Below are 56,780 nucleotides of genomic sequence, written 5' to 3'. Positions count from 1 at the left end.
GTTCGAGAAGTTGTCGTGCGGCACTAGTCCCTGTCGGCGCGCCAAACAACAGGTGGCGTTCGCCACCGAAGCGTGCGGGGTCGAACGGTTCGAGTGTCGCCGGGTCGGCAAGCATCGCGGCGGTGTGAATTCCCGATTCGTGTTCGGCAATCTTCGAACCGAGGATTGCCTTTCTGTCGCTGTATGGCTCACCGAGGGTTTCGAGTACGCGCCGACACGTCGGAATCAGTGCGTCTGACTGCATGCCAAGGTCGTCGTCGAAGTCGACGGCACACGCGGCGAGGACTTCTTCGAGAACGCTGTTTCCCGCTCTTTCACCGAGTCCGTTGATACTCACGTCTGCTTTGGCGACACCCATCTCGTACGCAGTCAGTGTGTTTGCTGTCGCACACCCGAGGTCGTCGTGGAAGTGGACGCCGACTCGGTCGAGGTTGACATCTCGGCCCAACCGAGTGAGGAACGTTCGAGTACTGCTGGGAGTCCGAACACCGACTGAGTCAGCGAGTGTGATGACTGGTGCATTGGGGAGCAACTCGAAGAGTTCGACGATATCCTCTACGTCCGTTCGGAAGGCGTCTGCGAGCGTCACGTGCGGCGTGCCGCCGTGGTCAGTGACGTACTCGACTGCGTCCACGAGCATCGTTTGCATCTCGTCGCGGGACTTGCCGAGGAGGTATTCGAGATGCCTGCCTGAGACGGACAGAAATACCTCGACTACGTCGGCACCCGCGTCGAGAGCGAGGTCGATGTCGCTCGATATCGCCCGTGCAAGGGCGATGAGTTCCGCGTCGGTCGTCCCCGCTAACTCGGAGATGACCGTCTGGTCTTTCTCCCCTGTCGCCGGAAACGCCGGTTGGATGTACGGAACGCCGAGGCTGTCCAACTCTCGGACGGCCCGTATCTTCTGCTCGGCCGTGAACTCACGCCCGGGCATCTGGTCGCCCTCTCGGAGGGTCACGTCGCTCAATCGCATTCAGATAACCCCGTCTGCTTCGAGCGTTGCTATCTTCTCGTCGGAGAAGCCGAGTTCTCCTCCGTAGACCTCGACGTTGTGTTCGCCGTGTTTTGGACCGAGGAACTCGACTTCACCCGGCGTCCGCGAGAATTTCGGAACGGGAGCGAACGTCTTCGTCGGACCGATGTCGTCGTCGTCGATTTCGACGATTGCGTCTCGTGCCCGAAACTGCTCGTCCGCGAAGACATCAGCCATATCGTAGACTGGGCCGACGATTGCGTCGTTCGCCTCTAATATCTCGATTGCCTCTTCGGTGGTTCGCTCTCGAGTCCACGCAGCAATCTCTTCGTCCAGTGCATCGGCGTGTTCGACGCGTGTGGCGTTCGTCTCGAAGCGGTCGTCGTCGATGAGTTCGGGTTTGTCGATGGCGTTTGCGACGCGTTCGAATATCTTCTGATTCGATGCCGACATCGTCATGTACCCGTCTGCGGTCTCATAGATGTTCCGCGGTGCGGTGTTCGGGTGGCGGTTTCCGGTTCGTTCACGGATGTGGCCCTGTCGGTCGTACGCTTCGACTTCGCCGAAGAACAGTCTCCACAGTGGTTCTGTGAGCGAAACGTCGATGACTTGCCCTTCACCACTGCCACCGCGTCCGATATCGCGTTCGAATATCGCCATCAGCGACGATTGCAGTGCGAACTGGGCCGCGGTCAAGTCGGCCAAGCTAACCGGTGGCAAGAGCGGCTCTCTGTCGGGGAACCCGTTCGCGTGCGCCCACCCGGAAATTCCTTCGGCGATGGTGCCGAACCCTGGCTTGTGGGACTTTGGCCCGGTCTGCCCGTATCCCGACAGACGGACGACGATTGCCCGTTCGTTCACGTCGTGGATGGTGTCCGGGCCGAGGCCCCAGCGTTCCATCGTTCCCGGGCGGAAGTTCTCGAAGACGAGGTCAGCGTCCGAAATCAGTTCGAGTGCGATTTCTTGGCCGCGCTCGGAGCTGAGATTGAGCGTGATACAGCGCTTGTTTCGACCCAGAGATTTCCACGATAACGACGTTCCGTCGTCCGCTTTCTGCGGCCATTCGCGGATAGGGTCACCGACTTTCGGGTGTTCGATCATGACGACGTCGGCACCGAAGTCACCGAGCATCGTCGTCGCAAATGCACCGCTAATCATCCCCGACATATCGATTACTCTGAGTCCATCGAGCGGGCCTTGGCGGGTGCGTGCGGTCATCCGGTGAACCACTCCGTGGTCACCGTGGTGGTCTGTGTGACGGTTCTACTGTGGCAGGTGAGGTGTTTCGATTGCATTTCTCAGGGAGTTTCAGTGGAGGAAGGTGTGCCGAACTGGTCGTGCAGGTGGGAGAGGACGGCGTCAGTGCTGACGACGTCGCCGTACTTCGCGTCGATATCGAACAGATTGGCTTCGTGTGGGCCTTTGGCTCGGTCACCGACGGCATCGGCCGGGACGATGGTTCGATAGCCGTGTTGCAGACTATCGACTGCGGTCGCACGGACGCAACCACTCGTGGTCACCCCAGCGAGGACGAGCGTATCGACACGGTTCGTCGTCAACTCGGTCTGGAAGTCCGTTCCGAAGAACGCACTCGCGTACTTCTTGAGGATGACCCGTTCCTCGGTTCGCGGTGCGAGTTGGCTGTCTACACTGACGCGGTCGGTACCAAGTCGGAGTTCTTCGAGTGCAGGGACTTTCTCGATGAACAACCCAGCGTCGCCGTACGACTCCTCGAAGGCAACCGTCGTGAAGTATCTCGGGAGGTCGTACTGACGGAATGCGTCCAGCAGTCGCTCGGTCGCATCCAAGATGTGGGTCGCGTCCATCCCGAGGTTCGATTCGGGGTCGGTGAATGCGGCAATCATGTCGATGACGACCAGCGCGGGCCGGGTTCCGAACCCGACATCGTCTCCAAAGTCGCGTTCGGCGTACGTGGCCGCTGTTTCGTCGAGCCAATCGGTCATGATGATTCGTCGGGGGTGGTGGTCGTGGTGGTGGAGTGTTCTGTGCTGGACACTGGTCAGTCGCGATTGTCGAATTCGCGGCGCTCTGCGGCTATCTGTTCGGCCAACGTCTCGTAGTCGGGAAGCGGGCCGTAGTCGAATTCGGGGAGTTCGTCTCGCTGGTCGCGCAGTTCGCTCCGTTTAGTTTCGGTCTCCGCGGTGGCGACGTCGCCACTGTCGTCGAGGACAACACCGTACTCGTCTCGGGCCGCTGTCTCCGAGATGAGTCCACGCCGAACCTCCATCGCGACGACGTCGGTGTCCCGGTCGAGTGGGTCACCGAGTCCGCCTCCGGCAGCGGTTCGGAAGACGAATTTGTCACCTGCACTCACGGGGACGTTCTCTGCTTTCGATGGGATGTGTTCCTCAGAGCCGTCCGTCCGGATGAGGATTTTCTCGCTCGTCTTACCGTGTTTCCCGCCATCGACACCCCACGGGTAGGTGTGTGCCCGGTCGTCTTGGAACGTAATCGAACCGTCCTCTTCGAACGTGTACACTTTCGTAATCCCGTGTCCACCACGGAATTCGCCCGGTCCACCCGTATCGATTCGGGTGCTGTACTCGCTAATGGTGAGCGGATAGTACGCCTCTTGGTACTCTGCGGGGACGGTTCGGAACAGCGGCCACCACGAGTGACCGTCGAGTCCATCGCCACCCGGGCGTGCTGGGATGCCGCCGTAGAGAATTTCGAGCATCTGGAACGGGTTGCCGTCCGAATCGACGCCCGCATAGACGAGGTTGGGCGACGTACCGTAACTTCCGGCGACGCTGAACCCGTCGATGAGTTTCGAGAACGTCGCCTGCAGCACGTCGAACTGGCGTGCCATGAGCGGGAGTCGATTCCCGAGTGCGGCGGGATACTCGGGTTGGATGACGCTTCCTTCAGGCAGGTTCACCTCGAAGAGGTCGTAGTACCCGTCGTTGAACGTCAACAGCGGGTCGAACGCCATGATGAGAAAGACGCCGACGAACATCTTGAACATCTTCTCGTTGAGAAGGAAGTTGACCGTCCCCGGAACCTGGTCGTCGGTCCCTTCCCAATCGAGGTAGACGGTGTCGCCCTCGCGGTAGATTTCGAGATGGAGCTTGATGGGTCCATTTCCGAGGCCGTCGTCGTCGGCGTAGTCTTCGAACGTGTAGCGTTCGCCCTCGGGGATGAACTCGCGGATGAGGTTTATCATCCCGTCGCGCGTCCGGTCCAAGATTGCCTCGGTCGCTTCGACGTAGGTCTCCCGACCGAATCGGTCACAGAGTTCTTGGACGCGCGTCTCGGCGGCTTTGGTCCCTGCGGCGAGAGCTTTGATGTCGGCTTCGGCGTGTTCAGGTAATCTCGTGTTGTGCGCGAACGTTTCGAGGAGTTCCGAGTCGAGTTCCCCCTGTTTGTAGAGTTTGACGGGTGGGAGTCTCACACCTTCTTCGAAGATGGTTCGCGCCGTCACCGGCATACTTCCCGGCGTCTTCCCACCGACGTCCATCAGGTTGCCCCATTGGCTCGAAAAGCCGACGAGGTGGTCGTCGTAGAAGATTGGCCGGAGCAAGAGCATGTCCGGTGTGTGGGAGAGTGCGCCTGCGCACATGTAGGGGTCATTCGTCGCGATGACGTCGCCCGGGTTCAGGTCGTCCCAGTCGAACGGTGAGTTCTCGATAATCGTGTCGATTGCACTCCCGAACTGTCCCATGACCATCCGTCCTTTCGCGTCTGCGATGAGTGGGAACTGGTCGGACTGCTCGCGGATGACGGGGCTGATTGCGGTCGTTTCGAGGACACGGTCCATCTCGTATCGGGCGTTCGACAACGTACTCTCGATGATATCGAGCGTCGTCGCGTCGACGTCGTGTTCGCCGACGAAGTCCGGTGTCTCGGTTGTATTGCTCATTGGGTCTCACTCCGGGTGATTTCGATGTTTTCGTACTCGTCGATGCGTGCTTCGTGATTCGGTTGGATTACGACCGTCGAGTCGTCTTCGACGACGATTGCAGGTCCCTCGAACCGATTTCCGGGCCGCAACTCGCTTCGGTCGTAGATTGGCGTGTCGTGGTAGGCATCGTCGAAGAAGACCTGTTGAGAGCCAGTCTTTGCATTACTCGCGTCTTCACCGCCGAGGTCTTGGGCGACCAGTTGGACGCCCTCGATTTCACCCCGTCCGACGACGCGGAGATTTGCGATTTCGAGCGGCGCTTCGAGAGAGAACCCGAAGCGATTCTCGTGACGTTCCTCGAAGTCGTCTTTAATCTCTGCCAACCCGGTCTCTCGCTGAAGGTTGTCGATATCGACCGGAATCGACATCTGGATGTCTTGGCGGTAGTAGCGGCAGTCTGCGAAGTAGTCGAACGTCTGGTTTGCGCCGTCGACGCCTTCGGAGTCGAGCCACTCTGCGGCTTCGGACCGAATCTCTCCGAGTGTGTCGGCGACGTCGCTCCCCTCTACGTCTTGGTCGGTTTGCAGATACGTCTCTGAGAACTCGTTTTGAACGTCGCTCGTCAGGAACCCGAACGCGCTCATCACGCCCGGTCCCGGTGGGATGATGAGTGGGTACGTGTCCATCACGTCGGCGAGCGCGTTCGCGTGCATCGGGCCAGCCCCGCCGAATGCGACGAGTCCGAACTCACGTGGGTCGTAGCCGCGTTCGACCGAGACGACGCGCAGTGCGCCGTGCATGTTCTCGTTGACGATGTCGATAATCGCCTGCGCGGCCTCCTCCACGGACGACCCTCGCTCTTCGGCGATGGTCGATACCGCTTCGTGGGCGGCATCGTGGTCGAGTTCCATCCGTCCACCGAGCTGGACTGACGGAGGAATCCGACCCAACACGACGTTCGCATCGGTAACTGTTGGCTCGGTCCCGCCGCGACCATAACAGGCAGGACCCGGGTCAGCCCCGGAGCTTTCAGGGCCGACTTGGAGTGCCCCAGAGAGTTGGACACGGGCAATCGAACCGCCACCTGCGCCGACCGTGTTCACGTCGACGCCGCGCGCTTTGAACTCGCGGTAACCGACTTTTGTCTCGCGTGTCGATTCTGGCGTTCCGTCTTCGACGAGCGACACGTCGGTCGAAGTCCCACCCATATCCAGTGTGAGTACGTCGGGGACGCCCTTCTTGTTCGCAATCGTTGCCGCGCCGACGACGCCACCAGAAGGTCCAGAAAGTGCGAGGTCGACAGGCCGCTGTTTGGCCGCTGCCGAACTCATCAGCCCACCGTCCGACCTGACGACGTTCATCGTCGCTGTCGAACCAGCGTCCTGGAGTGAGGCGTCGAGGTCGTCGAGATACGAGATGACTTTCGGGCGGGCGTAGTCGTTGATGACCGTCGTCAGGGTCCGCTCGTACTCGCCGTACTCGGGGACGATTTCCGAGGAGATAGAGACCGGAAGGTCCGGATACTCTTGGGCGACGATATCCCGAACTGCCTCTTCGTGCGTCGGGTTCAGATAGGAGTTGAGCAACGCAATCGTGAGCGATTCGACACCGGAGTCGTACAACTCTGCGACCTTTCGTCGAATTTGTTCTTCGTCCAGTGTGTCGATTTCGGAACCGTCGGGTGACGAGATTCGACCTGCGATACCTCGTGTATCGACGAGGTCGGCGAGTGGGTCTGGTTTCTCCATGCCCATCCATCCATAGAGTGGACCGGGTGTCCACGCTCGTGCGAGGTGTAAAATATCTTCGTGACCGGCGGTCGTGATGAGACCGACACGGGACCCCGTTTCTTCGAGCAGCATGTTGGTCACGACGGTCGTTCCGTGGAACAAAAGTGAGAGGTCGGCGACCGATGTCCCAGCCTTGTTCGTCGCTTCTTTGATTCCTGTGAGCACTCCTTCCGATGGATTTGCTGGTGTCGATAGCACCTTGTCTATCGTTAGTTCGTGTGAGTCGTCGTCGAAGACGATGACGTCGGTAAACGTCCCACCGACGTCGACACCGAGGTTATGAGTCATACGTTAACAACAGTCATGACTCGTGCAGTATTGCTAAGGATTCTCCCCACATATGTGGGGCGTATATATTGAAAATTCAATACCTCTAGAGAGTTCTGAACTTCGTCTTCGAGCGGGTAGAACCGCCGATTCAAACGATTCCTCGACTCGTGTGACTGCCCTCGGATATCACTCTTCTTTCGGTCCTCGGACGGTCAGTACCGGAACCGGTGACGAGCGGAGCAGTTTCTCGGCGACACTCCCGAGCATGTACCGGTCCAATCCGGTGTGGCCGTGCGTGCCGAGAACGACCACGTCGATATCGTTGTCGTCGATGTACGATTGAATTCCCGTGAAAACCGAGATATCGTGGACGGTCGTCTCGGTGACTTCTTCGACCCCAACCTCCGACGCAATGGTACTCGCTTTGCTGACTGCCGTCTCGGCTTGCTCTTCGAACTGCTCGACGAGCATCGGACCGCGAATATCGGCCCCAAAGGCGGCGAGGTTCACGACCGAGAGGATTTGGAGATTTGCTCCCGTCGATTTGGCTAGTTCACCTCCGAAGTGAACCGCCACGTTGGCACACGAACTTCCATCGGTCGGCGTGAGAATTTGTTCGTACGGGTATACGAGCGATTCCACTTCATCTGGACGAACCGTAAGAACAGGAACGTCTGAACGTCGCACGACACGCTCTGTCGTACTTCCGAGGAGGAGTCGCCGCAAGCCCTTCCGACCGTGTGTCGGCATCACGATGAGGTCTGCTTCGTGGGCTAATGCGTAGTCGACAATCGCCTCATACGGCTCTCCACGTTGCACTTCGGCCACTGTTTCGATACCAGACCCTTTTGCTCTCGATTCGGCATCGGCCACGAAGCGTTCTCCCTCTGTCAGTCGAGAATCTTCCTCGGTCTCATCTCCCGTTCGACCGGTCCCGTCTGGGACGACGTGCAGTAGTTCAAGCGCTGCATCGTGGACGTCGGCCATCTCGATTGCATGTTCGAGTACCGTCGTCGCGCCGTCGCTCCCGTCCGTTGGGAAGAGGATACGGTCTATCATAGACCATACTTGTCGCTAAATACACAAAATAGGGACACCCGCTTCTCAGATTTTGAGTTCGGGCGACTTCTCGTTCGATTCCCGTGTTCGATGGTTGATGGGCCGTTTTCGAGCGACGACGGACGCACCTGTCTCCAATAGAGCTATTTGTTCACCGTCCGGAATCTCGCTCGATGCCCTCCACAAACACTCTCGAACGTCCACGAGAGGCACACGCCGTTGCACAACGGTATCTCAGTCGTGAACGACTACTGAATGGCCTTGTCGTCGTGATAGCCGTGTCTGTATTTCTTGGAACGTATCTTGTGACCTCTCTGTTACCCTCCATCGTCGTCGCTGCACTCTTGGTCGTCGTCGCACGCGCTCCCTTGATTCAGTCGTACGGAACGGTTCGGCTTCAAACAGACCTCGACTCGACTGCTGTCATCGATTCGTTCACCGGACCAACACCGCCGGTTCTTGCATTTCAATGGGGAATCGCGGACGAAATCGAGCAGGAAGCTGGTGCAGTTACGTATCGTGTCTCGTATCTATTCGGCCTCCGCTCGGTAGACGTAACCGTCCGCACAGAAACGGAGACTACACTGACTGGTGAACAGCGAATCGAGTTGGATATCACGGTTAACGACCACCCGTGGGCGACGTACACGGCGACGATTCGTGAGACCGACGACCAGACTCGAATCGATGTCGAATATGCCTCAGAACGACGCTTCGGGTTGCGACGCATACCGCAACAGGTCGTCGCAGAGCGTTACCGTGACGATGCGCTCATCGCGCAGGGGTACACCGTCATCGAACGCGACGCACACTTCGGTCGCTGAACGCGCGTCGGATTCGGGTGTGCGACGAATAATCTTCCACTTGAGCTTTCGTGTAGTGAAGTTGAAATCCTGCTCGTTGGGCGGGTTTCATATCGGTTGTCAACAAACGACACTTTATCAATGGCATCGACTGATGACCTGCTGTCGCTCGAAGCAGACGAGAGGGTACAAATTTTGGATTCGGATGGGAACGTCGTCGCCCCTGACCTCCTGCCAGACTTGAGCGACGAGACGCTCGTCTCGATGTTTCGTGACATGCGTTTTTGCCGTCGATTCGACGAGCGGATGATTAGCCTCCAGCGACAGGGTCGAATCGGGACCTACGCTTCTCTCGCAGGACAGGAAGGCTCCCAAATCGGGTCGATGTACGCACTCTCCGAGAAGGATATCGTCTCGTATCAGTACCGCGAACACGGTGCCGTCGTCGCCCGTGGATTCCCGTGGGAGTACCTCCTCTACTGGGCGGGCCACGAAGACGGTCATATCGCACTCGCTGACCGAAACGTCTTCCCGCTCAACATCAGTATCGCCGACCACCTCCCGCACGTCGTGGGGGTGGCCATGGCGATGGACTACAGAGACGAGTCGCGTATCGCAGTGGCCCACTTCGGTGACGGTGCGACGAGTGAAGGCGACTTCCACGAGGCGATGAACTTTGCAGGCGTCTTCGACGTTCCGGTGGTGTTCGTCTGTAACAACAACCAGTGGGCAATCTCGACGCCGCGAGAGCGGCAAACAGCGAGTCGGACGTTCGCGCAGAAGGCAGACGCGTACGGATTCGATGGAGTTCGCGTTGACGGGATGGACCCGCTCGCGACGTACGTTGTAACCAACGCGGCACGGGAGAAGGCACTCAAACCATCGAATGACGCCCCCAGACCGACACTTATCGAAGCGGTCCAGTACCGATACGGAGCACACACGACGGCAGACGACCCTTCTGTCTACCGGGACGACGCAGAGGTAGACGAGTGGCGCGAGAAAGACCCTCTCGAGCGATTCGAGTCGTTCCTGTACGAGACTGGCCGCCTCGATGATGAACGGTGTAGCACAATCGACGAAGAAGTAGACGCAGTACTCGCGGAGGCGGTCGAGCAAATGGAGTCGTACGGGGCGGACCCCAATTCGATGTTCGAGTACGTGTACGCAAACCAGACACGGAACGTTCGCAAACAGCACGATGCGTTCCAGCAGGCCCGCGATGTCCATGGTGACGAGTCGTTTCACAGAGAGTGAGACCGCTGAAAACGTGGTTCGAGTGGAACCACACCGCTCAGATGCGAATATTCGACTCCCGGCGTTCGAGACCGACGAAACGACCACCGAGGATGGATTGGAGAATGTGGTTCGGTTAGCGTTACCCGACGAGGCGCTCCCAGAGTGACCGTCTGTGAGGCCGCTCGGCGAGTAAGACGGACGCTTCGAGGTCGTCGAGAACGGACAGTTCGAGCGACCCTCCGGCGAGTCTCGACAGTAACCCCCGCTCTGTCGCCCCAACGATGACGAGTGACCGACTCGCGGCGGCCTGTTCGATAGCGGTCTCGATATCGCCCGTTTCGACCAACAGTTCAGCCTCGTCTAACCCGTGTTCTGCGGCCCAATTCTCGATAAAGGCCCGTCCCTCATCGGCGTCGTCGGCGACGTGCAACACCGAGATACGTGCGCTAACAGCGTCCTGTAGAGTACGTGCGACCGTCGCGGAGAGGTCCGACGAGTACCCACCGGCAGTCGGCAGGAGAATCTCGCTCGAATCTAATCGTTGGCCATCGAAGACGAGGACGTCGCACGGAAGGTCGTGAGTGAGTTCGTCGAGCGCACCTTCGACACGTCCACCAGCGAGTTGCGCCCCACCGTATCCCATGATGAGCGTCTCGACGCCGTGTTCACGTGCTATGTCGAACACCTCCGTGAGCCCTCTGTGAGAGAGGACTGTTCTCGTCTCCACGGACACACCGAGTCGTTCGGCGTCTTCGCGTGCTTCGGCGAGAAGTTGTCTCGACGTCGTGGAGATGCGGTCGCGTTGTTCTGCGGCGGCTTGGAGCGACGTCTGGTCCGGCACTTGGATGACGTGAGCCGCGAGGAGTTTGCGGTCGTCTCTCGCTGCGAGCGTGGCGGCAAGAGACACTAACGCCTGTTCAGTGAGCGGATTCGAGACTGCGACCATCGTCGTTGGGGCGTCCTCATCGTGACCTGCACCGTCGGGGGCGATGCTCGCAGCGGCACTGACGACCGACGGTGGTAGCCTCTCACCGTTGGTGAGGATGTGCCGACTCAGGACACCCTGTCGCGGCGCACTCTTGCGTGCGTATGCGAAGTACCAGACGACCGCAACGACGACGAAGACTCCCGAGAGGAGGAGTTCCTGTGTACCGACGAATGCCAACAAGCCGAGCGAGAGGACGATGCCGACGATTGGCGTAATCGGATAGAGCGGGACCGTGAATGCAGGGTCGTACTCTGGGTCCGTCTCTCTGAACACGATGAGCGCGGCGTTCATCAACGCGTAGACGACGAGGTGTAGGACGCTCGCTGCCTTCGCGAGGACTTCGATGTCTTGGCCGAGCGCCGCGATGAAGACGATGATGATGGCTCCCGTGACCAGAATCGACCGGTAGGGCGTCGCGTACTTCGGGTGAATCTCGTTGAGCCAGTTCGTGACGATTCGGTCTCGGCCCATCGCGAAGTTGATTCGGGCGGACGCGAGAATCGACGCGTTCGCGCTCGACGCCGTCGCCAGCAACGCTCCGAGTGTCACGATTGTGACGGCGAAGACGGCGAGTCCACCGGGGAACGCGAGTGCTGTCGCCTGTGTCAACGGCGCGCTCTGACTCAGTTCTGGCCACGGGACGACCCCGAGCATGATGCTCACGAGAATCGAGTAGAGGACGGTTACGATGACGACGCTCCCGATGATTGCCAACGGAAGGTTCCGTCCGGGATTCTTGAGTTCCTCGGCGACGGTTGCGATTTTCGCGTAGCCGAGGAACGAGACGAAGACGAGTGCGGTTCCGGGGAGAATCGCCCCGTATCCGAACGGTGCGAAGCCACCGTCGCTCAGGAGGGTTCCGAGGTCGAACGACAACCAGCCCTGTATCGCGAAGAGCGTGAGAATCCCCAAGAGAATCGTCACGATGACTGTTTGGACGTTTCCAGTCTCCTTTGCACCGATGTAGTTGACGCCGACGAACACGGCACCGGCGATGAGTGCCCCGACTTGGACGTCGGAGAGCAACAGTACGTCCGGCATCGAGACGAGCGTCGCGAGGTACTGCCCGAAGCCGATGCTGTAGAACGCTGAAGCGAACGCCAGCCCAACCCAATCTCCGAGACCAGCAATCGAGCCGAACAGTGGACCGAGTGCGCGGTTGACGTAGTAGTAGCCACCACCGGCTTTTGGCATCGCCGTCCCGAGTTCGGAGACCGAGAGTGCGTTCACCAGTGCGACGAGTCCACCGACGACGAACGAGATGACGACGACTGGCCCGGCAGTTTGGGCAGCGACACCCGGTAAGACGAAGATGCCCGCGCCGACCATGGTTCCGATACCGATAGTCAGCGCCGAGAGCAAGCCGAGGTCTTTTGCGAGTTCTTCGTCGGTCATCCACGTACCTCTCCGTCTGTCGATTCCGGTGGTTGTTTTCGCAGTCCCTCGCGCTGGGGCCGTCTCGAAAGAGAAACGACTGGGACCACTCCATTGCCGACGAGACGGGCCGCAGTGCTACCGGTTAACAGCCGAACGAGCCTGCTTCCTCCACGCGGGTGGAAGGCGATAGCGGTGGCCTCCGCATCGACTGCTGTCTCGATAATCTGGTCAGCGACATCGTTGCCGAAACTCGTCTGGACGTCGATATCGACATCTTTGTCGAGATGTGTATCGAACACCGAGAGGAAATGAGCGGCATCTCTTTGCCGTTTTTCGACTGGGGCTTTGTCAGGGATGCCGCTGCGCTTTTCGATGACGTGAACCGCGGTCACCCGGCTGATACTGTGGAGGTGTGGATTCAACGCCTCTGCAGTCGCAACAGCGTCTTTTCGGTCAGCGATGGGAACGACGACGTGGTCGAGGAGATGCATTACCTCAGCCACCCCCGCTGAATTGGGAGAGGTGTCGATACCAGAGTGGGCGGTGAGCGACTTCTCTCGTGTGCTGGCGTGTGTGTTGTGGGCGATGGCTCTCGAATCCTACCTCACAGTCTTCGTGAACCGAGGTGTCAGTCTCTCTATCCATACCTGCTCAGTACCTTCGGGGAAATATAAATTCTCGCTTTCAATTTTCGAAAGCGAAAAATAGTGGGGTATGAATTTTTGAATCAAAATAATTGTATTGAGGTTGTCTGTTTGATGATTCTCCGACTGCCACACAACGAGTGAAAATGCATAGAACAGTCCTCCAGTGTACACCAGAGAGGCATCCCACACCGAGCAGTTACGATTCGCAAACTGAATGTCGTCTGAACAAGTGTTATGCTACTGTGTTGGGTAGCCTATTTTAGAACGCGAAATTGGGGACTCAACTTCGACGATGACACAGCGAAATACCGACCATCGGCTCGACGAAATAGACCGGCGAATCCTCCACGCACTCATGGACGACGCCCGTAACACCAGTAGTAGCACGCTCGCAGAACGAGCAGGTGTCTCGGGTGCGACGATTCGAAACCGAATCCACAGACTCGAAGACGCTGGAATCATCCGCGGCTACACGACGCAGGTCGATTTCGAGCGAGCGGGGAGGAAGCTCTCTAACCTCTACCTCTGTGACGTACCCATTACCGAACGTGAGGCCCTCGCCCATGGCGCGCGAGCGATTCCCGGCGTCATCAACGTCCGGACGCTGATGACGGGACGCCGTAATCTCCACGTTCTCGCAGTCGGTGAGACGACGAGTGACCTCCGACGAATCGCACGCCAACTCACCGACATCGGAATCCACATCGAAGACGAGGACCTCCTCGAAGAGGAACTGTTCGCCCCGTACGGCCCCTTCGACCCGGACGACGGAAGCCCGACACCCGAACCAAACGACTTCATCAGTCTCACTGGAGACGCGAGCGTCGTCGAAGTCACCGTCGAATCTGGTTCACCCATTACCGGACACAGTGTCGAAGCCGCTGTCCGAGAGAACATCCTCGACAAAGATACCCTCCTCATCGCCATCGAGCGTGGTGGCCGCGTCTTCACACCGCACGGCGATACCATCGTGAAACCAGACGATATCGTGACCATCCTCTCGAGAGAAGGTGCAGACGTGGACGCCCTTACAGCGTTCCGTCATCCGCCCGATGCGTCCAGTGAGCAGTGACCGTGAGTTGTTGACGTGGGGAGTAGTAACAAGCTTCAAAGTATCCCACGCAAAATAGGCTCACACACTCATTCACATGGACTCGCCGACCAATCGAATAGATACAAACGTAGAGGTTCCCGAGCAAGCCTTCGAAGACCGGATTATCGACCTCGATTTTCACGTCAATCCGATGGAAGACGAACTCTTGTCGTACGTCGAAGACGACGTCATTCGAGACAAGTTGACGACCGAGTTCGGTCCAATGCCCGTCGTCGGGAAGTGGGATGCGGCCTACGCGATTAAAGAGGGCAACGAAGGGTTGTTCACGCAGGGCCGTGCCGAATACGCCGAGGACGTCCGTGAAGCCTGCGCGAAGTTCGCTATCGACGACCCTGTGGTCAACGCAGGCATAAACACGCTCCCACTCCAACACCATCCGCTTCTGAAGAACGGTGTCGTGCAGGCCGCGAACGACTACATGCTGGACAACTTCGCCGACGAGGGAGTCTACACTTCGATGCTCGTTCCGAAGTGGGACCCGGAGTACGCAGTCGAGGAGATACAGCGGGTTGCGACAGAAGACAATATCGTGGCGGCGTACTCGTGGTTCGACCCGAAGACGCCGTGGGGAAGCGAACAGTTCGACCCCATCTTCGAGGCGCTCGTCGAGAACGACTTACCGCTTCTTCTACACGGGTCGCTCGCGTACTGGCCGCAACACACCTACATCGGCGACGAGATGTTGACGTGGACCGAGATACTCGGGTTCGATTGGCCGCTCCACGCGATGACGAACGTCGTCAACATGATCATGCGCGGTGTGTTCGACCGCTACCCGGACCTGAACGTCGTATTCCAAGAGGGAGGACACTGGTGGGTGCCGTTCGCTCGGTACCGGATGGACGAATTCTACGAGATGCACCCTGACGACGTGAAAATCACCCCGCGAAAACACGCGACTGGTGACGAGTATCTCGACCGCCGCCCCAGCGAGTACCTTCGTGACAATATCTACTTGACGACGCAACCACTCGCGCTCCCACGCGGGGCTGGACAGGCGAGAGACCTGCTCGATTTGAGTATGGCGAGCGATATGTTCACCTATTCGAGTGACTGGCCGCATCAGACGCTCGACCCACCGACGTGGTTCTACACGTCACGAGCGTTCGACGACGAGTTGCGTCGGTCTATCCTCCACGAGAACGCCGAAGAGATACTCAATCTCTGATATCCAATGAGTGCAGAACCACACGTCAGCGACGACTACACGCAGGTTGCATCGGTCGAAGACATTCCTCGTGGGCGAGGTATCGCAGTTGACGTAAACGGTATCGAGGTTGCCGTGTTCAACGTGAAAGGCGAGTTCCACGCCCTGTCGAACCGCTGCCCACACCAAGGTGCGCCGCTGTACAAGGCGGGCGAGAGAAAGATAAACGCAGAACACACGTGGACCGAGTCACGCGGCGGCGTCAACGAAGACGACCTCACCGTGAGTTGCCCGTGGCACCTCTGGGAATTAGACATCGAGTCTGGTGAACACGAAGTATCGGGGAAGTGCATCGGGACGTTCGACGTAGAAGTGGCAGATGGTGACGTGTTCGTACGAATCTGAACGTGAGACGCTCGACGGTCCCCAATTACGTGCCGCAGTAAACTTCTCTCGACTACTTACTCGCGTCTGTCTTGGTATGGTGGGGTTGGTTCTTTTGACCGACCGACGAAGCGAAAGTCAGCGAGGGGTTCGAACGCTTCGCTCTCTTCGACTTCGCAGGACTCGACAGGGCGTCGAGTAAACGTCGCTGAGGACGGACTGACCTCTTAAAATACCTGAGTGGGTGAGGGCTCCGTCTGCCCGGAGAGTCCGCCCAATCGTGTAAACGAAATAAGTTGTTTCGCGGTGAAATGTCGAGGCAAGAGTATGAACCGGAGAGAGAACTGGCCGCTCAGCGGGAGGACGGATGGTCGGCGCTGATGTAATCGTCGGTATTTTGCTGACGTTGCTCGCGTGGCTCGGCCTGCTTGTAACCGTACTTCGAGGACGAGCGAACATCGAGCGTCACCAGCGGCCAGTGAGCGACCGCACAGAGCGTCGACCATGACTACAAGCCCGTCTGATGAACTGTTCGCAGTCGAGGAGTCAGAGGGCACTGACTTCGCTCGCGAGCTAACACTCGTCGACGTGACGCTCATCGGCGTTGGGGCGATGATTGGTGGCAGTATCTTCGTACTCAGCGGGCTCGCAGCTGGCGAATCCGGACCAGCACTCATCTTGGCGTTCGCACTCAACGGGTTCATCACCATCTTCACGGGGATGGTCTATGCCGAACTCGGCAGTGCGATTCCCGAACCCGGTGGTGGCTACCTCTGGGTTCGAACCGCACTTGGTCGCTCGCAAGCGTTCTTGTCGGGATGGATGAGTTGGTTCGCCCACGCAGTCGCTGGGTCGCTCTACATCCTCAGTTTCGGTTCGTTCGTGACGCTCATCCTCACCGAGTACTTCGGGTTGGCGTTCGGGGTCACGCCCGCGACGCTCCAACAGACATTTGCGGTGCTTGCGGCCGCCGTGTTCACCTATGTCAACTTCCGCGGAGCAAAGGAGACGAGTCGAGCGGAGAACCTCGTTACCACGCTCCAGTTGCTCATCATCGGTGTGTTCATCATCGCTGGGCTTGCTTCGATGGTCGGCCAGCCCCAGACCGTCTCGACCAACTTCGAGCCGTTCTTTCCGAATGGAGCGGGCGGCGTGTTTCTCGCCATGGGGTTGACCTTCATCGCATTCGAGGGGTACGAAATCATCGTTCAGTCAGGTCGAGAGGTGGTTAACCCGCGCGAGAACATCCCAAAGGCGGTTTTTTACTCGATGCTCGTCGTCGTCACCATCTACATCCTCGTCGGCGTCGTCCTCATCGGTGCCGTTGACCTGACACCAGCACTTCTCGAAACTGCTCGTACCACCGAAAGCATCGGTGGGAGTACGGTCGGAGAGCTCCCACCCGACCCCGCGGTCTGGCAGGTACTCGGGAACCTCGGCGAGTTCGGCCTCGCACAGGCCGCTGGTCAGTTCCTCCCGTTCGGGACGCTCATCATCCTCATCACTGGTATTCTCTCCTCGCTGGCGGCGCTCAACGCGACGACGTTCTCCAGTTCGCGAGTCGGCTACGCGATGGGCCACGACAAGGTATTTCCGGACGCGTTCGAGCGAATTCACGATGAACACCAGACGCCCTACGTTTCGATTTTGTTTAGCGGGGTACTCATCGCCGTGATGGCTGTTGCCTTGCCGCTGGCACAGGTCGCCGCGGCGACGGACCTGATGTTCCTCCTGTTGTTCTTGCAGGTCAACTACTCGATGATACGCATCCGCCGTGAGTACGGCGATGAACTCGACTATGGGTATCTCTCGCCGTACTTCCCGTACGTCCCCATCGTCGGTATTTTGACGAAACTGTTCCTTGCGGTCTACTTCTTCAATTACAGCCCGCTGGCATGGGTATTGGCGGTGGGGTGGATTTTGGCGGGTGTCGGCGTGTTCTTCGTCTACTCCAGAGAGCGCATCCTCCGGACGGAACTCGCCAGCGAGATTCGTGTCCTTTCGGAGGAGTGGAGTCCGACCGAACGCCCCTATCGCATTCTCGTTCCAATCGCGAACCCAGAGACTGCGCCACGCCTCGTTCACCTCGCGTCGACCCTCGCTCGGGAGTACGACGGCGAGCTTCGACTAATGAGCGTTGCGACGGTTCCGGTCCAGACGCCTCTCGAAGAGGGTGAACGATACGTCCAGAACGAACGAGGGTTACTCCGCGACGCGATGCAGTACGTCCCGAAGGACGTTCCTGCCCACCGGTCGGTCACAGTGGGCCGGACGCCCGGACGAAGTATCGTCAGTATGGCTTATCGCTACGACAGCGACCTCGTGTTACTGGGATGGCGCGGCCAGCGTCGCCGTCGTGAGTTCGTCCTCGGCTCGACTATCGACGTGGTTGTCGAGGAGGCACCGTGCGACGTCGTCGTTGCGAAGCTCTCTGGGACCGACCGTCCCCGCTCGGTCCTTCTTCCAACGGACGGGGGACTACACGCCGAGCGTGCAGAAGGGGTCGCGTCTGCCTTCGTCGAGCAGCGCGACGGTACGCTCACATTACTGACGATTGCGTCCGAAACGGAAGAAGCAGTGTCCTATCTTGCGTCACGCCGCAGTGGATTGAGCGAACGCGGAGTCTCCATCGAGACCGCAGTCATCGACGAGCCGAACGTCGCGTCAGCGATTCAGAAATATGCGGAGGCCAACGACATCGACACCATCGTCATGGGAGCAACCCGTGAGGGATGGCTCACCCGCCGGCTGTTTGGAGACACCCCCGAAATCGTTGGGGAGCGATTCGATGGGGAGGTCTTACTCGTTCGGCGATATGAGCCAGTGCGGTCCATCCTTCGGAAGTGGGTCACGAAGTGGTTTGGTGAACGGAGGATTTTGCGGTAGTCCTCTGCATGGCCGAACAACCCCGTGTCGATTCCTGTCGAACTGGGCGCGTTTTCGTGAGGAGTGCCTCCGTACGCAGTTAGAACGGATGCTGACACCGAGAACACATCCGAACCACCCGGACGACACTGATGGAAAAGTGATAAAAACCTGACAATCAGTGTCTCTCGGAACGATACTCAAATCCCTCGGTTACGTACTCACGTACCCAGCGCGAGTTCTCACGACCGCGTCTGGAGAGTATGGGCCACGACCGACCAACACGAGAAGAGTACACAGGAGGGTACGACGCAATAGTCACAGGACCAGTCGTCGACCCTGAAACGATTGGGCAGGAGGCCCGACAGTTAGACCGCCAACTCACGACCACCGAGCGGCTTCGTTTACCAAGCCAGTCGCTACGTCGACTGAGTCTTCTCGCTCTCGTCTACGTCATCGGGATGGGGCTGATGACGTGGTGGCTCCCCCCTATCGGTCAAGAGACCTCGTTCGTCGTACTCGGGATGCTGGTTCTCGTCGCGTTCGTCTTCGAGCTATTGGATTCGGCGGCGGGGATGGGCTTCGGGACGGCGCTCGCCCCATTCTTATTCATCCTCGGTTACGACCCACTCCAAGTCACGCCCGTGTTGCTCATCTCCGAAACGGTAACTGGAATCGTCTCGGGCGGCGTCCATCACGAGCTTCGGAATGTTCGATTTTCGGTTCGCCCACTCAACGATGAGACGCGACTCATGCTGTTACTTGGTGGCGTTGGCGCAGCGGCTACGCTCGTCTCAATAGTCTTGGCGTATTTCACATTCGCCCTGCCTGAGTCGTACATCGAGCTGTACGTCGCCGTGTTGGTACTGGTGATGGGTGTGATGGGACTCGTCCGTGCGCGATTGGTCACGACCATCGAGTACCGACCACGTCGCCTGGTCGTGTTCGCGGCGCTCGCCGGGATGAACAAAGGGATTGGCGGTGGGGGGTACGGACCGGTGGTTACGCTCGGCCAAATCCTCTCGGGAGTCTACGAGAAAAGTGCTATCGCTATCGCTGGGCTTGCTGAAAGTCTCGTCTCGCTCGTCGGTGTACTTACGTTCGTCGGCCTCGCGATGAGCGGTGTCCACATGGATTTGTTACTCCTCCCGTCCATCTTCACTGGGGGATTTATCGCCTCCATCGCGGCACCGTATCTCGTTCGAGTGCTTCCGAACGCGGTGTGGCGCTACGTGGTCCCACTTTATGCGTTCGTCATCGGACTGGCTGCGATTACTCTCGGCCTCGACCTCTGAGGACTGTCAAACGACATAGAGCCACTACCTTTCGGTTGGTGCCCCAATCCGGACCCATGCAATCACCGAGACTCCGACCAGTGCAACTAGCGGTATCACGAGCAGTTGCATGGCCAGTTCGATACCAGCATCTGAGATTACGAACCCCAACAGGGCCGGAACGCCCGCTATCCCGAGCGTTGACACCACTAAACTGAGGCTGTTGATGGGTGCGCTGTGTTCTGGTGCGGCCTCAATCGAGTACGCCAACAGCGTGGGAAACTGCCCCGAGAGCGAAAACCCAATCCCGAACAAGCCGACGAGCATGCCAACTCCAGATGCCACGAAGAACGTATAGACGGTCGATACCAGACAGAGGATTGCGAGTCCAGAGATGAGTTCCACGGGGCCTATTCGGTCGGATAATACCCCGGCCACGAAGCGTCCTGGGATGTACGCGACCAACAGGACGCTCAGCGAGGCCGTTACGAACGAAGTAGGGATACGCCCCTCAGCAAACGTCGTCAGCCACGTAAATAGCGCTCCCTCTACGCCTGTCGTCATGAGAATCCCTGCAATCATCACGAGGACTTCTGGCCGCTGACCCACGCGTTTGATTTCGTCGAATGTGAGTGTATCGTCACCCTTCCCGTCGATACTCGGCGTTGGAAGCCACCACACGAGGAGTACGACCGGAAGAAACGCGACGCCGAGCATGTAGTAGGCGAAACGCCAGTCGCCAAGCCAGAGTGCGGCGGTCACGACGAGCGGGCCAATCGTCGCACCCACAGCCCACATCGCGTCGTAGTAACTGAACCACTTTCCGCGGTCACCGGAATGGAGATGGCTCAGCAGCGGTCGGTCGATTCCTCGACCCACACCTCCGAACGACCCTCGTGCGAACAACGCAGCGAGAAAGAAGGCAAACGAGGGAGTAAATCCGACGATGAACACGCTCGCGCCAGTTCCGGCGATGCCAAGCAGAATGAGGCGGCGTGTGTTGACCCGGCTGGCGATGATTCCAGTGAGTGCCACAAAGACCAGAAATCCAACGGTCCCAGCGGGTGCGACGAGACCGAGCAGCCAATCAGGTGTACCGAACGACTCTCGGAGGACAGGCACGACAGACCCACGCATCTGGAGGCTGGCACCCTCGAGTGCGACGTAGGCGAAAATCACGAGCGTCCACCAGCGTCGTGTATCGGTTGTGGAGGTGTTGGTCGTGTCGTGGGCGTGTTCCATTACGTGTGTTCACTAACGCTTGGCTGAAAGAGGTTCTCGAATCGGCAGCGGTCCCGGTCGTCGTTGACTGCGTTCGGCTCCTCTAATATTTGAATAACACCGTAAGCCTCCCCCTATACCGCTGGTAGCATCCGGATACTCAATACGTTGCCAGCCAATGATGATATCAGTGGTTGAACCCACGTGAAAGGGTCGCTCAGCTTGGTAGAGCATCTATCCTTGTGATAGGTGGCCTGAAAAATGGCCCCGGTGGTTCGAATCCATCCCCTTTCGTTTCTTCTTTTCTCACGGTACCCGACCGGGCGCAGGGCAATGACCTGCTTCGACGCAACTGACTTTCTGTGGTGTGATTCGAGAGAGAGCTCCGCCCACAAACGCGGTGGTCGGTGGCACCGCGTGTGCTGTTGCTCGTACTCTCTGACGACATCCGGGATGCTCGGCTGGATATCCTGAGAAGTGCAACTAGGCTGGCTCACAGTACTAAGTGAATAACAAGTTGCATTTTTGTGTTTCAAGTGTCCACTGTATTCTAATGACTCTCGTCTCGTCTGGTTCACCCACCCAATTGTTGGGATTGTCATGACTGGGGCTTCTGGCGTCATAGAATCGTTACAGGCTGCGGCACGAAGACTCGATGAGACACGCACTGAAGTCGAAGACCTCGGTGAAGAAGAGCTTCACACGGTCGCTGAAGCACTGCAAAACGTCGAGCAGATTCTTAACCAGTATGAATCACGTGCGACGGACAGAGATGACCTCAAAGGATACATCGAGTTCAGAGAGGCGTTCTCAGATACGCTCGACGAAATTCCAGCAGACATCCGCCACAACGAGGCGTTCATCGAAGCCAACAAAATTCTCACCACTGGTCTCACATCCTCACTCTCGACGGGTGACTTCGAACAGGCCCGGAAGGCGCTCGAGCCAGTCCGTGAAGATGTTAGACTGCTGGAGTCGTGGCACGCCGCACAACGTGAGTACCAGTCAGCACGACACGCAGTCAAGCAACAAAAGGACGAAGTCGATGCTCGAATCGACGAACTCGAAGAAATCGTTGCACTAGGAGAAGCAGACCTCGATGCACCTACGGATAAACTATCTCAACCCATCGAGGCCTACAATGAGGCAATAACAACGGCGTATGGCCAGTATCTACAGGAAACTCCTGCTCGTGAAGTACTCAGCCTGTTGGCGACTGCAGAGTCGTATCCTCTCGTCGAGTTACCAACGCCACCGCAGCGCTTGGAGTCGTACCTCGAAACCGCCGACGTTGGGTCCGAGCCGGTCTCACGACTCGTTGAATTAGCCAGTTTCTCTCGGTCGAAACTCGAACATTACGTTGACGACCCACAGGCGTTCTCAGCAGCTGTGGGACCCAATCGAGCTTTTCTCTCACAGTTATCTGATGAGGCTTCATCGCTCAAAATCTCGTGGCCACCTGACCCCGCTCGGGAACTTAAGTGGCGAGCGAGAGAGTTGGTTTCTGTTACTGGCCGGTTCACAGATGAATCCGTAGTGGAACAGGCGCGTACAGTTTACAGACTTGCTTCGACAAACGAAGACGAGTTTAACCATCTCAGAGAGACTGCTGTCGCCCGAGAGAGACTCACTGACGAACAGCGAACGCGCCTCAAAAGCGGTGCAGTCGACAACAAACTCGAGACGCTGAGAGCTGAGTCTCGAAGATTGGATGAGTCGTTAGAGCAGTACGAACCTCGAAGCTAGCTGATTCACTCGGGGCTGTGTGGGGGCTTTAGGCTACGATATCTCAGCAGTACTTTCCAGAATAGCAGCGGTTATTCTAAGATATGATGGTGTTTTATGTCTCCTGTGATTCCCGGAATGTCGCCAACTCGATCGCTGTCGCTATAATTCAGATAACGACCTTTCCCATCCACAACTGTTCGTTAATGTCCGTGCGCTACCCTTACTGAATCCTTGTCTGTTGGCCAGTGTGAGTCATTATACAAGTGTGTGACCGAGAAGTTGAGAAGGACACGCCACACGGCCATATCGAGTCGGTCGAACGCTTTACACAGCGTTGAGAGGTACGGGAGCTCCTCAAGACCGATTACTCTTCGAATACGAGGCATTTCGATGAGTTCGTCAAGAAGCATCCGGTACGTCGTATTCTTCCGTACTTTGAGACAGAGCAAGACGATGTGCTGACAGAGCATGTACCGCCGTTTCGAGAACTTCGAAGAGTATCGTGCAACGGCTCGACGAGCCAACTGAATTGCTTGCTCAACGAACTGGAGTAACCGGGACTTTGGGAGGGCCTGCATTCCGCTACACTAACAGCCGAACCTGTAACTCTCTGAGGATTTCAACAGAGCCACTTCTCCCCGTTGTTGCCGTTGTAAGTGTGAGCTCTCGTAGGGGGCGGCTGCTGTTTCGCCGCCTTGCACACGCCGCAGTCGTGGTTTTGTCGCGTCACACTCCCCAGAAGAACACGATGCCGGCCGTCGTGACGACAGTCAGGATGAGCTGGAGCGGCGCACCGACGCGCGCGAAGTCGGTGAACTTGTAGCCGCCAGGTCCATAGACCATGAGGTCCGTCTGGTAGCCGACCGGACTGAGTAACGGCGTGCTGGCGGCGAACGTCACCGCGAGGGCGAACGCGAAGGCGTTGACGCCGAGTTGACCCGCGACGTCGACAGCGATTGGAAGCATCAACACGACGCTCGCGTTGTTGCTCACCACCTCCGTGATGATCGCGGTGCCGAGGTAGAACGTCGCGAGGAGCTGTCGGAATTCGCTGCCGCCCGCGAACGACTCTATCTTCTGTGTGAGAATCTGGATGACGCCGGTCTGTCGCACCCCCTCGCTGAGGATGAACATCGCCAGCACAGTGAGCGTCGCGGGGTTCGAGAAACCCGAGACGCCCTCCTCTGGGGAGACGCCCGTCCACGGACCGAGGAGGATGAGCGCACCATCAGCGCGATGGCAGTCGTATCGATCGAGACTGGCTGGAGGACGAACAGGACGAGCGTGACGGTGACGACGGCGAGCACGACGACTACGTCAATCGAGACTGGCAACGCTACCGGGGTCTACTGGAGGAGTGTTGGCGTCGCCAGTGCAAGGGTGTGCAGTCCGGTCACAGAATCAACTATGTATGGGTTCCGGTGGAGTCTACATAGTAGTACAACTCTCACCGCTCCGTCGCCGAACGCAGGTGGCGTCCGTCGGCCACCGGCAAGGTGCGTGCCGTGAGAACTGCTTTGTGACTGCTCGCCGTAGCGGCCGGTAGTGACATGAATGATTCATTGGTCTTTACAGCTGAAATACGACAACAAAGTCTTCTACCGGAGCGGTCGGTTTCGACAGGATGAATGGTCTGTCGCGGGTGTCTCGTTGTAACCTGAAAAGACCAACTTATGCAAATTCAGGTAGTTCAAAATCAGGAGATGGTCACTTAGACAGACTCGTACAGAATGAATGGGGAGTGGAACAAGCATAACCGTCCAGCGACCCTCTGACTAGAGAGTCACAATGGATATCTCTGAGATACTCTCACCAAAATTCACGGAGTTCGATATCGGCACACCGCTCTCGAAGGTCGCCGGAGCGTTCGAGAATCAGGAACTCGATTCGGTCATCGTAACAGACGGTGACGAGTATCGCGGAGTCGTCAGCCGCCGACAGCTAGCTTCTTCGTCCAACCAGCCCTCGGCAAAGGTCGGCTCACAGGTACAGCACGTCCCGACGGTCGACCGCACCGAAGATGTCCGCGAGGTTGCACGGCTCATGATCGGTAGCGACGCCAAGACGCTCCCCATACTAGATGGCGATCGTGTTATCGGTGTGGTGACCGGCGATGCCGTCCTCGAAGCTGTCCGGCCGTTCCTCGACGCGGTGACTGTCGACGATGCCTACACAACGGAGTTGATCAGTGCGACCCCTGACACCACGATCGGGAAAGCACTCAATATGCTTCGGGAAGCCGGAATCGCCCATCTCCCGGTCGTCGACGGGGACGACATCGTGGGTCTGCTGAGCCTGTACGACGTCATCGAGTTCACGACGCGAGGCGGCAGCAAGAGCCAGGGGGGTTCGCCGAGTGGGTTCAGTGGCCGCGGCGGTGGCGGACAAAATCGTGGTGGGTTCGGGGCGCGCGAAGGCGATGCCGACCGGATGCTCGACCTGCCAGTGCGGAATCTGATGTCCGATACAGTGGTCACGGTCCGGCGAAGCGTCCCACTTGACGAAGTCGTCGAGACGATGTTCGAGCGGGAGATTTCCTCGCTCGTCGTCACGGCCGACGACACCGACGAGCCGATCGGTATCATCACAAAAACGGACGTCATCGAGGCGCTCACCTGGGAGCGCGACGACCGGAACGCCGTCCAGGTGTTCGGACTCGACTTGCTAGAGGGAATGGACTACGACGACGTCTCCGCGTTGATCGAGAGTGTAGCCTCGAAGTACGGCGAGATGAGCGTCATCAAGGCCAGTATCGAACTACAGGAGCATAAGGAACAGAGTCGGGGCGTACCACTCGTGTTGGCACGGATTCGACTGGTGACCGACCGCGGCTACTTCACTGCCGATGGCGAAGGATACGGCGCGACGCACGCACTCCGTCTTGCCGCAAACGCGGTTGAACGCCAACTCCTCAAGGGGAAGACGTACGGCCAATCGAAGAAGCAATCCGACGCTGAGGCTCAAGAGCACCTCTACGGGTGGTGGCTCGGCGGGTAACGGACACAGCGAGCAGACGGTGAGTCGACCTGCTCTGTTGGATTCCTCTGATGTTGACAGATGTGGCGTGCTGAATACCGGGGAGGGGTTCAGCACAGCGGTCGTAAGTAAGTGACTCGTTGATTTCCGCTGTCTGATGTGATATCCTTCCTTGGACCGTCACGATATGGGTCCAAAAGGGCCGTTAGTCGCTGGACTTGGACAAATCTGTCTTCCTATGGTCTCGGAATATGAGTCGTTACGCGTCTCCCTCAGATTGATATGGTTCCCCGACCGCCTCCCGTGGAAGCACGTTGTGAAGTTCGGACTTGATATCATCAGCCGATTCGAACGAGTCACGGGAAGTCTCGGAAACCAACTTGCCTAGATTTGTCTCACCGTCGGCCAATATCAACCTAACATCGGAGAGTTCTTCCGATGCTGTCGTCCGACTGATGGGATACTCAATTTCATCAAGCAAGGTCGAAACGTCACTGAACTTGATTTTACGAGCCATATGGACATCTACGTCCGGCAAGGTAATAAGTGACGTAACCGGTTTGACGAACATTCCCGATGAGTGGGATTCTCGGCAGTGCTTTTCGTCAGCGAAATCTCCGGTGTCGACCGGTTCGATTGAGTTCCCGATTATTTTCAAGAAAGAACGTTATCCCACGGAAGTTCCGGAAGCTATGCACACATGAAATTTGGGAGGCCGACCACACGTATTGTCCCACAATCAGACGGGTGGAGTGGCAAGTGATCCCGACGGTGGAAGATGTCTCTCTTGATATTTGTGCCTGCCGTGGGAGACTCGTGGCCTGCATTCAGCACGGCCTCAACAAACTATCAGCAACAGAGGGTTTCAACAGAGCCTCTACAATTGAAGTTCTGTTCCGGATTGAGAACCCGAGAACGCTCTATTACCACGATGTATTTGAATGTGACCCTGAATACTACTGAAGGCGTTCAACAACGTCGGTCAGCTATTCTTCGCTGAGCAGACGGACAAAAAGGAGGTGTAAGCTAATAGCGTGGCCGCCGTACGTAACAGGCAATGCGGTCATACCACCATGGAACGAAGTCGTTCATCGATTTCATGAGCACTTATCTCCAGGACCATCCCAAGCGCTGTCCAGTGTGCGGGAACGAAGCCCGCTCCCAGTCGGAGTGGCGGATGGAAAAGCGCGATGAGGACGGTCTCCACTTCGTGCACACCTGTCCGGAGTGTGGAGCCGAGGAAGACGTATTTTTAAATCTCGCACCCGAACACGAGCGAACCAGACATTAGTTGCACACCGATACCGATTTGGTAAAAGTGGTGAGACGAATCGTCAGCTCTGCGTTTGACGGGTAAATTCGTGGAGCTTCTCTTCGATGAGTGTTGCGACGCGCTCGCTGTATTTCCAGAGCGCTGCATTGAGTCGCTCTTCGGTCTCGTCGTCGAGACCGTCTCCTCCACGAAGGACGGAGTCTTTGCTGATCTGTGGGTGATAGACACAGACCACACCGAGGGAGGTATCCGAACTCGAGGTCCCCGCTGTGTGGATCCCGTATTGGTCAGTTCCCCAGACACCATCGCCGCCCTCTCGCTCCAGTTCAGAGTCGAGCGCATCGAGCAGTTGTATCTCTTCGGAGGAGAGGATGGGATCGTCACCTTCGAACAGTTCAGTGTACGCCTCCATTCGGGCATTTTTCGTCCACCGGTCCAACTGGGAACGCGCCCGTAGTACAAGTTGTCGTTCGTCAGGAAACTCGGCCATAGTCGGTAGAGAACGGCCAAGCGAATTAACGTTCGTATGCCTGCGGTCGATGGGTAACGGTGGTTCCATCACTGAAGCACCCGATACATCTCCGTCGCATTGCTGTTCGCTGTGATCGGTGTGTTTTCGTTCAACGTCATCTTCCTCCTCGTCGCACTGTTCATCTACGGGGCGGCGACCTCCGAGTCCCGCACGACGGCACTCGAAGATTTGCTCGCTGGACTCACCGTCGCGGACGTCATGACGCGTGATCCACGCACCATCCCTGCCACTTCGACAGTCGCCGAGTTCGTCGATCAGATGCTCGCCGATCGGCGAACCGAGTATTGTGTCACCAACGAGACGGGCGCCACTGTCGGTGTCGTCTCACTGCAACACCTGAACAACGTCGACCAGCACAACCGTGCAACCACTCTGGTTGCCGACGTGATGGTCGGAGAACCACTAACTGTGCAGGCGACGGCAAGTGCCTTCGACACACTCGTGGAGAGCAGCACCACGAAGACATCGTACGCACTCGTCGAGGAAAACGGTTCAGTTGTGGGGGATGCTCTCACAGGCCGATTACGCGAGGGCGCTCGAACTGCGGCGAGGAATCGGTCCGGCTGGCGAACGTGGGCAGTCCCCGCCGACGGCTGAGACCGGTGACAGATCTGTCTCCGGGCGTTTGTGAGGATGCATTCGATCCTCTCGGATCACACCACGTCACGCGTGTCGCCGGGATCTACTCTGAACGTACCCTTGGTGCTCGATATGGCTGGCATCTCGGTGCGGTGCAGTCCACTCCGCAGACGGACAGGAGTCGACGGCTCCCCTGTGAGTTAACCTCTTGCACATCCAATTCACACGGGTATGGACGTAGTCGACCCGTCGACTGGCGAGCGAATCGAATCGTACGCTGAACATACCCAATCGGAGGTCGAAAAAGCGCTCAGTCGGGCGAATGCAGCGTTCGAAGACTGGCGCCTCCGGCCGGTTCGGGAACGCGAAGAACTGCTTGCGGCTGCCGGTGAGGTCCTGCGGGAGAACAAACGCAAGTACGCCGAAACGATGACTCGCGAGATGGGAAAACCGGTCTCGCAAGCTATCGCAGAGGTCGAAAAGTGCGCGTGGGGCTGTGATCACTACGCGGAACATGCGAGCGCGTACCTGGAACCCGAGGGACACCCCAGTCCACCGGGAGCGGCGGTCGAGACTGTCTACGAGCCACTGGGACCGGTCCTCGCAGTAATGCCGTGGAACTTCCCGTTCTGGCAGGTGTTCAGGTTCGCCGCCCCCTCGCTGACGGCGGGCAACGTCGGGTTGCTGAAACACGCCTCTAACGTCCCCGGCTGTTCGATGGCAATCGAGGAGGTGTTTCGTGAGGCTGGCTACCCCGAAGGGGTCTTCCAGTCACTGTTGGTCCCGTCGGATCTCGTTGAGGGGATCCTCGCGGACGACCGCGTCCGGGCCGCGACACTGACCGGAAGTGGACCGGCCGGGAAGGCCGTCGCGTCGACAGCGGGCGAACACCTCAAGAAGACAGTGCTGGAACTCGGTGGAAGCGACCCGTTCATCGTTCTCGACGACGCAGATATTTCGGCCGCCGCGGAGACCGGCGCGTGGGCGCGAAACCAGAACGGTGGGCAGTCCTGTATCGCAGCCAAACGATTCATCGTTCACACGGACGTGTATCAGGCGTTCCTCGACCGGTTCACCGAGGTGGTCTCGTCACTCACGGTTGGCGATCCGATGGACGAGGAGACCGACGTCGGTCCACAGGCCCGTCAAGATCTCCTGGAGGACCTCCACGGACAGGTAGAGGCGAGCGTCGAGGCGGGTGCACGGGTCGTCACAGGTGGTGAACCCCTCGACCGGCAGGGTGCGTACTACCCCCCGACAATCCTCGCCGATATCCCTGAGGGCTGCCCGGCCGACAGCGAGGAGACGTTCGGTCCCGTCGCCGCCGTCTACGAGGTCCCAGACGAGACCGCGGCGGTCGCGAAAGCCAACGACACGGAGTTCGGTCTGGGTGCGAGCATCTGGACCGAAGACCGTGAGCGCGGTGAGCGACTCGCTCGACAGATCGACGCTGGTAACGTGTATGTGAATCAGCTAGTGAAGTCCGACCCACGGGTCCCGTTCGGTGGGGTCAAGGAATCTGGCTACGGCCGAGAACTCTCGAATGCGGGCATCATGGAGTTCGTCAATCGCAAGACCGTCTGGGTGGAATGATGAAGGCATCCGACCTCCTCGTCAGGTGTCTCGAAACAGAGGGTGTCGAGTACGTGTTCGGGCTCCCCGGAGAGGAACTCGAGGCCCTGCTGTTCTCACTTCGAGATTCAGACATTCAGTTCATCCCGGTTCGACACGAACAGGGTGCGGCGTTCATGGCTGACGTCCACGGCCGGTTGACAGGCGAAGCTGGTGTCTGCCTCTCCACGTTGGGACCGGGTGCCACGAATCTTCTCACGGGTGTCGCGGACGCCCATTTGGACAAGTCCCCACTTGTCGCGATTACGGGACAAGGGGGGCTCGAACGTCTCCACCAGGAGAGCCACCAAGCCCTCGACATCGTCCACATGTTCGAGCCGGTCGTGAAGTGGAACACACAGATCACCGATGCCGAGATCATCCCGGAGTCAGTACGCAAGGCGTTCAAGCTCGCCGAGTACGAGAAACCCGGTGCGACCCACCTCGAGTTCCCCGAGGACGTAGCAGCACAAGAGCTCGATGCAGAGCCGCTCCCAATTCGGCCACGTGTGCGACGGGCTGCCCCCGACGAGCGGTCGCTCGACCGCGCCGTCGAACTCCTCGAGAACGCAGATACCCCGCTGGTGTTAGCCGGTAACGGTGCCGTCCGAACGTCAACATCGAACCGGTTGCGAGAGCTGGTCGACCACGCTGGGATGCCCGTCGTCGCGACGTACATGGGGAAGGGAGCGGTCTCGGATCGGCTCGACGATTCGCTGATGACGCTCGGTTCTGGACCGCAGTCCGAGGCATCCACGGCAATCTCCCGGGCCGATTGTGTACTCGCAGTCGGCTACGACATCGCTGAGCACGACCCTCGCTCGTGGAACGCCGACCTCGATAAGGCCATCATCCACGTCGATCACGAACCTGCTGAAGTATACCGACACTACAATCCTGACGTGGAAATTGTCGCTGACATCTCGGCCGTCCTCCGAGAGCTACGGATGCGTCTCGAATCAGCGCCTGGGCCAGAGTGGTGCCAGGACCTGCGTGAGCGAATCGTCGCAGACGTGCAACGAAAACCCGACTCAGACGACCCGCTCTCGGTGAAACGGACGCTTCCGTTCCTCCGGGAGGCGATGGCTGACGAAGACATTCTGCTCTCCGACGTTGGGAGTCACAAGATGGCAATCGCACAGAATTTCCCCACCTACGAACCCAACACGTGCATCATCTCGAACGGGTTGGCAAGTATGGGAATCGCCGTCCCTGGCGGAATCGCTGCCGATCTCGCGACCGATGCGAACGTCGTCGTCGCGACCGGCGACGGTGGGTTTCTGATGAATGCAGCCGAGATAGAGACGGCAACCCGCCTCGACCTCGGGTATACGATCGTCGTGTTCAACGATGACGACTACGGCCTCATCTCGGAGAACCAGCTCGCACACACCGGTGAACACTTCGGGACCGAACTGACGAACCCTGACTTCGAGCGATTCGCCGAGAGCTTCGGAATCGATAGCTACCGGCCAGAGACGTGGTCCGAGGTGGAGACTGTCCTCGAAAGTGTTGTTCCTGCGAACGAGATGTCCCTGGTCGAAATCTCGCTTGGGTAGCAGGGATAACTATCTTTTCTTCTGCATCCCACATTTACGGCTATGACGAGAGATGTAGATGGCCAAGTCAAACCATCTACTCGAACATTACCGCTCCCGATGGGAACCCACCAATGAGTGAGAGACCGGTCCGTATCGGTATCAGACGCCGGGTCGAAGATCACGTGGAGACTGGGGACGAGGAGTAAGCGACGAACACGCGGCTCCACAGTATCCGGAGGACGGGTGTCCGCATACTATTATTGGGCATCGGGGTGATACACACTACCATGGTTGAGCAACCAAACCGTGGAGAGACACCCAAAACCAAAGAATCGGATACACGAGATGAGATCCGGACGATCGCCTTCCGATTGCGCGAGATACAACGGCTCATGAGTATGCGAGTCCAGCAGGAGAACCGCCGACTCGAAGCAGAAGGCATCGACCCGATTACAGACGCGACGTTTTTCAAGCAGACCGAAGGACACCGGCTGACCTCAGAGAACGCAATCCGATATCTAATCGAGACGCTCGCCGGATTGGATATCTTCCAGGAGGCGTCCGTGACTCTCGCCGATGGAACCACCATACACGGGCGGGTCAATCCGATCACGTACACTCCACACGAACGGCTTCTGTTAGAAATTCGGCCACCGGACGAGGATGCCCGATACGAACTGCGCGCAGAATACAATGACGGGCGGTGGAGTACGCCCGTCGTTCGGCGGTACGCCGCTCCCGATGACGACTGGACGGAACTCGGAGAGATCGACACGATGCGGTCGCTCGAGTGAACGCAGTTTCGCCCAGAGCGATATTGAGACAATCATCAACACGATGAAGATGATTCCCCACATCAACCATCAGGAGGGGCGGAGCGTATTTGCTGTTGAATAGCCAAAATCTCGGTATGGCTCTCGACGTTTCGATTCCGGACCCGCCATCGCTCCACGGGCCCCAGCCCAGGGGTGAGTACGAAGCAATCGATAATCCAGTTAACGACCCCGAAGACGACTATCGCCGGGAAGATATCAAGACGATCCTGGCGAACGGCGCGTGGAACGACGCTTTCGAGGAGTGGGCAGCCCAGACTGGGCTGACCGCGGCCACCTTCGAGGTGGTCGTCGAGTACGACCTGATCGACGACTTCGACTTCTACTGGGACGCCACGACGGACGAGGTCGGCTTCCAGTCGCCGACGCTCCCGCAAGCGGCTCGTGACGCACTCGACACTGCAGTCGTGGACGATATCGAGTCTGAACTCGACACCCTCGGACGGGTGGTCTCGGAAATGCTCGAAAACGACTACCTCCTGCGTGACGACGAGACGTTCGGCTTCTTCGCCGACGACACATCCGAAAACACGTACGAGTCCCGTGACGAGGAGTGACCGGAGTAGATCACCGACCCGATGCCGACAGTCGTGAGTCGATTGGTGAGTGACACAAGGGGTCTATCGAGCGCATTCGGGCAGACGACGAGCGACCGTTATTCTTCTCTAGCCGCTTCGTCTGCATCTCCGTCGGGCTCGTCTACCGCGAGCCCTAACTCCCGGACGCGCTCGCGCCAGACCTCGTCGTACCCCTCCCTCCCGTCGATCACAGTGGACTCGCCCGCCTCGACTCGATCGAGCTTGAGGTTCGTCTCCTCCAGGAGACGCTCACCGACGTCGTCGCTGACGACACCGGTTCGAATCGCGTCGAGCACGGCACTTTTCTCCGCCTGCAAGACGCGTCGCTCGCCCATCATGAGTTCCTCGCGCCCCACCTCCGGGTACGCAGCGAGAAGAGCCGGGATGACTGTTCGAAGCTGCCTCTTCTCACGTTCGTACTCCGTCGTGAACGCCTCGTACATCTCCGCTGGAATCTCACCGTTCCCGTGGAGCCTCTCGACGGCAGCGAGTGCAGCGTCCACGGCTCGTACGCGTCCAAGCAGGAGTTCGTACACCTCCTCGGCTTCGGAGCGAGTGACGACGCCGAGTCGATCGAGAAGCGTCGGCATCGTCAGCCCCTGAACGATCAGCGAGAACGCTGCCACACCGAAGACCATCGCACGGAGTTCCGCAACCGGCAGTGAGGGATACAGGTCCGGACGGAGACCGAGGACCAGCGCGATGGGAATCGACCCATGGAGTCCGCCCCAGACGATGACGTGCTGATACTCGGTCGAAATCGAAGACGTCGAGAGACGGTTCGTCAGGGCGGTAACTGGGTAGACGGCGAGTGCGCGCACGAGCAGCACCAGTGGAATGGCCAGCAGAATGAGGTTTGCGTACGTGACGAGTTGATCGACCGGTGTGGTGACGCCGATCATCACGAAGATGAACGTGTTCACGAGAAACGCCATCGTCGCGAGGCTGGTGAATATCGAAATCTTCGTCTGGGGGCTCATCGCTTCGTCAGCCCCGCGGTTTCCGATGAGCAGTCCCGCGACCACGGTGGCGATGACGCCCGAGACGTGTAAGTAGTGTTCAGCGATGAGGAACGAGCCGTAGACGAGGATGAGCGTGAGAACGACCTCGGTCATGTGCTCGTCCAGGTTTCGCATCACACTGTAGACCGCATAGCCGGACACGTATCCGACCAGCGCACCACCGAGACTCACGAACACCATCTCCAGGGTGAGCGTCCCCAGCCCGGTAATCGAGAGGAGGTCGGTCGCCGTTGCACCGTCCGCGACGAGTGCGAGGAGCGCGGTGAAGACGACGACACCGACGCCGTCGTTCAGCAGACTCTCGCCCTCGACGACGACGGCGAGGCGGTCCGGGACCCCGAGTTCGTCGAACAGTGCGAGCACCGAAACGGGATCTGTCGGGAGTACCGTTGCGGCGAAGAGAAGCGACACCAGTAGCGGATAGCCGAACGCGTACTGGCCGAGAACGCCCAGAATACCAATCGAGATGAGCAGGCCAACGGTCGACAGTACGAGAATGGGACCGAAGTGGCGCCTGAACTGCGCCAGATCCGTGGTCGCCGCTCCCTCGAAGAGGAGTGGCGGGAGCAGAACGAGGAAGATAATGTCGTGAGAGAGACGAATGTCGATGGTGACCAGGTCAGTAACCACCCCCAGTATCGAGACGGCAAGTCCGGCCAACAAGAGTGCAATAGTGTAGGGAAGCTCCCAGACCTTGGCGACGAAGATTCCGACGGCTGCCGCGATGATGAACACGGGCAGCACCTCGAGCAGTAATGTCTCGACGCCAGAGACCATATCCAGTCAGACGAGTGGAAAGTAATTAAGCGTGGGCAGAGGGGAGACGGGGCATAGTGGCACCGAGACTCTAGGGTTAGCGATGTATCAATCCCAGTAATCGACTTCGAACATCATCGGCGGAGTCGTACGTTTGATCTTCGGTTGATGCAAACACTTCTTCGACGGATTCCGTTCCGTCCTGCGTTTCTATCTCGTAGTCGCCATAGGCTTCGACGAGTTCGTTTGTCGAGGTTGGATAGTTGTGGGCTTTGAGTGCCTCATCGAGGTCACCAAGCCTTCCACCAGGATCGCCGCTCATCGCTTGGTCTTCACGAGCGCGGTCACGTACCTCCTCCCGCTTCCGGTCTGGCTGTTGTCGCTGTTCGTCCTCTGGGTTCTCGTTTCGGCTGCGTTTGTCATCTGGCACCCTCCGAAATAGGCGCTCGATTCGGATAACTGTGTGGACGCACGTCGGTGAGATCGCCTCGAATGTCGCTGCGTGGCAGACTCACCACAACGTAGCAGACCGACTCGTCGACTGGCAGTTCACGACTGGCGACACAAGACTCGAGCTACGAAAGCTCTACCCAGTCGAACTCGAAGAGGACTCGCAAGACTACAATTGAAGCGACACTCAGACTGGTCGCCATTGCTCTGGTTTAGTTCTTGTAGTCCTCGATTAAACCGCCTTGCAGCACGATCTCGACCTGTCGCGGGTTCAATCTGTGCTCGACCGAGAACGTCGTATCCTGCGTGGCGTTGCGCACGGTGACCTTGCGGCCGTTCTGTATCTCCTCGCGAACGGCCGGCAGTTCGAGGGTGTCGCCTTGGTCGATGGCGTCGTAGTCGCTCCGGTCGGCGAACTCGAACGGCACGATGCCGAAGTTCACGAGGTTTTGCCAGTGGATGCGCGCATAGCTAACCGCCAGTGCCGCCCGCATCCCCAGGTAGTACGGTGCCAGCGCCGCGTGTTCGCGTGAGCTCCCCTGCCCGTAGTTCGATCCGCCGACGACCAGCCACGGTGCTCCCTGCTCCTGGGCTCGCTTGTAGAATCCCTGCTCGATCTGGTCGAACACCCACTCGCTGATCTTCGGAATGTTCGACCGGTACGGGAGCACCTCCGAGCCAGCGGGCATGATCTCGTCGGTCGAGATGTCGTCGCCGACCTTCATCAACACCGGGCCGGTGATCGCGGTCGGCACGCGCTCGAACTCTGGTAAGGACTTCACGTTAGGTCCTTTCTCCAGCTCACCACGGGGGGTCTCCGGCGGTGCACTGAGTGCCGACTCGTCGACGATGATCTCCTGTGGTTCGGTCCACGCTGGATACGCAATGCCGTGCGTCTCCTCGAGGGTCCGTGGGTCCGTAATCTCACCCGTGAGTGCACCGGCGGCCGCGGTTTCGGGGCTGCACAGGAACACGCTGTCCTCGCGGGTACCGGTACGTCCGGGGAAGTTCCGCGGGACCGTTCGAAGGCTGTTCCGGCCAGAGGCAGGTGCCTGCCCCATCCCGATACAGCCGTTGCATCCGGCCTGATGAACGCGGGCACCGCTCGCGTACAGCTTGCCGAGATATCCCATCTCGGTCAGGTTCTGGAGTATCTGCCGGGAGGTGGGGTTCACGTCGAAGCTGATCTCGGGTGGGACTCGCTGTCCATCGACGATCATCGCCGGAACCGCGAAGTCCCGGAGCCCCGGGTTCGCGCTGGAGCCGATGTAGGCCTGGTAGATCTCCTCGCCCTGCACGTCCGCCACCGGAACGACGTTGCCCGGACTAGATGGCTTGGCGATCATGGGCTCGATCTCGTCGAGTCGAATCGTCTCCGTCACGTGGTACTCGACGTCGTCGGCGGCGTGGAGCGGTTTGAACTCATCCGCACGGTGTTGCTGGGCGAGGAACCGCTCGACGGCGTCGTCGGCCGGGAACACGGTACTCGTGGCACCCAGTTCGGTACCCATGTTGGCGATGACGTGGCGATCCATCGCGGTCAGCGAGTCCAGCCCAGGGCCGTGGTATTCGATAACGCGCCCGACGCCGCCGTCGACGTCGTGGCGTCGCAACATCTCGAGGATGACGTCCTTCGCGCTGCACCACTCGGGGAGTTCGCCCCGCAGCTCGACGCCCCACACCTCCGGCATGTCCACGTGGTAGGGCTCGCCTGCCATCGCCATCGCGACGTCGAGACCGCCGGCCCCGATAGCCAACATGCCCATCGCACCCGCGGCCGGTGTGTGCGAGTCCGAGCCGAGCAACGTCTTCCCCGGGACGCCGAACCGCTCCTGGTGGACGGGGTGGGAGACGCCGTTGCCGGCGGGCGAGAACCAGATCCCCCACTTCTGGCAGGCACTTCGCAAGAACAGGTGGTCGTCGGGGTTCTTGTTGTCCTCTTGGATGAGGTTGTGGTCCACGTACTGGGCGGAGAGCTCGGTTTCGAGGTGATCGACCCCCATGGCTTCGAGTTCGAGCATGACCATCGTCCCCGTGGCGTCCTGGGTCAACGTCTGATCGATGTCCAGTGCGATTTCTTCACCCGGCTCCAACCGACCCTCGACGAGGTGGTCTTCGATGAGTTTCTCCGTGACAGTCCCTGGCATAGAGTAGAGATACGTCGCTTGCCCACTTTGCTCTTCGGCCACGATTCGACTACACTCGCCCAGGCAGGAAGATACGGGCGGCCGCCACAGCATTGTGAGACTAATTGGGGCACCCATCCATGATGGTCCTCGAAGTGGATGGCTATCGCTTCGTATAGAGGACGGCGAGAGAGCGAGCTTCCTGACGATTATCGGCCGAGAGGTGGAGTCGCCGGTCTGATCGGTGATCAGGGATATGAGAATGCACTCCGGAATCCGTTCATGGGGAGTTACGAACCGGGTCGAATACATCGACGTCCATCGACCATCTAGGAGGGACACGGAATTACGTCTCCGGGCCGAACTATTGGAACAAGGACCGCTTGAATATGGTACCTACACTCGTTGTCGTGGGGTTGCTCGTGGCTGCCTTTGTCGGGTTTAACATTGGTGGGTCGTCGACCGGTGTCGCGTTCGGACCGGCCGTCGGGAGTCGCCTCGTCAGAAAGGCCACTGCCGCAACCCTGTTCACGCTCTTCGCGTTTCTGGGTGCGTGGACGGTCGGTCGGAACGTCATCGCCACCATGAGCGACGGCATCGTTCCGGCGGTGCAGTTCTCACCAATAGCGACTGTCGGTGTTCTGTTCTTCACCGGTCTGGCACTCTTGCTCTCGAATCTCTACGGGGTTCCCGCCTCGACGTCGATGACTGCCGTGGGTGCAATCGTCGGGCTCGGTCTGGCAACGAACTCGCTCAACGAGGCGTTGATGTTCACGATCGTCTCCGCGTGGATCGTTGCGCCACTCCTCGGATTCGTGACTGGTGCCATCGTCGGCCGATATCTGTACCCCCAGTTAGAGGCCCATATGTCGTTCACGCGCTTCGAGCGGCACCTCGTCCAGCTCGATCGCTCGGGCAACGTTCCGCGCCTCCGCCTCAATACGAACGCAGCCCCCCGGGACCTCTTCGGCTCGTTTCTGGTCATTGCAATCGCGTGTTACATGGGGTTCAGTGCAGGGGCGTCGAACGCCGCGAATGCGGTCGCGCCGCTCGTTGGCAACGGGTCCATCTCGATAGAGCAAGGCATCGTGCTCGCCGTCGCCGCCATCGGCCTCGGTGGATTCACGATCGCCCGGCGGACGCTTGCGACGGTCAGTGATGGGATCACCGACCTGCCCATCCTGGCCGCACTCGTCGTCTCGAGCATCGGGGCGACCATCATCACCGTCCTCTCGTATCTCGGTATTCCGGCGAGTCTCGCGGTGAGCACGACCTGCTGTATCATCGGACTCGGTTGGGGACGAGCGAGTCGCGCCGCCACGCTCGCGGAGATCGCCACCCGACGTACCGAGCGTGAGTTGGCTGCGGGCCTCACCACGGGTGCACTCGCGGCGTCTACGGGGGCGGATGACAGACCGACGAGCCCGACCATCGGCGAGCTGGCGAGCAGTACGGCTGGCGAGCGGACGGGGCGACGGGACAGAGACAGACCGGTTCCCCCGATCGGGGAGGAACACATCGACGAGCTCAGCGCAGAGAGCTTATTCGACCCGGCCGCCACACGCCGAATCGTCATCCTCTGGATCCTGGCACCCTCGCTCTCGGTCGTCGGCTCCTTTCTCCTCTTCAGCGTGCTACTGTAGGTGTATCCTGAGTTCAGTAACCAGTCACTACCAGTATCCGTCACCCTCGGGCAGCAAACACAAAACTAAGACACAACCGACATATCGAGAGCAGAGCAGAGTGTCAGTCGATTTGGTTCGATTCTCAAGTATGCACGGTTCGCTCGAACCGCTGTATCCCCTCGTCGCTGCCGGCGACGAACACCTCATCCCCCGGCTCAATTATGGTGTGTTCGTCTGTGGAGACTGTTCCGTCACGAACCAGCCCGACTACGGTCCACCGGCGCTCAGAATCGCGACGAACGGTCGCTAGTGACTCACCCACGAACGGTGCTGCGTCGGCCTGAACGAGTCGGAACTAAGCATTTCAACAAAGCCGAAAAGACCGGGTATTGACACAGCCTCATCTGCGCCCTGGTAGAGCCGTTATGTGCGATTCACGGAGGATTCGAATGAAGTACCACGAGGGTTCTAGCTCTACAGCTTGATCGTCACTAGTTCGTAATCTGGCGTTATAGTGTCCGTTCACTTTGTGCCCGTACTCGGAGCCGGTGACGACCACCGACGGATGGCCCGATTCTGTACACACAAGTCAAGGGTGAGGGGAATCTCTATACTGAATATGACTGAACAGGGAGACCGTCAGCATTGGTTTTCGGAGCACGTTGTACTGTCGATCTTGGCGGTCGTGGGTGGGGTTCTCGGCCTCCTTTTCGTTTTCACACAGCTTCAGTATATCCTGCTCGCAATCGTCCTCGCATACGTCCTCGCACCCGCACAACGGACGCTCGAGCGTCACACGAGCTCAGCTACAGCCGCCCTCATCCTCATCTCGCTTTCGGTAGTTGTCCTCTTCATCCCGATCGCCTATATCCTCACAGTCGCAGTTCAGCAGGGTCTGGGGCTGCTAACCGCGCTCCAAGAAGGGGAACTCAGTCTCGACATCGTTCAGGCCCGACTCGAAACCATTGGCTACGTGATCGATTTCGACCTGTTGTACGCGACCTATCAAGAGCCGATCGCGAGCGGGTTGCAGCGTCTCGCAACCGGCGCGGTAACTGTCATCGGCGGTCTCCCTGGGGTGCTTATCGGACTCACCGTTACGGTCTTCGTACTCTTTGCGTTGTTGCGAGACGGTGAACAGTTCGTCACATGGTTGCAGTCGATCGTCCCGCTCTCTGATCGTGTGGAACGAGAACTTCTTAGGGAACTCGACGCCCTCATGTGGGCGTCAGTTATCGGGAACGTCGCCGTCGCGGCGGTCCAGGCGGTACTACTCGGCATCGGATTGGCGCTCGTTGGCATGCCCGGGGTTGTGTTCTTGACCGTGGCGACATTTGTTCTCACGTTGCTCCCACTCGTTGGGGCATTCGGTGTCTGGCTTCCGGTTTCGGGTTACCTGTTCGCGATCGGTCGCCCCACTACAGCGGTACTGTTTTTCGTCTACGGGTCGGTGGTCAGCGCCTCGGACCTCTATCTTCGACCGGCGATCATCAACCGGAGCGGGGCGATCAACGTCGCGACCATCGTCGTGGGTATCTTCGGGGGAATCGTTCTGTTCGGGGCCATCGGCCTGTTCGTCGGCCCTGTCATACTCGGCGGCTCGAAGGTCGTCCTTGACCTGTTTGCCCAGGAGCGAGCGGACTCGACCGTCGGTCGATAGGGTATCGTTTCCGCCATCGGTCCTCACGTGACCGTGGCCGCGGTACCATCTCACCCGCCGACGTCGATCGTTTGCCACACCGCGACGGCATCGGATTCGCTGATTCGAATGTGATGAGATTCGGTTCCGAGTGGTGCTACCTACCCATCTTGTCCCTTGTACAGACAGACGAGCAGGGGTCGAGCTCGTCCAGTCAGGACGAATCTCCACCGAGCGGGGTTTGCTCACGGTGTCGACTAAGAGTGTGGAGGGTTTCGTCGGATTGCACCGCTAATCGTGCGGGACAGTACTGTTTACGAGCATTCCGCCGCAGTGAGGACAGGTGTTCGTGTCGGTGGGGTCTTCGATGTCGTCTCCACAATCACGGCATACGTGGAGCGTCCCGTCGCCACCCGCCACAGCCAGTCGATCAACGTCGTTCGCAGCAGCGTCTTGCGCGAGCTGCACCGCGTGTTCTTCGCGTGTCGTTTCCTGGATCGTATAGTTCCGTTCATCTGCGGACTGACGAGCGTCGTCGACGTGGTCTGCCGTTCCGCTCGTCGGATTGAGGATAACCCACTGTTCGTTCCCGTCTGAGCGGGTCGAGGTGGGCCCGTTCTGGTCGTCAGGTGCTGGATTTCTGTTGTCAGCCATTGTCGTTCTCATCCTCTTTCCACGTCCCTGGAGCGCCTTCACGAAACTCTCCTTTTGCATGCCGTTCCCGGGGCCACAGTGCAATTATAATGGCGGCTATGTAATAGAGAGCGATGGCAGCTACGACGAGAGTTCCAGGGACGACGGCGATGGTGGCTGTCGCCAGTAGACTCTCGTTTGGCGCGAACGCCGTAATTCGGAACAGCCACGCGACGAGTAACACAGCCAGCAGCGGAAGGTAAATCCGTCGAAGACGGTTTGCTGTGGCTTCCCATGTTGATACTTTCAGCGTCGGTGTCCGATAATCTCGACTGAGTTTGCTCCGCCAATCCTCATGTTCAACCCCCACTGACGGATCAAGCGCGTCTGCAAGCAAGTTCTGTTGGAAGAGACGCACTCGTGAGCGATAGACATCATAGTCACGATACCGCCGTGCTTCAATAAACAGGAAGAAAGAGAGTACTAGAATACCGACGAGAATGATATAATGTGGATTATCGCCACTGGAAAACGCCCACGTGAGAATCGCAGCCACAACCGTTACCCCCCACGTAGTCGTCTGGTCGAGGCGTGACCGCCATGTCGTCTCTCGGTCCAATTCTCCGCGATAGGCATCACCCAATATCGAACTCATCTCCGTGCTGTGATCGGCGATCTCGCTGCCAAGTTTGGCTTCTTCTGCTCGTTCTGGGTCGCCTGGCGGTTCATCGGACATACAGAGAGGTACGGTACCAGCAGTGAAAGCACTTCCACGGTCTGGCTCTCTGTAGATATAGAATATTTCGACTTTGTTGAAACCCTCGCTACGTCTGGCGATTTTCTGAGAAGCCAGATTCTCACCAGATCCGCGGAATAACGCGTGAGGGGCTACTCTTCTGAATGTCAACTATAGTTGACTTCCACAGAGCCGAAAGAGACTATGACCTGGTCAACCGAGTGAATTACTCTCACACAGATGGAATCACTCGAATACTCAAAAAACAAGATGAGGGTGAATCTGTCACGGGTTAAAATACTCGGGAGACGTAGGTGAGGTATGATAGCACCACACGGAGTTCTAGATAGTGCCGTCTCAGCCCAGGGGGTGCCGTTGCAGTTCGGAGGTGGTTTCATTGAGCTTGCAGTCCTCTTCTTGATACTCGCGGTCGTCGCAGCAGTGCTCGGTGCTCGGGGGGTCGCTGGACTCAGTATGGATATCGCAAAGTGGCTCGTCATCATCTTCGTCATTCTCGCGATTGTCACGTTCATTCTGTAGGCTCAGAATGATACCTGTCGAGTCAGTCCGAGGTAGCGGTCGATGGTAGATGTCATGGGGCACCTCGCATTCGGATTGCTGTTCGCGCTCCCGGCGTGGTTCGTCTGGAACGACAGGGCCAGCGTCGTGTTCGTCGCCTTCGCGGCAGTCGCCGCACTCTTCCCCGACATCGATCTGTGGCTCGTGAAGTTGTTCCCCGGCCAGGTACATCACCACGGGGTGACGCACACGGTCCTGTTCGTGACAGTCGCGAGTCTGGTCGGTGCAGCAGTCCTCGCGGCGCTGTTCACCGGTCGGATCGACGAGTGGATCAAGAGCGAGCGATTCGACAGGTCCCGCCTGTTCGTGTTCTCCTTCCTGGGATTCCTGGCCGGGGGCCTCAGTCACGTGTTCGCCGATATGCTCTCAGCACCCGACATCTCGACGCCCATCGAACCGCTGTGGCCCTTCGTCGACGGGTCCTGGGGTATCGACCTCGTCTGGTACAACGCCAGCTGGATCAACGTCGGGTTTCTCACGGTGATGGTGATCGCACACGTTTCGATCGGGTATCTGACCACATCCCCCGACCACCGCCATCGGCTGCTCCCACTATGAGACCGCCACGAGACGAACAGACACGATACGGGCTCGACTCGTCGGGGAAGAGACGCCCTCGCCGGTCGCCCAGTCGCGCGAGCGGTCGAGCATCGGCGCGTGAGAACCGGCCGGGGACCCGTTCGTCCTCGATCCGCTACAGGGAACTCCCGTCCTCCCCGGGGAGCCAACGGACGGGAGCGGCTGGATCGTGACGGTACCGGACCGGGGTGGTACGTTCTGGTGGCTGTACGTGTCCGTCCTCGCGGGGGCGGCGCTGTTTATCGCGCACACGTTCGTCGGCATGCTCGTTCTGGGCGTGTCCGGGTACTACGCTACCCGGCCAATCTCCAACCGCTTCGAGACGGTCACCGAATCGAAGCGGATGGCAGCCGGGCTGACGGCGCTAACGGTGCTCGTTCCGGTGCTGGTACTCGCGCTCTACGCCGGAATACGGATCCTCCTGCAAGTCCAGCAGCAGTTCGACGACAGCATGTCCTCGAAGCTCGTCTCCTGGGTTCTCGGTCCAGACGTCGAAGAGACGAGTCCGGCGGCGCTGCTTAGAAATCCGGCGTCGTTCGATCGACTGACTGACCTGCTGTCCGGGGACACCCTCCAGCAGGGACTACAGGTTCTCGACGTGGTCTCCGGAACGATCTTCCTGCTATCCCTGGCCGTGACACTGTCGTACGCCCTGCTCGTATACGACGAGGCGCTCTCGAGCGCGTTCGCGAAGCTGGTCGGCGGTCAGGAAGAGACCGTGTTCGCGTATGCCCTCGCCGTGGACACCGACCTCGAGTCGATCTTCTTCGGGAACCTTCTATTCGTCCTCTTTATGTCCGTGGTAGCGACGACGGCGTACACGATCACGAACCTCGTTGCACCGGCCGAGATGCAGATCCCGATGGCGTTCACGCTGGGAGTGCTCACGGGACTCACCAGCCTCATCCCCATAGTCGTCAGCAAGGTAGTTTACATTCCGATCGTCGCGTACCTCGCCGTTCAAGCAGGAGGCCGGCAGTTCGTCTTCCTCGGCGCCCTCCTCCTCGTCTACTTCCTCGTGCTTGATATCCTCCCGCAGTCGGTCGTCCAGCCCTACATCTCCGGGCGAAAGCTGAACTCGATGCTCCTCCTCTTTGCCTACATCCTCGGCCCGATCCTGTTCGGGTGGTACGGCTTGTTCCTCCTGCCCATCGTGTTCGTCCTGATGCTGGAGGCGGTTCGGATCGTCCTCCCCGAACTCCTCCACGGCGACCCCATCGTGGCGGAGCCCTACCTCGCCGAGGGGACCGGTGCCGACGCGGAGGAGATGCAGCAAGACGATGCCGACACGGCTACGTCGGATACAGATGGACCGGGCACGACCCGGGGGTAACCCCGTATCCCAGGATCGCCGTCGTGATCGGGAATATCGAAGCCGGTCGGAGAGAACGAGCCTCCCGATCGGACCGGGTGTTCGATTCTCACGGAGGTCACGGGCGGCGCCACCCATAACCACCGCGAACACGAACCACAGGTATGGCATACCAGACTACGGTCGGCTGGTCGCTTCTGTCGTCGGGCATCGTAACCATCATTCTCTGGCTGATTCTCGGAGACTCGGTCTGGTGGGGACTCGGTCTCCTCATCCTTGGACTCGTCGTGTTGTACATCCGCCGTAACGATGTCGAGGAGGCTCTCTCCGAATTTTCCGGGTGATGGTTCTGCACCGTACAGCGATTCCCAGTAGCGATTCGCGACGGTCTGCCGAGAAGCCCTGCGGGATCTTCCCCCGCATCCGTCCCTCGTCTATGCCGTGGACCCCGGAGTTCTAGGGGCCGAACCGACGCCTGAAGAATCCCGCAAGCGGAACGAAGTACTTGGAGCCACCGACGGCCACGATCAGTCCGCCGACCGTGTTGAACACCATGTCTGTGACAATGTCGTCGACACCATAGACGATCAGCGGTGCCTCGATACCGAGTACCTGCGCTACCTGTCCGGACGAGAACTCGAGTAGTTCCCAGACGACGGAGACCGCGAGGACGAACACGACGATGAACACGGGCCGGAAGCTCGCCGGGACGTGAAGTTCCTTCGAGTGCTGTTCAAACCCGCGGAAGGTCGCGTATCCCAGCCCGGCGACGACAGTCGCTGAGACTGTGTGCGTCACGCTGTCGAACCAGGAGAACCACGAGTACGGGCCAAGCGACCCGACGCTGTGGAGACCGATGGCGATGGTAAGCCACAGGACCAGCGCGGGACTCATCGTGTAATCGTACTCCCGGCGGATCGCGGCCGGGATCAACGTAAGCGCCAGACCGAACGCCCCGTTGACTGCCATCCCCGGGCGTAGCGTGACTACCCCGGCGAGGAAGACACCCGCCAGCACGAACTGCAGCAGTCGGGTCAGCAGGCGTTCTCTCCGCTCCGAGAGGCCGATAGGCTCGGAGACTGTCATGATGCCTCCTCCGGGACGACTGGTCGGTGACGTGAACCGACGTGTTCGATACGGTCGAAGTACCACAGAAAGAGTTGACCCATCGCGAGGCTGACAATCATAACGGTGACGAGGTCCCACTGAAGTTCGGCCTGTGAGTGGATAAACGAGGTGCCGAACCACTGGTCCGAATAGTAGCCGGCGATCGTCCACCACGACTGGAAGGCGATAGTCGTCATAACGGCGAACAGCACTGCAAAGCGGCGACTCATTTCCACATCGGTGAACGAGTCGAGCTCGACGACAACCGCGAGCGCGACGGACGAGATGGCGACGTAGCCGGTGACCTCCGTGGCGACGTCGAACGTCCGCGCGGTCACTCCGACAGCGACGACCGACCCGAGTGGCCACGGGAGCATCACCCGCCAGTCCCGCCGTAGTACCGCCGGAACCACGAGGATTCCGGCAGCGACCAGTGCGAGCAAACCCCAGAGTAGCGGCGTCATAAGGAGGCTAACGGCGGCAATCAGGATCACGACACCGACGAAGACCCACCCAAGCGTTGCGTTCGTTGTCACGTTTCGTGCGAGCGAGTGTGTGATAGGCATTGGTAGGGGGCCTTTTTATGTCCGACTAGTTCAGCGAAAAGATTCCACCCGACGCGGTCAGCCGCGCGACGGTGGAGAGCCGGAACATATGGGCGGTCAACACGAGGTAGGGCGCGATGGAGATCGTGAACGCCACCGCCACGAACGGTTGTAGCAGCGGGATGCCGAACATCAACCCGCTTGGGAGGACCTGCCCGTTGATCGCGATGATCATCGAGGCGTTGAACAGGATGGCAGGGAGCGCGACGACCAGCAGGGTCTGGGACAGCTTCGATACCTCCGTGGTATAATACAGCGTTTTGAAGTACTCCTTCCCGATGGCGAACAGTTCGAACGCATCGATCAGGTCCTCGAAGCGCTCGGGTGAGGTATCGCGGGAGGAAATAATCGTCTGGGATCCCTCGATGAGTGAGCCGTAGTCGAACCCGAGTCCCTTCCAGAGGATGGCGAATTCGGCGCCGGACGTTTCATCGACTGCCCCGAGCTGTTCGGCGGCGTCCGAGATCAACCGCGAGTACTCGTCGATATCGTCGACGAGTTCCTTATCGGCACCCTCCAACTCGCCCGCGAGCGCGTCCGCGCGGGTGCTGATGATCCTGGACATGACCTTGAGAAACGACCCGGGGTTGGTCGGGTTCTCTCCGGGGGCGGTCAATTCACTGAGGTCCCGGCGGAATTTTATCGTGCCCTGGACGCGGTCCTCTTGCTCAGTGACGGAACTCATGTCGTGTGAGAGCACGATCGAGTTGATCGAGACGACGATGGAGACCAGGAGGATCATCCCGCTCAGGAAGGTGTTGAGGATCGTCTGGATGGTCGAGGTGTCCGTCAGCAGCGTCTGCATCTCGAAGGTCCACACCGTGGCGATACCCATGAAGGTCGCGAACACGAACGTAAGCAACGCTCCTGTCACTGCCAGCCGGTCCCCCTCGAGCAAGACCCATCGCTTCAGTGCGAATCCGCTGCTCCGACTCGGGACCGGAAACCAGTCTCGCCAACGGCTGAACCTCTTGGCGATACTCATGACACCGGCCTCTGAGCGCTACGGCTGGGAGGACCTACCCGTAATCGATAATTCATGCGATAAGGTACGGTCCACAGCCGCAAGACCTTGCGGGTATGTACCAAGGGTGGCTGCGTACGTGGTGGCGTCGCAGGTCACGCGCTGCACCTCCCGTTCACTCGGGGGTGTCGAAGGTCTACGGCCTGTCACGGAAGGGCGCGAGATGCCGGAGCGCCATCCGATTTTCGGTACCGCCGGCGAGCGCGCCCGACAGCACACCGAGCGTGCTGATGAAGGCCCCGACACGGACAAGGTCGACGAGCCCGACCGTGGGTTCCTCGAGGCTCGGCCAGTTTGTCATCAGGTTCGACGGAAAGACGGCGAACTCGATCAGGAGCATGATCGATCCGACGAGGATGAAGAGCCCCATCATCGCCACGACGAGGATGAAGAACACTGTCACGTTCACCAGTGCCATATGTTCGGTGAACACCTGGCTGCGCTCTCGTGGGAACGTGAGGCGCTGAACGTACAGGAGATGGACTGCGGCAGCGATGACACTCCCTATCGCGAAGAGTGCGGCCGTACGGTTGGTCAGGTTCAGCCCGACGTCCCATGCCTCGGCACTGAACACGAGGATCAGTGTCGGCGTCATAGCGGCCGTCGAGAGGCGCGGGAGTGAGAACGGGAGCAGGGGGGCGCGACTCTGCAGCAGCGTCGCGGCGACGATACCCGGATTCCGCACGAGGCTCACCACGTGAAACGCCAGCCGCTGAAGCCGCCCTCGCGAGACGTCCGCTTGGGGAATACGGGTCGCAATCCCTCTGAGGTGATCCGTGATGTCCGCATCGAACGGCGGGACGCTCCGTCGGGAGGGGCCAAACGAGAACAGAGCCATGACGCCGCCATCACCGTGGTCCGCACGAAATACGTGTCCCAGGAGGTGAACGAGGAGGGTCGCAGCGTTCCAGCGGACGGCCGGTGAATCGAGCGCCCTGACCGTCTCCCGGTCGTGGGTCCGCAGGAGTCGTCGTGTGGAGACGACAACGACGCGGGCGAGCGGGGAAGCGAGCCCCTCGACGGATCGCTCCTCCCGCGTGGTGAGGGGCATGTCGGTCACGACGACGACCAGGTCGTACGGGCGTTTCGTCATGTGAAGCGCGGCTTCATTGAGGAACTCGGACGGCCGTTGAGGAGCACGGTCGGTGATCGAGTCCGGATCGGCACAATGGATCCGCCAAGCTGCGTCCGTGGCTGCCGCCAGCTCTTCGATATCGTTCCGGGCCATCCGCTCGGCGAACGACCGGAGCGGCTCGACATCCCCACCAGGCGAGTGCGCAACGAGAATCCCCACGTCGATCGGTGCCCCGGCCTCATCGTCACTCCGATCGTCCACAGTCGGCTGGTCGGGCTGATCCGCCTCATTGAACTGAGGTACCGCACCGCCTGAGGAGTTACGGTCGACGTCGGAAGCCTCGTGATTCATCGCCTGGATATCATCCATCACCCGGCGGTTTCAGAGATATGCATCGTCCCACTCGTCGGCCAGGTGTGAGTTGCCACAGTTCCCGCACTCGAGCCTGCCTTGTCCGTCGGCGGAGACGTCAGTACTGCCGCACTGTGAACAGAAGTACCCGTGCGCGTCCTCCCCACGGGACACTGTGAAGAATGGGGCGTCCCTGCCGGGAACGCTCTCATCGCGATTGACGGACCGGGCAACTCCACCGACGGTGACGGATTCGGGAATCGGGACGGCGGGTTCGTTCGGCATCTCTGTCTTTTGCCCCTCGGTTAACATGGTGACATCGAACTCCTCCCCGCCCAGCATTATCTGGTCGTGATCACTCTCTTTGAGGCCGAACCCCTTGAGGAAGTCGCCGCCCTCGACGGCTTCGTCGAGGACACACGCTGCAATCGGCTTCTCGACGAACTCTTCGCGGACGCGATTGAGCAGCGCCGTGGCGATGCCCTTGCCCCGCGCCACCGGATCCACGTGGAGCCACCGGATGGTCGCTCGTGTTCCGACTTCGACGGTGATGAACCCGTAAACAGTCTCCGTGCCGTCGATCGTCTCGTCGACGACGAGCACGGTTGTGTCCGTATCTTCGAGGAGGTCGTTCAGTGACGTGTCGTCGAACTCCCCTTCGAGTATCGTCTCGATCTGCTGTGGGCTGAGCGAGTACGACGACTGCAGCGAGTCGCGCGCGATCGCTCTGATCCGTTCCCGGTCGTCCGACTCCGCAGGGCGAACATCCATGTGGTGAGTTATCGTCGAACAGACATAAGTCGTCGGTTGGTCCTCATCTCTGCGCGGAACAACCCACTCAAACACGTGACCAGCAGGAATCGGACCAGCCTATCGTTCTCTCTGGGTGCAGCTGTGACACCGGGGTTTAGAACGATTCCGACTCAGTCAAGTCGTCATCGTCGGTGGCATTCCCGCCGCGGTCGCTGTACTTTTCTCGGCCGACCGCCTCGTCACCGACCATGTTGAACACGGCCTGCCGGACGCTCTCCACGTCCTCGTACTCTAGTTCTTGCTCCGGGGAGAGCACTTCACGTAGTGGGACTTGGGTATCGAAGAGACCGAGCTCACGGTCACCATACCGACTGAGGAGCGTCTCGTGAGACAGCGGGTAGGACTCGTCCTCGAGGTCTCCGATTAGTGTGCCAAATTCGATGCCCTGCTCTCGGGTGTCGTCGGAGTCGTTTGTCATAGTAGTCCTTCGACAGGAAAGAGCGTATAGCTTTTGTAGCGTATACAAGGAAATGTGATTCATTCGGGGGCTACCACCAGTTACCGGGAGCCGCCCAACCTTGCTGCGAACGGACACACAGTACCGAATCGAGATGTGGCACCTCCCCGCGGTCGAACGACCCTCACGCTTGGTACAGATTAGAGTCTACACAGATGTTCCCCCAAACTGGATACCCGTGCAAACCCACTATCATGGAATGGACGACCAGAATCATAGCCATAGTGCGTCGATCAAACCGGGAGAAGTAGTGTACGATAGCAACAGACGACCGGTGGGACGCGTGAGCGGACTCACCGACGATGGGTTCGAAGCGGAGGCGATGGAACCCCACGAGAGTGAAGTCGAGGAGCTGCCGGGGCAGGAGTTCGGAGAAGGGTACCTGATGTGGCGGTGTACCGAATGTGGAGAGATGGGCGAACTGGATGAGGGGCTGCCAGAAGTGTGCCCGAACTGTAGTGCTCCACGAGAAGCGATCTCCCCCGTCCAAGAGGACTGAGCGTGAACCGCCCACCGGCTTGGCCGGCCTCTCGACGCGCTCCGGTGGACCGTCGAGAGCGGCGGGACCAACACCGGGCGAGGGTTGCGGGCTGCGACGCGTCGCAGCGAGTCCAGACCGCCCGAGAGCGCCACCCTACCGGGGACGGGAGACGGGCGACCTGCGTAGTACGCGTTTGAATCGGTAGTCGGTTAGCTGAGCATGAGCGGTCCCATCGAGAGCGTCTGTTTGGCGAGCGTCGCGAGCCGCAGGATGTACGATGTGAACAGGAGAAATGGCAGCGCTGAGATGGCAAACGCGGCGCTAACAACCCAGAGAACGCTCTCGATGCCGAGGAACGTGCCGGAGAACGTCGTCGCATCGACGAAGACGACCATCCCCCCAGCGACGGTGAGTGCAATCACTGCGGCATACAGGATGGCTCGTGAGAGTTTCACCAGCGCCCACTGGATATAGAGGTCCTTAATGTACTCGCGGACTACCCCGTACATCGAGAGTACCTCGAGCAAATTTCTGAACGCGCTTCGTTCCTCGTCAGTGAGGGAGCCTTCGTACTCCATCCCGAGCCGTCGAACGTCGTGCATTTTCCGATCGTAGTTATAATCGAGCGCGGGCGATAAGACGTCGAAGGTGCCGAAATCTGTGTCTTCGAGGTGGGTACGTGCGTGGTCAGCGTTCTCCAACAGGTCGATGACGTACTCGTTTACCTTCTTGTAGAGCGCTCGGTTTTCAGTCTCAGAGAGTGTATCTCGCAGTGTCTTTGCTCGCTGTTCGCTCGTTTCGATAAGCGCATCGAGGTAGGCCGCAGGGTCGGCGGGCGTCGTCATCCCAAGGAGGCTGTCGGTGTTCTGGCGGAAGTCCATCGTCGTATCCATCCGACTGCGCTGACTCCCGAGCGAACCGATTTCCTGGGAGAGGACGAGCTGATTGATCGTGACGACGAGCGTCGTTCCTGTGATGATCGCACCGACGAGCCCGGCGAACACCGTCTCTATCATGCCGCTCGACTGCATGGTCGAATGCAATGACACCGGCTTCAGCACGCCCCAGATCATGAACACGAGGAAGATTAGGAACGCGAGCGCGCCAGCGACGACCCACCGGTTAGCCCCGAGCAGCAACCAGAACCAGTATTTGTTGACGTCCGTCCGTTCACGTAGCGTGCTGCTCGTTGAGAAGTCATTCATGAGAGACCGGGCGTTTGAACAGCAGTAGTTTCGTGCCGCCACCGTCGTAGCTGATCGTCTCTGCGAGTTCCCAGCCCTCTGTACCGAGGCGGTTGAGTTCGTCTGTTGGATCGACCGTCTCTCGCTTGGTTAATCCCTTTGGCGGATCGAGTGCCTTGTATTCCCATTGCTGATGCATTTCGGTATCCATGAGTCCATATCGGCTCTCACGGTGATGACTCTGCTGACAGGCTGTTTCCCGTCGTGTACTGATCGAGAACAGAGCGGTGTGCTCGTACATCGCCGTCTATCACAATCATGAGTCTCAGGTAGCTCCGAGTACGAACCTCGACTGCTCCGGAAATCCATCTTCAGTAGCTCACGAAGCGTCCACATTCAGCCGTGTCTGAGGTTTGAGTTCTGCGTCAGATCAGCTGCACCATTACGGGTGACGGGTAATATATTTTTAGTTATATTTTAAGAGTGTATCAAATGCGTGAAAATTATTAAAAATGATAAGAAGGACGATGTCATCACGCTCACATGGTGGGGATTGTTGGTGAGTTCTCGATGGGATACGTTACATGCGTACTGTTGTAACAGAGTTTCTCGCCTTAGAGATTTTCTCAATGCGTTGCTTGAACCACGAGTCGCATTGATTCTCGGCCAGATTTCTGGAAGAGACACTGTCGCAGCTGAAATGCACGGATATATCCTGTCAACGTATCCTTCGAGATGCCTCGATGTAGCGTCAACCATCGCCGTAGCAGCGGTCCCTAGGCCTCACAGGGGTTCACGTGGACGTCACCACGAGCAGACTCACGGTTTCCATGATTCACGTTTTCGTGGACGAACTGCCAATCGTCGTTAAGTACTTCGTACGTCCGAAACCCGTCAGTATCGTGCCGGTCTTGTCATCGAACGTTTGGTGACCGTGCTTACAAGAACACCGCTGCAACGCACCGTAGTGACCGAATAGGATGGCGGCAGTAGCTGAGCAGTGTGGGCGTACGAGACCGTCAGCCCATCGAACTTGCTAAAGGAGCGTCGCTACTGCCTCTTCGTCAGAGAATGTCTTGACAGGAACCATTCACCTGGCAGAGTACGTGTCTGAGAGTATAGTAGCGTTTGCACGTCAGTGTACACTCGATCGCACGACTGCGTGCGATTGGATATGTGCCAAGTTGCAAACGCTACTATACTTACTCTTCTCATTTTTTCTACTCGTCACGAACTCAAGGCTACCACAATCTCCGTCATCTGAGCGACAGAATTGAAATCCCAGACGACCGCCACGCGGCGCTGTAACGCCTTATCGTTGTGATCCGCGGAGGAGCAGCGGTTCGATGGCGAGTGTCCGTTTCGCGATGGTGAGGATGCGAAGGACGTACGAGACGAACAGCATGAAGGGAACGAGCGTCACCGCAAACGCACCGGCCACGACGAGGATGATGTGATCGAGACCGAGTGTACTTCCCGGGAACGTCCCCGCATCGACGATTGCGACCATGATACCCGCAATGGCCAATGCCGGGACTGCAGCATAGAGAATCATCTGAGACAAGTCGATGAGTGCCCACTGGAAGTACAGCGTCTTGATGTGTTCGCGCGCCGGACCAAACAGAGATAGCGCTGTTTTGAGGTCGTCAAGCAAGCCGCGTTCTTCCTCAGTGAGGCTCTCTTCGTATTCGTTCGCGAGACGTTCAACTTGGAAGATTTTCCAGCTATAATTGAAATTCAGTGCGGCGAATAACACATCGAACGAGCCGAATTGCGCACCCTCAAGTTGGTCACGTACCGTGTCGGCGTTCCCAGTGACGCTTTCAGCGAATTCATCGACCTCTTCTCGGAGGTTCTCGTCATCATTCTTGCCAATTGACTCTCGAAGGGCCGTAGTCCGTTGTGCCGTGATTCCGATGATCTGCCGGAGGAATTCGGATGGATCGACAGGACTCGGAGCCCCAATTAATTCTTCAGTAAAGTCCCGGAAATCCATTGAACTGGCCATCCGCTCGCGTTGATCGCCGAGCGGGCCGTTCTCTTGGGTGAGGACGAGCTGACCGATCGTGACGACGAGTGTCGTCCCAGTCACAATGACCGTGATCATCGTCGAGAACATCGTGTCGATCATGTCGCCGGACTCGAGTTGCCGTGAAAACGGTGGATTGAGGACAGTAACGGCGATCACGAATATGACGAACACAGCACTGGTCAGGACACTGGAGACGAGAAGGCGGTTCGCGCGAAGCAGCACCCAGAGTTTTATCCGACTCTCTCCCGCGCGCTCACGCATCGTGTTGGCCGTACTGATGCCGGTTTCGTCAGTCATACTGGCTCACTCGATCGGGCAGGTCGCTTGAAAACGAGGTACTTGGTGCCGCCTCCCTCGTAGTCGATTGTCTCCACAAACTCCCAGCCCTCTGCACCGAGTTGATTCAAGTCCGCTTTCGGATCTTCTGCTTCTTTTTGGGTCTCATCGCGCGGCGGGCGAAGCGTCTCGTACTCCCAGCGGGTCGTTTCTGATTCGGACATCACTACTAGTAGGTACTGCAGCCCTCTATAGCCCGCTCCACCACCGAGGTGGAGTGATCGAGCATATGGACTACTTGGACGCCCAGCAGTACAACGCTCAAGCATTCGGACACTGAAGAGGACAATTAATGACTGGCATTCCCTCACGTCGCCGGGTCGTTGCGACGATACCCCTGCTTGGGCTGGTTGTTGGGAACGGCTGTCTGACGCTCGACCCCACCATCATGATAGAGACGACCGAGTCGACAGTGTTCGAGCGACTCTCGGTAACCGAGCCCTGGGCCAGCAGAAGTGTCACGACGACGGTGACGTCGACGCCGGCATCAACTACGACGAATGGCGTCACGAAACTCGTCGTGGTCGCCGAAAGCGGGAGTACGTTCGACTCGACGACGGTAGTTAGTGGGCAGACGAGTGTAACGATGTATCTCCCCACAAATCAGAACGTAACGCTCATCCCAGTGAATGCGGTCAACGGGACAGTCGTGGAAAAACGTACGGTCGCTACCGGTGGGAACAACTCATCTAGACTCGAAAGTTGGGAGTGCACTCTATCGATTTGACGGCGGCTGGCTCAGCCAGTGGGCCACTGTTACCGACCCACAGGATTACCCGAGCGCAGCCCGTAATTTAGGTGATGGCCAATAGAACCCTGACAAAACGGCTGAAACAGAATCGATGGACGATAGTGAATATCGCATCTATACTCGTGCAGGCTGGCTTCGCACTCCGGCGAGGGAACAAGAAGCGCGCTGCACTCCTCCTCGGAACAGCAATAATCGCTTCTCGTTATAGTGGGCTCTCGTACGTTTTACAGGGGGTACTCACGGCAAACGACATTCGCAAGAAGTTCACCGGTAGTCGGTAGCGTCGATTGTCTTTCCCCGTTTTTCCTTGGGGAAGGCCTCGAAGCTGTCTTCGGGACGCGTTTCGATGAACGTGAATTGTTCGTCAGCGTCAATCTCGTCCGCGAGTCGTCCCGCAGTGATGTTCTTGACCATCGTATCTTTACCTGTGTCGTGTCGGCCGTTGGGTCGACGGTCCCCTCGACGTTCGAGGAGAAGTTGCGGACTCGACTGTCCTCCTGGTCGTAGGGGTACGGTGTGAAGTTGTCCTCGAGGAACTTCTCCATGTGGTTCGTGAGTTGCTGGCCGTAGGCGACACCGCGGGCAACGGGCGTCGTCATCGGGTCGAACGTGTCCTGCGGTGGGGGGAAACGACTCACATCCGATTTCCGGTCGCCCAACATCACCGCCAATTTGCCGATTCGTCTCTCGGATAATAACAACCCAATCCACGGTAAAACGCGACGACGGAAATTCCACAGGCCATGCACACAGGAAGCGTGGAAGGCCACACGTAGTTTCCCACAAACGGACGAGTGGGGCCGGGACAATTTTTTGCAGAGACGAGTTTTTGAGTACTCGGCTGACATCGGCCATCAGGGGAGGCGGTTCGTCTACATTCACTCGTATCATAAAAAGTGACTATCGACGCAGAGATGCGCAGTTTTCGAGTGTCACTCACATAATCAAAACCTTCTCACGTGTGAAAATAGTCATAATTGATGCACCTCTGTAGAAAGGGACGTAGTATGACGACCAACAGTCTCGACGCGTGTCTCCAGCTCGTTGCCGACCAGCACCGACGACGAATCATCCACCACTTGCGCCACGAGGCTGACGAGACCACGACGGTTGACGAGATCGTCGACCAGTTCCACAGTAGTGGTTCTGACTCCAAGAACGACCCACTGCAGGACCGGAAAAATCTCTTCATTCAACTACACCACGTCCACCTGCCGAAGTTAGCAGAGTACGGCGTCGTCGAGTTCGAACACAGAAGCGGAGCCGTCCGGTACCACCCCAACGAACAGGTCGAGACAGTGCTCGACTCGCTCTCTGGGGCAGTGTCGCTGCCGAATCCCTGATGCTAACGTCACTCAACTGGAGACGACAGGTCTTCCAGAGCGGTGATTCGATGCTGCCAGATTCGCCCTGGTGTCACTTCGATTCGTGTCGATAGTCGGCCGGTTGGGCGATGACCACCCCATTGGCCTGAACAGTTACACTATGGCCAGCGAACTCGAACGAAACGGTAGTGAGTCCGTCAGTCGAGTGGAAGTCACTGGAGCCAAGGAGCGCATCGAGGGCGTCTGGGTCGACCGTATTGTATAACGGTTCGAGCGCCGTGGGCTCGCAATTTGCCGCGACTGCGACGGTCTCGATAACCGCTGTACTCGGGGGCAGTGACGACCAGTCGTACTCGGCTCGAATGACACCGTCCGCATCAGTACCCGGGTCGTTATCTTCTGTGTTATCAAAGGTAGTCATGAGTAATACCGCCAGTACGTCGGTGCAGGGCTCCGACCATGCAGATTCAGATTTGGATTCATTCTGTGGATGGTTGAGTTGCCGTTAGTGGATTCAGTCAATTTGAATCCTCCGCGTCGAGTCGCCAGGTGAAGATCGCCTTCATAACCACGACCAGACTGTTCGTGTCACCCTCGCCCCAGATGGCGGTCTCCGACCGCGGGTCAGACGGACTCGCGTCCTCACCGTTGACGAGCGCACTCACGAGAGTTTTTCGCCCGTCGACCATCATGAGTCGTCCCGCCGACGTGTCCGACCAGACCCACAGCGATTCGAACATCGTCGCGCCGGGGATTTCCTCTTGAATGTATTCTTGGACCTCCGTCGACACCCCAGCGAGCTTGATCGAAACACCCCGCTCTGCAGCCTCACCCAACCCGTCGATTAAGTCGTCCGTGAGGAGGTCCTCGACGGTCATGTAGACGATTTCCTCTTCCGCGCTCGCGATGTACTCCAGAACTCGGTCCGTGACCGCCGTCTGCCCGTCTACCGTCCAGACGCCGCGTTGCTCGGCCCGTCGTTCGATGGGTTCGAGTTCACTGAGCGCCGTCTGGAGGAGTTCCGCGCGGTGTTCTAGCTCGTGTACGAATGTCCCACTCGCGGTTTCGGCGGAGATTGCCCAGAACTGCTTGGGCGACGATTGGAGGATATCGACGAG

55 protein-coding genes, 1 tRNA gene and 1 pseudogene (1 of these 57 running past the window's edge) are annotated in these 56,780 nt (G+C 58.7%); 24 read left to right on the top strand and 33 right to left on the bottom strand.

Going from position 1 to position 56,780, the window contains the following annotated elements:
- The 6 genes from ACK509_RS14795 to ACK509_RS14770 all read right to left on the bottom strand — a co-directional run.
- A protein-coding gene (locus ACK509_RS14795; protein WP_410767324.1) for a LeuA family protein crosses the window boundary here: on the bottom strand, window positions 1-973 show its 5' portion. It extends 113 nt beyond the left edge of the window; only the first 973 of its 1,086 coding nucleotides appear in the window; the start codon lies at window positions 971-973; its stop codon lies off the left edge, out of view.
- A complete protein-coding gene (locus ACK509_RS14790; RefSeq protein ID WP_410767323.1) occupies window positions 974-2,191 on the bottom strand; it encodes a CaiB/BaiF CoA transferase family protein in 1,218 nt (405 codons plus the stop codon).
- Window positions 2,192-2,271: 80 nt separating this feature from the next.
- Window positions 2,272-2,937 carry an isochorismatase family protein gene (locus tag ACK509_RS14785; RefSeq protein WP_410767322.1) on the bottom strand — a complete coding sequence of 222 codons (666 nt, stop codon included), beginning with the start codon at window positions 2,935-2,937 and terminating at the stop codon, window positions 2,272-2,274.
- A 56-nt stretch (window positions 2,938-2,993) separates the two neighbouring features.
- Window positions 2,994-4,853, bottom strand: a complete 1,860-nt coding sequence (locus tag ACK509_RS14780) for a hydantoinase B/oxoprolinase family protein (protein WP_410767321.1) — start codon at window positions 4,851-4,853, stop codon at window positions 2,994-2,996.
- Window positions 4,850-6,913 (bottom strand): hydantoinase/oxoprolinase family protein, encoded by a 2,064-nt coding sequence (locus ACK509_RS14775; protein ID WP_410767320.1) that lies wholly within the window; start codon window positions 6,911-6,913, stop codon window positions 4,850-4,852. The genes ACK509_RS14780 and ACK509_RS14775 overlap by 4 nt, the downstream gene beginning before the upstream one ends.
- 168 nt (window positions 6,914-7,081) lie before the next feature.
- Window positions 7,082-7,954 carry a universal stress protein gene (locus ACK509_RS14770; RefSeq protein ID WP_410767319.1) on the bottom strand — a complete coding sequence of 291 codons (873 nt, stop codon included), beginning with the start codon at window positions 7,952-7,954 and terminating at the stop codon, window positions 7,082-7,084.
- Between the two features lie 305 nt (window positions 7,955-8,259).
- On the opposite strand from ACK509_RS14770, the gene ACK509_RS14765 reads away from it, so the two are divergent.
- Window positions 8,260-8,778, top strand: coding sequence for a hypothetical protein (locus tag ACK509_RS14765; protein WP_410767318.1), 519 nt, complete (start codon window positions 8,260-8,262; stop codon window positions 8,776-8,778).
- Window positions 8,779-8,898: 120 nt separating this feature from the next.
- Window positions 8,899-10,014, top strand: a complete 1,116-nt coding sequence (gene pdhA, locus ACK509_RS14760) for a pyruvate dehydrogenase (acetyl-transferring) E1 component subunit alpha (protein ID WP_410767317.1) — start codon at window positions 8,899-8,901, stop codon at window positions 10,012-10,014.
- A gap of 121 nt (window positions 10,015-10,135) precedes the next feature.
- On the opposite strand, the gene ACK509_RS14755 is transcribed toward pdhA, so the two are convergent.
- From ACK509_RS14755 to ACK509_RS14745, 3 genes are read right to left on the bottom strand one after another with little or no spacing between them, the layout of a single operon-like run.
- Window positions 10,136-12,379: an amino acid permease gene (locus ACK509_RS14755; protein ID WP_410767316.1), complete on the bottom strand. Its 2,244-nt coding sequence runs from the start codon at window positions 12,377-12,379 to the stop codon at window positions 10,136-10,138.
- A complete protein-coding gene (locus ACK509_RS14750; protein WP_410767315.1) occupies window positions 12,376-12,852 on the bottom strand; it encodes a universal stress protein in 477 nt (158 codons plus the stop codon). The genes ACK509_RS14755 and ACK509_RS14750 overlap by 4 nt, the downstream gene beginning before the upstream one ends.
- A gap of 4 nt (window positions 12,853-12,856) precedes the next feature.
- Window positions 12,857-13,006, bottom strand: coding sequence for a hypothetical protein (locus tag ACK509_RS14745; protein WP_410767314.1), 150 nt, complete (start codon window positions 13,004-13,006; stop codon window positions 12,857-12,859).
- A gap of 294 nt (window positions 13,007-13,300) precedes the next feature.
- Between ACK509_RS14745 and ACK509_RS14740 the strand changes: the two genes are divergently transcribed.
- The 5 genes from ACK509_RS14740 (at window position 13,301) to ACK509_RS14720 (ending at window position 19,813) form a co-directional block, all read left to right on the top strand.
- Entirely contained in the window at window positions 13,301-14,080 is a 780-nt protein-coding gene (locus ACK509_RS14740; RefSeq protein WP_410767313.1) for an AsnC family transcriptional regulator, read from the top strand.
- 76 nt (window positions 14,081-14,156) lie between these two features.
- A complete protein-coding gene (locus ACK509_RS14735) occupies window positions 14,157-15,290 on the top strand; it encodes an amidohydrolase family protein (RefSeq protein WP_410767312.1) in 1,134 nt (377 codons plus the stop codon).
- 6 nt (window positions 15,291-15,296) lie between these two features.
- The gene (locus tag ACK509_RS14730) at window positions 15,297-15,674 is read left to right on the top strand and encodes a Rieske (2Fe-2S) protein (protein ID WP_410767311.1); all 378 of its coding nucleotides are present in this window, start codon (window positions 15,297-15,299) and stop codon (window positions 15,672-15,674) included.
- Between the two features lie 483 nt (window positions 15,675-16,157).
- Window positions 16,158-18,539: an amino acid permease gene (locus tag ACK509_RS14725; protein ID WP_410767310.1), complete on the top strand. Its 2,382-nt coding sequence runs from the start codon at window positions 16,158-16,160 to the stop codon at window positions 18,537-18,539.
- A gap of 242 nt (window positions 18,540-18,781) precedes the next feature.
- Complete coding sequence (locus ACK509_RS14720) at window positions 18,782-19,813, top strand: sulfite exporter TauE/SafE family protein (RefSeq protein WP_410767309.1); 1,032 nt, start codon at window positions 18,782-18,784, stop codon at window positions 19,811-19,813.
- Between the two features lie 24 nt (window positions 19,814-19,837).
- Here ACK509_RS14720 and ACK509_RS14715 read toward each other — a convergent pair whose 3' ends face one another.
- Window positions 19,838-21,034, bottom strand: coding sequence for an MFS transporter (locus ACK509_RS14715; RefSeq protein WP_410767308.1), 1,197 nt, complete (start codon window positions 21,032-21,034; stop codon window positions 19,838-19,840).
- Window positions 21,035-21,219: 185 nt separating this feature from the next.
- Between ACK509_RS14715 and ACK509_RS14710 the strand changes: the two genes are divergently transcribed.
- Together ACK509_RS14710 and ACK509_RS14705 are read left to right on the top strand one after the other, a co-directional pair.
- Window positions 21,220-21,307 (top strand) — tRNA-OTHER (locus ACK509_RS14710).
- 306 nt (window positions 21,308-21,613) lie between these two features.
- Window positions 21,614-22,759: a hypothetical protein gene (locus ACK509_RS14705; RefSeq protein WP_410767307.1), complete on the top strand. Its 1,146-nt coding sequence runs from the start codon at window positions 21,614-21,616 to the stop codon at window positions 22,757-22,759.
- 242 nt (window positions 22,760-23,001) lie between these two features.
- On the opposite strand, the pseudogene ACK509_RS14700 reads toward ACK509_RS14705, so the two are convergent.
- Window positions 23,002-23,319 (bottom strand): annotated as a pseudogene (locus tag ACK509_RS14700) (IS5/IS1182 family transposase); the annotation flags it as partial.
- Between the two features lie 148 nt (window positions 23,320-23,467).
- Window positions 23,468-23,959 (bottom strand): SLC13 family permease, encoded by a 492-nt coding sequence (locus ACK509_RS14695; RefSeq protein ID WP_410767521.1) that lies wholly within the window; start codon window positions 23,957-23,959, stop codon window positions 23,468-23,470.
- A 570-nt stretch (window positions 23,960-24,529) separates the two neighbouring features.
- On the opposite strand from ACK509_RS14695, the gene ACK509_RS14690 reads away from it, so the two are divergent.
- Window positions 24,530-25,738, top strand: a complete 1,209-nt coding sequence (locus tag ACK509_RS14690; RefSeq protein WP_410767306.1) for a CBS domain-containing protein — start codon at window positions 24,530-24,532, stop codon at window positions 25,736-25,738.
- Window positions 25,739-25,976: 238 nt separating this feature from the next.
- On the opposite strand, the gene ACK509_RS14685 is transcribed toward ACK509_RS14690, so the two are convergent.
- On the bottom strand, window positions 25,977-26,234 hold the full coding sequence (locus ACK509_RS14685) for a hypothetical protein (RefSeq protein ID WP_410767305.1): 258 nt from the start codon (window positions 26,232-26,234) through the stop codon (window positions 25,977-25,979).
- A gap of 817 nt (window positions 26,235-27,051) precedes the next feature.
- Window positions 27,052-27,480, bottom strand: coding sequence for a hypothetical protein (locus ACK509_RS14680; protein ID WP_410767304.1), 429 nt, complete (start codon window positions 27,478-27,480; stop codon window positions 27,052-27,054).
- A gap of 120 nt (window positions 27,481-27,600) precedes the next feature.
- Here ACK509_RS14680 and ACK509_RS14675 point away from each other — a divergent pair, with 120 nt between their 5' ends.
- From ACK509_RS14675 to ACK509_RS14655, 5 genes are all read left to right on the top strand, one after another.
- Window positions 27,601-28,119, top strand: coding sequence for a CBS domain-containing protein (locus ACK509_RS14675; protein ID WP_410767303.1), 519 nt, complete (start codon window positions 27,601-27,603; stop codon window positions 28,117-28,119).
- Between the two features lie 213 nt (window positions 28,120-28,332).
- Window positions 28,333-29,694 carry an NAD-dependent succinate-semialdehyde dehydrogenase gene (locus ACK509_RS14670; protein ID WP_410767302.1) on the top strand — a complete coding sequence of 454 codons (1,362 nt, stop codon included), beginning with the start codon at window positions 28,333-28,335 and terminating at the stop codon, window positions 29,692-29,694.
- Window positions 29,691-31,271: an acetolactate synthase large subunit gene (locus ACK509_RS14665; RefSeq protein WP_410767301.1), complete on the top strand. Its 1,581-nt coding sequence runs from the start codon at window positions 29,691-29,693 to the stop codon at window positions 31,269-31,271. The genes ACK509_RS14670 and ACK509_RS14665 overlap by 4 nt, the downstream gene beginning before the upstream one ends.
- Before the next feature lie 374 nt (window positions 31,272-31,645).
- The gene (locus ACK509_RS14660; RefSeq protein ID WP_410767300.1) at window positions 31,646-32,047 is read left to right on the top strand and encodes a hypothetical protein; all 402 of its coding nucleotides are present in this window, start codon (window positions 31,646-31,648) and stop codon (window positions 32,045-32,047) included.
- Window positions 32,048-32,163: 116 nt separating this feature from the next.
- Window positions 32,164-32,643, top strand: coding sequence for a hypothetical protein (locus ACK509_RS14655; RefSeq protein WP_410767299.1), 480 nt, complete (start codon window positions 32,164-32,166; stop codon window positions 32,641-32,643).
- A 98-nt stretch (window positions 32,644-32,741) separates the two neighbouring features.
- On the opposite strand, the gene ACK509_RS14650 is transcribed toward ACK509_RS14655, so the two are convergent.
- The 3 genes from ACK509_RS14650 to ACK509_RS14640 form a co-directional block, all read right to left on the bottom strand.
- Window positions 32,742-34,463: a cation:proton antiporter gene (locus ACK509_RS14650; protein WP_410767298.1), complete on the bottom strand. Its 1,722-nt coding sequence runs from the start codon at window positions 34,461-34,463 to the stop codon at window positions 32,742-32,744.
- 76 nt (window positions 34,464-34,539) lie between these two features.
- A complete protein-coding gene (locus ACK509_RS14645; protein ID WP_410767297.1) occupies window positions 34,540-34,872 on the bottom strand; it encodes a hypothetical protein in 333 nt (110 codons plus the stop codon).
- Between the two features lie 232 nt (window positions 34,873-35,104).
- Window positions 35,105-37,039: an aconitate hydratase gene (locus ACK509_RS14640; RefSeq protein ID WP_410767296.1), complete on the bottom strand. Its 1,935-nt coding sequence runs from the start codon at window positions 37,037-37,039 to the stop codon at window positions 35,105-35,107.
- A 368-nt stretch (window positions 37,040-37,407) separates the two neighbouring features.
- On the opposite strand from ACK509_RS14640, the gene ACK509_RS14635 reads away from it, so the two are divergent.
- Window positions 37,408-38,661, top strand: coding sequence for an anion permease (locus ACK509_RS14635; RefSeq protein WP_410767295.1), 1,254 nt, complete (start codon window positions 37,408-37,410; stop codon window positions 38,659-38,661).
- A gap of 124 nt (window positions 38,662-38,785) precedes the next feature.
- On the opposite strand, the gene ACK509_RS14630 is transcribed toward ACK509_RS14635, so the two are convergent.
- On the bottom strand, window positions 38,786-38,965 hold the full coding sequence (locus ACK509_RS14630) for a TrkA C-terminal domain-containing protein (protein ID WP_410767294.1): 180 nt from the start codon (window positions 38,963-38,965) through the stop codon (window positions 38,786-38,788).
- Between the two features lie 297 nt (window positions 38,966-39,262).
- Between ACK509_RS14630 and ACK509_RS14625 the strand changes: the two genes are divergently transcribed.
- The gene (locus ACK509_RS14625) at window positions 39,263-40,303 is read left to right on the top strand and encodes an AI-2E family transporter (RefSeq protein ID WP_410767293.1); all 1,041 of its coding nucleotides are present in this window, start codon (window positions 39,263-39,265) and stop codon (window positions 40,301-40,303) included.
- A gap of 270 nt (window positions 40,304-40,573) precedes the next feature.
- Here the strand turns inward: ACK509_RS14625 and ACK509_RS14620 are convergent, their stop codons facing one another.
- Window positions 40,574-40,936 (bottom strand): diacylglycerol kinase family protein, encoded by a 363-nt coding sequence (locus ACK509_RS14620; RefSeq protein ID WP_410767292.1) that lies wholly within the window; start codon window positions 40,934-40,936, stop codon window positions 40,574-40,576.
- A complete protein-coding gene (locus ACK509_RS14615) occupies window positions 40,929-41,651 on the bottom strand; it encodes a DUF2270 domain-containing protein (protein ID WP_410767291.1) in 723 nt (240 codons plus the stop codon). Before ACK509_RS14615 ends, ACK509_RS14620 begins: the two co-directional genes overlap by 8 nt.
- 321 nt (window positions 41,652-41,972) lie before the next feature.
- On the opposite strand from ACK509_RS14615, the gene ACK509_RS14610 reads away from it, so the two are divergent.
- From ACK509_RS14610 to ACK509_RS14595, 4 genes are all read left to right on the top strand, one after another.
- Complete coding sequence (locus tag ACK509_RS14610; protein WP_410767290.1) at window positions 41,973-42,191, top strand: DUF1328 domain-containing protein; 219 nt, start codon at window positions 41,973-41,975, stop codon at window positions 42,189-42,191.
- 42 nt (window positions 42,192-42,233) lie between these two features.
- Complete coding sequence (locus tag ACK509_RS14605) at window positions 42,234-42,788, top strand: metal-dependent hydrolase (protein WP_410767289.1); 555 nt, start codon at window positions 42,234-42,236, stop codon at window positions 42,786-42,788.
- A gap of 232 nt (window positions 42,789-43,020) precedes the next feature.
- The gene (locus ACK509_RS14600; protein WP_410767288.1) at window positions 43,021-44,142 is read left to right on the top strand and encodes an AI-2E family transporter; all 1,122 of its coding nucleotides are present in this window, start codon (window positions 43,021-43,023) and stop codon (window positions 44,140-44,142) included.
- Between the two features lie 143 nt (window positions 44,143-44,285).
- Window positions 44,286-44,465 carry a hypothetical protein gene (locus ACK509_RS14595; protein WP_410767529.1) on the top strand — a complete coding sequence of 60 codons (180 nt, stop codon included), beginning with the start codon at window positions 44,286-44,288 and terminating at the stop codon, window positions 44,463-44,465.
- Window positions 44,466-44,577: 112 nt separating this feature from the next.
- On the opposite strand, the gene ACK509_RS14590 is transcribed toward ACK509_RS14595, so the two are convergent.
- From ACK509_RS14590 to ACK509_RS14565, 6 genes are all read right to left on the bottom strand, one after another.
- The gene (locus ACK509_RS14590; RefSeq protein WP_410767287.1) at window positions 44,578-45,207 is read right to left on the bottom strand and encodes a hypothetical protein; all 630 of its coding nucleotides are present in this window, start codon (window positions 45,205-45,207) and stop codon (window positions 44,578-44,580) included.
- On the bottom strand, window positions 45,204-45,794 hold the full coding sequence (locus ACK509_RS14585) for a hypothetical protein (protein WP_410767286.1): 591 nt from the start codon (window positions 45,792-45,794) through the stop codon (window positions 45,204-45,206). Before ACK509_RS14585 ends, ACK509_RS14590 begins: the two co-directional genes overlap by 4 nt.
- A gap of 25 nt (window positions 45,795-45,819) precedes the next feature.
- Window positions 45,820-46,818: a hypothetical protein gene (locus tag ACK509_RS14580; RefSeq protein ID WP_410767285.1), complete on the bottom strand. Its 999-nt coding sequence runs from the start codon at window positions 46,816-46,818 to the stop codon at window positions 45,820-45,822.
- A gap of 175 nt (window positions 46,819-46,993) precedes the next feature.
- Window positions 46,994-48,301, bottom strand: a complete 1,308-nt coding sequence (locus ACK509_RS14575) for a hypothetical protein (protein ID WP_410767284.1) — start codon at window positions 48,299-48,301, stop codon at window positions 46,994-46,996.
- Between the two features lie 12 nt (window positions 48,302-48,313).
- Entirely contained in the window at window positions 48,314-49,054 is a 741-nt protein-coding gene (locus ACK509_RS14570; protein WP_410767283.1) for a GNAT family N-acetyltransferase, read from the bottom strand.
- 136 nt (window positions 49,055-49,190) lie between these two features.
- Window positions 49,191-49,514, bottom strand: coding sequence for a hypothetical protein (locus tag ACK509_RS14565; RefSeq protein ID WP_410767282.1), 324 nt, complete (start codon window positions 49,512-49,514; stop codon window positions 49,191-49,193).
- A gap of 289 nt (window positions 49,515-49,803) precedes the next feature.
- Between ACK509_RS14565 and ACK509_RS14560 the strand changes: the two genes are divergently transcribed.
- The gene (locus ACK509_RS14560) at window positions 49,804-50,052 is read left to right on the top strand and encodes a rubredoxin-like domain-containing protein (RefSeq protein ID WP_410767281.1); all 249 of its coding nucleotides are present in this window, start codon (window positions 49,804-49,806) and stop codon (window positions 50,050-50,052) included.
- A 191-nt stretch (window positions 50,053-50,243) separates the two neighbouring features.
- Here the strand turns inward: ACK509_RS14560 and ACK509_RS14555 are convergent, their stop codons facing one another.
- From ACK509_RS14555 to ACK509_RS14540, 4 genes are all read right to left on the bottom strand, one after another.
- Complete coding sequence (locus ACK509_RS14555) at window positions 50,244-51,239, bottom strand: hypothetical protein (protein WP_410767280.1); 996 nt, start codon at window positions 51,237-51,239, stop codon at window positions 50,244-50,246.
- Window positions 51,232-51,429, bottom strand: coding sequence for a hypothetical protein (locus ACK509_RS14550; RefSeq protein WP_410767279.1), 198 nt, complete (start codon window positions 51,427-51,429; stop codon window positions 51,232-51,234). The genes ACK509_RS14555 and ACK509_RS14550 overlap by 8 nt, the downstream gene beginning before the upstream one ends.
- A gap of 1,101 nt (window positions 51,430-52,530) precedes the next feature.
- On the bottom strand, window positions 52,531-53,547 hold the full coding sequence (locus tag ACK509_RS14545) for a hypothetical protein (protein ID WP_410767278.1): 1,017 nt from the start codon (window positions 53,545-53,547) through the stop codon (window positions 52,531-52,533).
- Window positions 53,544-53,750 carry a DUF4177 domain-containing protein gene (locus tag ACK509_RS14540; protein ID WP_255196182.1) on the bottom strand — a complete coding sequence of 69 codons (207 nt, stop codon included), beginning with the start codon at window positions 53,748-53,750 and terminating at the stop codon, window positions 53,544-53,546. The genes ACK509_RS14545 and ACK509_RS14540 overlap by 4 nt, the downstream gene beginning before the upstream one ends.
- Window positions 53,751-53,878: 128 nt before the next feature.
- Between ACK509_RS14540 and ACK509_RS14535 the strand changes: the two genes are divergently transcribed.
- Window positions 53,879-54,313, top strand: a complete 435-nt coding sequence (locus ACK509_RS14535) for a hypothetical protein (RefSeq protein ID WP_410767277.1) — start codon at window positions 53,879-53,881, stop codon at window positions 54,311-54,313.
- Between the two features lie 248 nt (window positions 54,314-54,561).
- Here the strand turns inward: ACK509_RS14535 and ACK509_RS14530 are convergent, their stop codons facing one another.
- Entirely contained in the window at window positions 54,562-54,936 is a 375-nt protein-coding gene (locus ACK509_RS14530; protein WP_410767528.1) for a hypothetical protein, read from the bottom strand.
- Between the two features lie 408 nt (window positions 54,937-55,344).
- On the opposite strand from ACK509_RS14530, the gene ACK509_RS14525 reads away from it, so the two are divergent.
- On the top strand, window positions 55,345-55,680 hold the full coding sequence (locus ACK509_RS14525; RefSeq protein WP_410767276.1) for an ArsR family transcriptional regulator: 336 nt from the start codon (window positions 55,345-55,347) through the stop codon (window positions 55,678-55,680).
- Window positions 55,681-55,753: 73 nt separating this feature from the next.
- Here ACK509_RS14525 and ACK509_RS14520 read toward each other — a convergent pair whose 3' ends face one another.
- Together ACK509_RS14520 and ACK509_RS14515 are read right to left on the bottom strand one after the other, a co-directional pair.
- A complete protein-coding gene (locus tag ACK509_RS14520) occupies window positions 55,754-56,083 on the bottom strand; it encodes a HalOD1 output domain-containing protein (protein ID WP_410767275.1) in 330 nt (109 codons plus the stop codon).
- 97 nt (window positions 56,084-56,180) lie between these two features.
- On the bottom strand, window positions 56,181-56,780 hold a 600-nt coding region (locus ACK509_RS14515), incomplete at its 5' end, for a TrmB family transcriptional regulator (RefSeq protein WP_410767274.1).

This window comes from Haloferax sp. DFSO60 (assembly GCF_046557615.1).
Taxonomy (GTDB): domain Archaea; phylum Halobacteriota; class Halobacteria; order Halobacteriales; family Haloferacaceae; genus Haloferax.
The sequence above is the reverse complement of the archived record's forward strand: the minus strand, read 5'-3'. Positions and strand labels throughout refer to the sequence as shown.

What these genes read in the sequence shown, in the direction of transcription:
- ACK509_RS14525 (WP_410767276.1), top strand. Translation starts at nt 55,345, where the DNA reads ATGACGACCAACAGTCTCGACGCGTGTCTCCAGCTCGTTGCCGACCAG.
- ACK509_RS14755 (WP_410767316.1), bottom strand. Translation starts at nt 12,379, where the DNA reads ATGACCGACGAAGAACTCGCAAAAGACCTCGGCTTGCTCTCGGCGCTG.
- ACK509_RS14735 (WP_410767312.1), top strand. Translation starts at nt 14,157, where the DNA reads ATGGACTCGCCGACCAATCGAATAGATACAAACGTAGAGGTTCCCGAG.
- ACK509_RS14725 (WP_410767310.1), top strand. Translation starts at nt 16,158, where the DNA reads ATGACTACAAGCCCGTCTGATGAACTGTTCGCAGTCGAGGAGTCAGAG.
- ACK509_RS14590 (WP_410767287.1), bottom strand. Translation starts at nt 45,207, where the DNA reads ATGACAGTCTCCGAGCCTATCGGCCTCTCGGAGCGGAGAGAACGCCTG.
- ACK509_RS14680 (WP_410767304.1), bottom strand. Translation starts at nt 27,480, where the DNA reads ATGGCCGAGTTTCCTGACGAACGACAACTTGTACTACGGGCGCGTTCC.
- ACK509_RS14750 (WP_410767315.1), bottom strand. Translation starts at nt 12,852, where the DNA reads ATGCATCTCCTCGACCACGTCGTCGTTCCCATCGCTGACCGAAAAGAC.
- ACK509_RS14540 (WP_255196182.1), bottom strand. Translation starts at nt 53,750, where the DNA reads ATGTCCGAATCAGAAACGACCCGCTGGGAGTACGAGACGCTTCGCCCG.
- ACK509_RS14615 (WP_410767291.1), bottom strand. Translation starts at nt 41,651, where the DNA reads ATGTCCGATGAACCGCCAGGCGACCCAGAACGAGCAGAAGAAGCCAAA.
- ACK509_RS14570 (WP_410767283.1), bottom strand. Translation starts at nt 49,054, where the DNA reads ATGGATGTTCGCCCTGCGGAGTCGGACGACCGGGAACGGATCAGAGCG.
- pdhA (WP_410767317.1), top strand. Translation starts at nt 8,899, where the DNA reads ATGGCATCGACTGATGACCTGCTGTCGCTCGAAGCAGACGAGAGGGTA.
- ACK509_RS14720 (WP_410767309.1), top strand. Translation starts at nt 18,782, where the DNA reads ATGGGCCACGACCGACCAACACGAGAAGAGTACACAGGAGGGTACGAC.
- ACK509_RS14740 (WP_410767313.1), top strand. Translation starts at nt 13,301, where the DNA reads ATGACACAGCGAAATACCGACCATCGGCTCGACGAAATAGACCGGCGA.
- ACK509_RS14705 (WP_410767307.1), top strand. Translation starts at nt 21,614, where the DNA reads ATGACTGGGGCTTCTGGCGTCATAGAATCGTTACAGGCTGCGGCACGA.
- ACK509_RS14545 (WP_410767278.1), bottom strand. Translation starts at nt 53,547, where the DNA reads ATGACTGACGAAACCGGCATCAGTACGGCCAACACGATGCGTGAGCGC.
- ACK509_RS14690 (WP_410767306.1), top strand. Translation starts at nt 24,530, where the DNA reads ATGGATATCTCTGAGATACTCTCACCAAAATTCACGGAGTTCGATATC.
- ACK509_RS14555 (WP_410767280.1), bottom strand. Translation starts at nt 51,239, where the DNA reads ATGAATGACTTCTCAACGAGCAGCACGCTACGTGAACGGACGGACGTC.
- ACK509_RS14595 (WP_410767529.1), top strand. Translation starts at nt 44,286, where the DNA reads ATGGCATACCAGACTACGGTCGGCTGGTCGCTTCTGTCGTCGGGCATC.
- ACK509_RS14565 (WP_410767282.1), bottom strand. Translation starts at nt 49,514, where the DNA reads ATGACAAACGACTCCGACGACACCCGAGAGCAGGGCATCGAATTTGGC.
- ACK509_RS14670 (WP_410767302.1), top strand. Translation starts at nt 28,333, where the DNA reads ATGGACGTAGTCGACCCGTCGACTGGCGAGCGAATCGAATCGTACGCT.
- ACK509_RS14665 (WP_410767301.1), top strand. Translation starts at nt 29,691, where the DNA reads ATGATGAAGGCATCCGACCTCCTCGTCAGGTGTCTCGAAACAGAGGGT.
- ACK509_RS14610 (WP_410767290.1), top strand. Translation starts at nt 41,973, where the DNA reads ATGATAGCACCACACGGAGTTCTAGATAGTGCCGTCTCAGCCCAGGGG.
- ACK509_RS14550 (WP_410767279.1), bottom strand. Translation starts at nt 51,429, where the DNA reads ATGGATACCGAAATGCATCAGCAATGGGAATACAAGGCACTCGATCCG.
- ACK509_RS14575 (WP_410767284.1), bottom strand. Translation starts at nt 48,301, where the DNA reads ATGGATGATATCCAGGCGATGAATCACGAGGCTTCCGACGTCGACCGT.
- ACK509_RS14640 (WP_410767296.1), bottom strand. Translation starts at nt 37,039, where the DNA reads ATGCCAGGGACTGTCACGGAGAAACTCATCGAAGACCACCTCGTCGAG.
- ACK509_RS14625 (WP_410767293.1), top strand. Translation starts at nt 39,263, where the DNA reads ATGACTGAACAGGGAGACCGTCAGCATTGGTTTTCGGAGCACGTTGTA.
- ACK509_RS14580 (WP_410767285.1), bottom strand. Translation starts at nt 46,818, where the DNA reads ATGAGTATCGCCAAGAGGTTCAGCCGTTGGCGAGACTGGTTTCCGGTC.
- ACK509_RS14660 (WP_410767300.1), top strand. Translation starts at nt 31,646, where the DNA reads ATGAGTATGCGAGTCCAGCAGGAGAACCGCCGACTCGAAGCAGAAGGC.
- ACK509_RS14770 (WP_410767319.1), bottom strand. Translation starts at nt 7,954, where the DNA reads ATGATAGACCGTATCCTCTTCCCAACGGACGGGAGCGACGGCGCGACG.
- ACK509_RS14790 (WP_410767323.1), bottom strand. Translation starts at nt 2,191, where the DNA reads ATGACCGCACGCACCCGCCAAGGCCCGCTCGATGGACTCAGAGTAATC.
- ACK509_RS14730 (WP_410767311.1), top strand. Translation starts at nt 15,297, where the DNA reads ATGAGTGCAGAACCACACGTCAGCGACGACTACACGCAGGTTGCATCG.
- ACK509_RS14635 (WP_410767295.1), top strand. Translation starts at nt 37,408, where the DNA reads ATGGTACCTACACTCGTTGTCGTGGGGTTGCTCGTGGCTGCCTTTGTC.
- ACK509_RS14715 (WP_410767308.1), bottom strand. Translation starts at nt 21,034, where the DNA reads ATGGAACACGCCCACGACACGACCAACACCTCCACAACCGATACACGA.
- ACK509_RS14745 (WP_410767314.1), bottom strand. Translation starts at nt 13,006, where the DNA reads ATGGATAGAGAGACTGACACCTCGGTTCACGAAGACTGTGAGGTAGGA.
- ACK509_RS14775 (WP_410767320.1), bottom strand. Translation starts at nt 6,913, where the DNA reads ATGACTCATAACCTCGGTGTCGACGTCGGTGGGACGTTTACCGACGTC.
- ACK509_RS14650 (WP_410767298.1), bottom strand. Translation starts at nt 34,463, where the DNA reads ATGGTCTCTGGCGTCGAGACATTACTGCTCGAGGTGCTGCCCGTGTTC.
- ACK509_RS14535 (WP_410767277.1), top strand. Translation starts at nt 53,879, where the DNA reads ATGACTGGCATTCCCTCACGTCGCCGGGTCGTTGCGACGATACCCCTG.
- ACK509_RS14655 (WP_410767299.1), top strand. Translation starts at nt 32,164, where the DNA reads ATGGCTCTCGACGTTTCGATTCCGGACCCGCCATCGCTCCACGGGCCC.
- ACK509_RS14685 (WP_410767305.1), bottom strand. Translation starts at nt 26,234, where the DNA reads ATGGCTCGTAAAATCAAGTTCAGTGACGTTTCGACCTTGCTTGATGAA.
- ACK509_RS14620 (WP_410767292.1), bottom strand. Translation starts at nt 40,936, where the DNA reads ATGGCTGACAACAGAAATCCAGCACCTGACGACCAGAACGGGCCCACC.
- ACK509_RS14605 (WP_410767289.1), top strand. Translation starts at nt 42,234, where the DNA reads ATGGTAGATGTCATGGGGCACCTCGCATTCGGATTGCTGTTCGCGCTC.
- ACK509_RS14780 (WP_410767321.1), bottom strand. Translation starts at nt 4,853, where the DNA reads ATGAGCAATACAACCGAGACACCGGACTTCGTCGGCGAACACGACGTC.
- ACK509_RS14530 (WP_410767528.1), bottom strand. Translation starts at nt 54,936, where the DNA reads ATGACGACGCCCGTTGCCCGCGGTGTCGCCTACGGCCAGCAACTCACG.
- ACK509_RS14520 (WP_410767275.1), bottom strand. Translation starts at nt 56,083, where the DNA reads ATGACTACCTTTGATAACACAGAAGATAACGACCCGGGTACTGATGCG.
- ACK509_RS14585 (WP_410767286.1), bottom strand. Translation starts at nt 45,794, where the DNA reads ATGCCTATCACACACTCGCTCGCACGAAACGTGACAACGAACGCAACG.
- ACK509_RS14785 (WP_410767322.1), bottom strand. Translation starts at nt 2,937, where the DNA reads ATGACCGATTGGCTCGACGAAACAGCGGCCACGTACGCCGAACGCGAC.